Origin of the sequence: Duganella sp. Root336D2 (genome assembly GCF_001425005.1) — a bacterium.
Taxonomy (GTDB): domain Bacteria; phylum Pseudomonadota; class Gammaproteobacteria; order Burkholderiales; family Burkholderiaceae_D; genus Rugamonas.
In genome coordinates this window covers 1-56,518 of sequence record NZ_LMDB01000009.1, presented here as the reverse complement: position 1 = coordinate 56,518, position 56,518 = coordinate 1, and the positions used below count along the sequence as shown (strand labels likewise).

The 56,518-nt window shown below is 62.2% G+C and carries 53 protein-coding genes and 3 pseudogenes (1 of these 56 cut by a window edge); 40 read left to right on the top strand and 16 right to left on the bottom strand.

The features are described 5' to 3' along the window. Positions 1 to 833 carry the 3' portion of a pseudouridine synthase gene (locus ASD07_RS09540; RefSeq protein ID WP_055928615.1) on the top strand. Its footprint begins 76 nt before the window's first position, so the window shows 833 of its 909 coding nt (coding positions 77–909); the start codon falls outside the window, past its left edge; its stop codon occupies positions 831 to 833. Positions 834 to 1,018: 185 nt separating this feature from the next. Here ASD07_RS09540 and ASD07_RS09535 read toward each other — a convergent pair whose 3' ends face one another. Together ASD07_RS09535 and ASD07_RS09530 are read right to left on the bottom strand one after the other, a co-directional pair. Beyond that, complete coding sequence (locus ASD07_RS09535; RefSeq protein WP_055928612.1) at positions 1,019 to 1,720, bottom strand: hypothetical protein; 702 nt, start codon at positions 1,718 to 1,720, stop codon at positions 1,019 to 1,021. Between the two features lie 71 nt (positions 1,721 to 1,791). Continuing rightward, positions 1,792 to 2,193, bottom strand: coding sequence for a hypothetical protein (locus tag ASD07_RS09530; RefSeq protein ID WP_055928609.1), 402 nt, complete (start codon positions 2,191 to 2,193; stop codon positions 1,792 to 1,794). Positions 2,194 to 2,398: 205 nt separating this feature from the next. Here ASD07_RS09530 and ASD07_RS30720 point away from each other — a divergent pair, with 205 nt between their 5' ends. From ASD07_RS30720 to ASD07_RS09515, 5 genes are all read left to right on the top strand, one after another. Continuing rightward, positions 2,399 to 2,545, top strand: a complete 147-nt coding sequence (locus tag ASD07_RS30720; protein ID WP_156397943.1) for a hypothetical protein — start codon at positions 2,399 to 2,401, stop codon at positions 2,543 to 2,545. A gap of 71 nt (positions 2,546 to 2,616) precedes the next feature. Continuing rightward, positions 2,617 to 2,763 carry a hypothetical protein gene (locus tag ASD07_RS30715; protein ID WP_156397942.1) on the top strand — a complete coding sequence of 49 codons (147 nt, stop codon included), beginning with the start codon at positions 2,617 to 2,619 and terminating at the stop codon, positions 2,761 to 2,763. A 78-nt stretch (positions 2,764 to 2,841) separates the two neighbouring features. Beyond that, a complete protein-coding gene (gene lanKC, locus ASD07_RS09525) occupies positions 2,842 to 5,532 on the top strand; it encodes a class III lanthionine synthetase LanKC (RefSeq protein ID WP_055928606.1) in 2,691 nt (896 codons plus the stop codon). Between the two features lie 50 nt (positions 5,533 to 5,582). Next, entirely contained in the window at positions 5,583 to 7,274 is a 1,692-nt protein-coding gene (locus ASD07_RS09520) for an ABC transporter ATP-binding protein (protein WP_055928603.1), read from the top strand. A gap of 16 nt (positions 7,275 to 7,290) precedes the next feature. Then, positions 7,291 to 10,080, top strand: a complete 2,790-nt coding sequence (locus ASD07_RS09515) for a pitrilysin family protein (RefSeq protein WP_055928667.1) — start codon at positions 7,291 to 7,293, stop codon at positions 10,078 to 10,080. On the opposite strand, the gene ASD07_RS09510 is transcribed toward ASD07_RS09515, so the two are convergent. Then, entirely contained in the window at positions 10,033 to 10,605 is a 573-nt protein-coding gene (locus tag ASD07_RS09510; RefSeq protein ID WP_055928600.1) for an acyl-homoserine-lactone synthase, read from the bottom strand. The two genes, ASD07_RS09515 and ASD07_RS09510, sit on opposite strands and share 48 nt — an antisense overlap. 188 nt (positions 10,606 to 10,793) lie before the next feature. Between ASD07_RS09510 and ASD07_RS09505 the strand changes: the two genes are divergently transcribed. After that, a complete protein-coding gene (locus tag ASD07_RS09505; RefSeq protein WP_229207109.1) occupies positions 10,794 to 11,513 on the top strand; it encodes a LuxR family transcriptional regulator in 720 nt (239 codons plus the stop codon). Positions 11,514 to 11,579: 66 nt separating this feature from the next. On the opposite strand, the pseudogene ASD07_RS32295 reads toward ASD07_RS09505, so the two are convergent. After that, positions 11,580 to 11,753, bottom strand: a pseudogene (locus tag ASD07_RS32295) (XRE family transcriptional regulator); the annotation flags it as partial. A 138-nt stretch (positions 11,754 to 11,891) separates the two neighbouring features. Between ASD07_RS32295 and ASD07_RS09500 the strand changes: the two are divergent. Beyond that, positions 11,892 to 12,482 carry an acyl-homoserine-lactone synthase gene (locus ASD07_RS09500; protein ID WP_055928596.1) on the top strand — a complete coding sequence of 197 codons (591 nt, stop codon included), beginning with the start codon at positions 11,892 to 11,894 and terminating at the stop codon, positions 12,480 to 12,482. 69 nt (positions 12,483 to 12,551) lie between these two features. Continuing rightward, positions 12,552 to 14,756: a TonB-dependent siderophore receptor gene (locus ASD07_RS09495; RefSeq protein ID WP_055928593.1), complete on the top strand. Its 2,205-nt coding sequence runs from the start codon at positions 12,552 to 12,554 to the stop codon at positions 14,754 to 14,756. Between the two features lie 18 nt (positions 14,757 to 14,774). Here the strand turns inward: ASD07_RS09495 and ASD07_RS09490 are convergent, their stop codons facing one another. After that, a complete protein-coding gene (locus ASD07_RS09490) occupies positions 14,775 to 15,545 on the bottom strand; it encodes an exodeoxyribonuclease III (protein ID WP_055928590.1) in 771 nt (256 codons plus the stop codon). 48 nt (positions 15,546 to 15,593) lie between these two features. On the opposite strand from ASD07_RS09490, the gene pyrE reads away from it, so the two are divergent. The 3 genes from pyrE to ASD07_RS09475 all read left to right on the top strand — a co-directional run bounded on the left by pyrE (position 15,594) and on the right by ASD07_RS09475 (position 17,604). Continuing rightward, a complete protein-coding gene (pyrE, locus tag ASD07_RS09485; protein ID WP_055928587.1) occupies positions 15,594 to 16,250 on the top strand; it encodes an orotate phosphoribosyltransferase in 657 nt (218 codons plus the stop codon). A gap of 72 nt (positions 16,251 to 16,322) precedes the next feature. Beyond that, positions 16,323 to 16,697 (top strand): hypothetical protein, encoded by a 375-nt coding sequence (locus tag ASD07_RS09480; protein WP_055928585.1) that lies wholly within the window; start codon positions 16,323 to 16,325, stop codon positions 16,695 to 16,697. A 4-nt stretch (positions 16,698 to 16,701) separates the two neighbouring features. Continuing rightward, positions 16,702 to 17,604 (top strand): alpha/beta fold hydrolase, encoded by a 903-nt coding sequence (locus ASD07_RS09475; protein WP_055928582.1) that lies wholly within the window; start codon positions 16,702 to 16,704, stop codon positions 17,602 to 17,604. Positions 17,605 to 17,646: 42 nt separating this feature from the next. Here the strand turns inward: ASD07_RS09475 and gatB are convergent, their stop codons facing one another. The 3 genes from gatB to gatC all read right to left on the bottom strand — a co-directional run bounded on the left by gatB (position 17,647) and on the right by gatC (position 21,054). Further along, complete coding sequence (gene gatB / locus ASD07_RS09470) at positions 17,647 to 19,107, bottom strand: Asp-tRNA(Asn)/Glu-tRNA(Gln) amidotransferase subunit GatB (RefSeq protein WP_055928579.1); 1,461 nt, start codon at positions 19,105 to 19,107, stop codon at positions 17,647 to 17,649. A gap of 158 nt (positions 19,108 to 19,265) precedes the next feature. Continuing rightward, positions 19,266 to 20,741: an Asp-tRNA(Asn)/Glu-tRNA(Gln) amidotransferase subunit GatA gene (gene gatA / locus ASD07_RS09465; RefSeq protein WP_055928576.1), complete on the bottom strand. Its 1,476-nt coding sequence runs from the start codon at positions 20,739 to 20,741 to the stop codon at positions 19,266 to 19,268. Positions 20,742 to 20,754: 13 nt separating this feature from the next. Further along, on the bottom strand, positions 20,755 to 21,054 hold the full coding sequence (gene gatC, locus ASD07_RS09460) for an Asp-tRNA(Asn)/Glu-tRNA(Gln) amidotransferase subunit GatC (protein WP_055928573.1): 300 nt from the start codon (positions 21,052 to 21,054) through the stop codon (positions 20,755 to 20,757). 242 nt (positions 21,055 to 21,296) lie between these two features. Between gatC and ASD07_RS09455 the strand changes: the two genes are divergently transcribed. From ASD07_RS09455 to ASD07_RS09430, 6 genes are read left to right on the top strand one after another with little or no spacing between them, the layout of a single operon-like run. Beyond that, positions 21,297 to 22,340: a rod shape-determining protein gene (locus ASD07_RS09455; protein ID WP_028102363.1), complete on the top strand. Its 1,044-nt coding sequence runs from the start codon at positions 21,297 to 21,299 to the stop codon at positions 22,338 to 22,340. Between the two features lie 46 nt (positions 22,341 to 22,386). Continuing rightward, positions 22,387 to 23,355, top strand: a complete 969-nt coding sequence (mreC, locus tag ASD07_RS09450; protein ID WP_055928662.1) for a rod shape-determining protein MreC — start codon at positions 22,387 to 22,389, stop codon at positions 23,353 to 23,355. After that, the gene (mreD, locus tag ASD07_RS09445; protein WP_055928570.1) at positions 23,352 to 23,864 is read left to right on the top strand and encodes a rod shape-determining protein MreD; all 513 of its coding nucleotides are present in this window, start codon (positions 23,352 to 23,354) and stop codon (positions 23,862 to 23,864) included. The genes mreC and mreD overlap by 4 nt, the downstream gene beginning before the upstream one ends. A gap of 2 nt (positions 23,865 to 23,866) precedes the next feature. Then, on the top strand, positions 23,867 to 25,942 hold the full coding sequence (gene mrdA / locus ASD07_RS09440; protein WP_055928565.1) for a penicillin-binding protein 2: 2,076 nt from the start codon (positions 23,867 to 23,869) through the stop codon (positions 25,940 to 25,942). Positions 25,943 to 25,951: 9 nt separating this feature from the next. Beyond that, the gene (gene rodA, locus ASD07_RS09435; protein WP_055928562.1) at positions 25,952 to 27,067 is read left to right on the top strand and encodes a rod shape-determining protein RodA; all 1,116 of its coding nucleotides are present in this window, start codon (positions 25,952 to 25,954) and stop codon (positions 27,065 to 27,067) included. Then, the gene (locus ASD07_RS09430) at positions 27,064 to 28,068 is read left to right on the top strand and encodes a septal ring lytic transglycosylase RlpA family protein (protein WP_055928560.1); all 1,005 of its coding nucleotides are present in this window, start codon (positions 27,064 to 27,066) and stop codon (positions 28,066 to 28,068) included. Before rodA ends, ASD07_RS09430 begins: the two co-directional genes overlap by 4 nt. Here ASD07_RS09430 and ASD07_RS09425 read toward each other — a convergent pair. The 7 genes from ASD07_RS09425 to argS are packed head-to-tail and all read right to left on the bottom strand — an operon-like array spanning position 28,055 to position 34,228. Further along, complete coding sequence (locus tag ASD07_RS09425) at positions 28,055 to 28,747, bottom strand: SPOR domain-containing protein (RefSeq protein WP_055928557.1); 693 nt, start codon at positions 28,745 to 28,747, stop codon at positions 28,055 to 28,057. The two genes, ASD07_RS09430 and ASD07_RS09425, sit on opposite strands and share 14 nt — an antisense overlap. 16 nt (positions 28,748 to 28,763) lie before the next feature. Continuing rightward, positions 28,764 to 29,543, bottom strand: coding sequence for a type III pantothenate kinase (locus ASD07_RS09420; protein WP_055928555.1), 780 nt, complete (start codon positions 29,541 to 29,543; stop codon positions 28,764 to 28,766). After that, the gene (locus ASD07_RS09415; RefSeq protein ID WP_055928552.1) at positions 29,540 to 30,352 is read right to left on the bottom strand and encodes a biotin--[acetyl-CoA-carboxylase] ligase; all 813 of its coding nucleotides are present in this window, start codon (positions 30,350 to 30,352) and stop codon (positions 29,540 to 29,542) included. Before ASD07_RS09415 ends, ASD07_RS09420 begins: the two co-directional genes overlap by 4 nt. Then, positions 30,349 to 31,122, bottom strand: coding sequence for an SDR family oxidoreductase (locus ASD07_RS09410; RefSeq protein ID WP_055928548.1), 774 nt, complete (start codon positions 31,120 to 31,122; stop codon positions 30,349 to 30,351). Before ASD07_RS09410 ends, ASD07_RS09415 begins: the two co-directional genes overlap by 4 nt. A gap of 4 nt (positions 31,123 to 31,126) precedes the next feature. Next, positions 31,127 to 31,795, bottom strand: a complete 669-nt coding sequence (locus tag ASD07_RS09405) for a thiol:disulfide interchange protein DsbA/DsbL (RefSeq protein ID WP_055928546.1) — start codon at positions 31,793 to 31,795, stop codon at positions 31,127 to 31,129. A gap of 14 nt (positions 31,796 to 31,809) precedes the next feature. Continuing rightward, on the bottom strand, positions 31,810 to 32,511 hold the full coding sequence (locus ASD07_RS09400) for an SPOR domain-containing protein (protein WP_055928543.1): 702 nt from the start codon (positions 32,509 to 32,511) through the stop codon (positions 31,810 to 31,812). Positions 32,512 to 32,518: 7 nt separating this feature from the next. Beyond that, a complete protein-coding gene (gene argS / locus ASD07_RS09395; protein WP_055928539.1) occupies positions 32,519 to 34,228 on the bottom strand; it encodes an arginine--tRNA ligase in 1,710 nt (569 codons plus the stop codon). A 736-nt stretch (positions 34,229 to 34,964) separates the two neighbouring features. Between argS and rsmB the strand changes: the two genes are divergently transcribed. The 22 genes and pseudogenes from rsmB (at position 34,965) to ASD07_RS09290 (ending at position 56,081) form a co-directional block, all read left to right on the top strand. Next, positions 34,965 to 36,290, top strand: a complete 1,326-nt coding sequence (gene rsmB / locus ASD07_RS09390; protein ID WP_055928661.1) for a 16S rRNA (cytosine(967)-C(5))-methyltransferase RsmB — start codon at positions 34,965 to 34,967, stop codon at positions 36,288 to 36,290. 64 nt (positions 36,291 to 36,354) lie between these two features. Continuing rightward, positions 36,355 to 36,888: a DUF4390 domain-containing protein gene (locus tag ASD07_RS09385; RefSeq protein ID WP_229207108.1), complete on the top strand. Its 534-nt coding sequence runs from the start codon at positions 36,355 to 36,357 to the stop codon at positions 36,886 to 36,888. Further along, complete coding sequence (locus ASD07_RS09380; protein ID WP_055928533.1) at positions 36,889 to 39,174, top strand: ATP-binding protein; 2,286 nt, start codon at positions 36,889 to 36,891, stop codon at positions 39,172 to 39,174. It begins immediately after the preceding gene. 100 nt (positions 39,175 to 39,274) lie between these two features. Then, complete coding sequence (locus ASD07_RS09375) at positions 39,275 to 39,988, top strand: response regulator (RefSeq protein ID WP_055928530.1); 714 nt, start codon at positions 39,275 to 39,277, stop codon at positions 39,986 to 39,988. A 250-nt stretch (positions 39,989 to 40,238) separates the two neighbouring features. After that, positions 40,239 to 40,367 carry a hypothetical protein gene (locus ASD07_RS32195; RefSeq protein ID WP_307143689.1) on the top strand — a complete coding sequence of 43 codons (129 nt, stop codon included), beginning with the start codon at positions 40,239 to 40,241 and terminating at the stop codon, positions 40,365 to 40,367. Positions 40,368 to 40,421: 54 nt separating this feature from the next. Then, entirely contained in the window at positions 40,422 to 40,679 is a 258-nt protein-coding gene (locus tag ASD07_RS09365; RefSeq protein ID WP_055928525.1) for a DUF3567 domain-containing protein, read from the top strand. A gap of 119 nt (positions 40,680 to 40,798) precedes the next feature. Further along, complete coding sequence (locus tag ASD07_RS09360; RefSeq protein ID WP_055928520.1) at positions 40,799 to 41,458, top strand: suppressor of fused domain protein; 660 nt, start codon at positions 40,799 to 40,801, stop codon at positions 41,456 to 41,458. 410 nt (positions 41,459 to 41,868) lie between these two features. Further along, positions 41,869 to 42,258, top strand: coding sequence for a VOC family protein (locus ASD07_RS09355; protein ID WP_055928518.1), 390 nt, complete (start codon positions 41,869 to 41,871; stop codon positions 42,256 to 42,258). A 6-nt stretch (positions 42,259 to 42,264) separates the two neighbouring features. Next, positions 42,265 to 42,660, top strand: a complete 396-nt coding sequence (locus ASD07_RS09350) for a hypothetical protein (protein ID WP_055928515.1) — start codon at positions 42,265 to 42,267, stop codon at positions 42,658 to 42,660. Next, complete coding sequence (locus tag ASD07_RS09345) at positions 42,653 to 43,117, top strand: hypothetical protein (protein ID WP_055928512.1); 465 nt, start codon at positions 42,653 to 42,655, stop codon at positions 43,115 to 43,117. The genes ASD07_RS09350 and ASD07_RS09345 overlap by 8 nt, the downstream gene beginning before the upstream one ends. A 181-nt stretch (positions 43,118 to 43,298) precedes the next feature. Next, positions 43,299 to 43,682, top strand: coding sequence for a VOC family protein (locus tag ASD07_RS09340; protein WP_055928509.1), 384 nt, complete (start codon positions 43,299 to 43,301; stop codon positions 43,680 to 43,682). A gap of 175 nt (positions 43,683 to 43,857) precedes the next feature. Then, positions 43,858 to 44,271 carry a hypothetical protein gene (locus ASD07_RS09335; protein ID WP_055928506.1) on the top strand — a complete coding sequence of 138 codons (414 nt, stop codon included), beginning with the start codon at positions 43,858 to 43,860 and terminating at the stop codon, positions 44,269 to 44,271. Between the two features lie 9 nt (positions 44,272 to 44,280). Next, positions 44,281 to 45,066, top strand: a complete 786-nt coding sequence (locus tag ASD07_RS09330) for a class II glutamine amidotransferase (protein ID WP_055928502.1) — start codon at positions 44,281 to 44,283, stop codon at positions 45,064 to 45,066. Between the two features lie 54 nt (positions 45,067 to 45,120). Further along, positions 45,121 to 46,404: an EAL and HDOD domain-containing protein gene (locus tag ASD07_RS09325; RefSeq protein ID WP_055928500.1), complete on the top strand. Its 1,284-nt coding sequence runs from the start codon at positions 45,121 to 45,123 to the stop codon at positions 46,402 to 46,404. 80 nt (positions 46,405 to 46,484) lie between these two features. After that, positions 46,485 to 47,405, top strand: coding sequence for an ABC transporter ATP-binding protein (locus tag ASD07_RS09320; RefSeq protein WP_229207107.1), 921 nt, complete (start codon positions 46,485 to 46,487; stop codon positions 47,403 to 47,405). 9 nt (positions 47,406 to 47,414) lie between these two features. Then, positions 47,415 to 48,695: an ABC transporter permease gene (locus tag ASD07_RS09315; RefSeq protein ID WP_055928494.1), complete on the top strand. Its 1,281-nt coding sequence runs from the start codon at positions 47,415 to 47,417 to the stop codon at positions 48,693 to 48,695. A gap of 847 nt (positions 48,696 to 49,542) precedes the next feature. Continuing rightward, positions 49,543 to 51,711, top strand: a complete 2,169-nt coding sequence (locus ASD07_RS09310; RefSeq protein ID WP_055928491.1) for an RHS repeat domain-containing protein — start codon at positions 49,543 to 49,545, stop codon at positions 51,709 to 51,711. Further along, complete coding sequence (locus ASD07_RS09305) at positions 51,708 to 53,093, top strand: RHS repeat protein (RefSeq protein ID WP_055928488.1); 1,386 nt, start codon at positions 51,708 to 51,710, stop codon at positions 53,091 to 53,093. Before ASD07_RS09310 ends, ASD07_RS09305 begins: the two co-directional genes overlap by 4 nt. A gap of 15 nt (positions 53,094 to 53,108) precedes the next feature. Further along, positions 53,109 to 54,128 (top strand): RHS repeat-associated core domain-containing protein, encoded by a 1,020-nt coding sequence (locus ASD07_RS32155; RefSeq protein ID WP_304439088.1) that lies wholly within the window; start codon positions 53,109 to 53,111, stop codon positions 54,126 to 54,128. Positions 54,129 to 54,144: 16 nt separating this feature from the next. Continuing rightward, a complete protein-coding gene (locus ASD07_RS09295; RefSeq protein ID WP_055928481.1) occupies positions 54,145 to 54,660 on the top strand; it encodes a hypothetical protein in 516 nt (171 codons plus the stop codon). Positions 54,661 to 55,065: 405 nt separating this feature from the next. Further along, a pseudogene (locus ASD07_RS30040) lies at positions 55,066 to 55,623 on the top strand (RHS repeat-associated core domain-containing protein); the annotation flags it as partial. Further along, positions 55,620 to 56,081 carry a hypothetical protein gene (locus ASD07_RS09290; RefSeq protein ID WP_055928478.1) on the top strand — a complete coding sequence of 154 codons (462 nt, stop codon included), beginning with the start codon at positions 55,620 to 55,622 and terminating at the stop codon, positions 56,079 to 56,081. The pseudogene ASD07_RS30040 and the gene ASD07_RS09290, both read left to right, overlap by 4 nt. A gap of 127 nt (positions 56,082 to 56,208) precedes the next feature. On the opposite strand, the pseudogene ASD07_RS09285 reads toward ASD07_RS09290, so the two are convergent. Continuing rightward, positions 56,209 to 56,427 (bottom strand): annotated as a pseudogene (locus ASD07_RS09285) (transposase); the annotation flags it as partial. Between the last annotated feature and the right edge of the window lie 91 nt (positions 56,428 to 56,518).

Here is a 56,518-nt window from a genome sequence, read left to right as displayed (position 1 = left end):
TGCCGGAGGGCGACTGGCCGGACATGATCACCTTCATGTCCGCCAACTATCCTGCCGTGCCGGAAGCCCAATGGCGTGAGCGCATGGCGCGCGGCGACGTGGTGGACGGCATGGGCGTACCGGTGCAACCGGAGTCGCGTTTTGTGCGCGGCGCCCGCATCTGGTACTACCGCGAGCTGGAGCACGAGTTCCCGATTCCGTTTGAAGAAGAAGTGCTGCACCAGGACGAGCATATCGTCGTGGTCGACAAGCCGCACTTCCTGCCGACCATTCCGTCCGGCCGCTTTGTCAAAGAGACTTTGCTGGTGCGCGTGCGGCGCAAGCTGGGCATGGAAGACCTGGTGCCGATCCATCGACTCGACCGCGAGACGGCGGGGCTGGTGATCTTCTCCTGCAATGCCGAAAGTCGCGGCGACTACCAGTCGCTGTTCCAGAAGCGCCTGGTGCAGAAGGAGTATGAGGCGCTGGCCGCTCCGTTGCCGGGCCGCGAATTTCCTTTCGTGTACCGCAGCCGCATGGTGGAGGGCGACAAGTTCTTCACCATGAAGGAAGAGCCGGGCGAGCCGAATTCGGAAACCATGATCGACGTGATCGAACAGCGCGGTGCGCACGTGCTGTACCGCCTTTGGCCGCACACCGGCCGCCAGCACCAGTTGCGCGTGCACCTGTCGTCGCTCGGCATCCCGATCGTCAATGATGTGTTTTACCCGGTCGCCCTGCCGTGCAAACAGGACGACGTGTCGTCGCCGCTCAAGCTGCTGGCCAAGGCCATCGGCTTCCCCGATCCGTTGACGGGCGAATGGCGCTATTTCGAGAGCCGGCGCACGCTTTGAGCCAATTCCTTGCCTTCCTGCGACAGGAAGGGCGCTAGCTTGGCATAGCTGATCTCAATACCCTTGACTTCCTCATTCCAGGAATTGGGCTGCCGGTCCAGGCGCCGTGGATCGGCAGTACGTCGCCGGCATGGGCAATGCCGGCGAACAGGAGGGCCACGCCTGCCAGTTTTTGCATGAAGGTTTTAGCCGAACATGTAGCGGACCAGCAGTCCGATAGGGAACCACATGCCGAACTGGATTGCGAGGGCGATGAACAAGGCCTGGTTGGAAGGGCGCAGGCCTCCGGCGGCGCCTTCCGATATCACGCGCGTCATCGCCGCATGGGACACTTCGCGCAGCGTCATGCCGGTGGTGGCGACTTCGGTAATGGTTTCCGCCAGCGGGATGCGCGAGGTCAGGCTGGCGAGCAGCCATGGCAATGGTTTTGGCAGGCCGGATTGCAGGTTCAGGAAGCTGCGCCAGCCGCCGAGGAATTTTTCCGACAGCGGGCGGCCTGGTTCGTAATTGACGCTGCGCAGGAAGGTTTCCAGGATGCCTGCGCCCAGCTTGGCGATCAGGCCCGACTGGCTTTCCACAATGCGCGCCAGGATGCCCTGCAGGCCAATCTTATAGGCCGTCATGCCGGTCAGGACGACGGCGAGCATGAAGGGCGCGGCGACAAAGGCAGCATAGATCATGGCCGAGCCGTGGCCGCCACCGAGTTCGCTGCGGAACAACAGCGTAACGCCCAGCGCATTGACGACCAGCGCTGCAATCACTGCCAGCACGGTGCGTACGATGCCGGCACCGGCACCGCGGGTGATGTCGCCTGCCAGTTGCTTGGCGAGGGCGATTTTGTCGATGCCGCTGTTTTCTTCGTTTGACGGGGTCAGGACTTGGTTCATGGCCAGCGCAATAGTTGTTTACGGTTTGGCATTTTAAACAACTAAGGCGTATGTGGGCGCTTTTAATTGCGTCAGTGCGCCGGCGCCGACTTGGGGCTGTAGCTGGAGCCTGGCGGGGCCCAGAACAGCGGGCCTTTCGGCGAGATTTGCAGGTTGTCGCTCAAGCCCTGCTTTTTCAGTTCGCGGCGCAGGCCTTCCACGCCGTCATCGCTCTCGATGATGAAGGCTTCGTCTATCACGTCGCCGTAATGGCGGTTGGTGGTTTCGATCGCCAGCTCGACCAGGTCGCCGTCGGCTTCGATGCTCCACAGGTGCACATCCTCGTCTTCGGCGAAAGTCTTGAAGCGCCAGGTGCCTTTGTCGGTCTGCACGAACTGGATGGTGTCGAATTGCTCGTCGGTGGCTTCCGACTCTTCGTCGTTGATAAAGCTGCTCTTGATGGTCAGCAGGAAGAGGACCAGTACGTTTTTCATGTTGTTTGCCGTGGTTATGCAGGGAATACGCCATTGTAAGGGACTGGCGCGCGTCCGCGCGTCTACCTGCCCTGCGGTCCCGCTGTCAACCCCATATTCCTGCTAGTTATCCGCAGTGCGGTACTTCCATACACTTCATTTCGTCGACACACACAACGTAGCGACGGCAGCAAAACAAACCACACTAACTTTTTGGAGAAATAAGATGACCCGTATCCTGAACCTGCAAGCCATGACCTCCTACCGTCCAGTCGACGAAGAAGCTAACAGCACCTCCAGCGGCAACGGCTGCGCCTGCTCGACCGCCAGCGCCGCCCTTTGCTTCATGGGCGACGAAGTGGTTGCCATCTAAGGCAGCTTCAAGCCACCAGCAGGCAGCGGCGCGGCCAATGCGCCGCTGCCTGCGCACTCCAGGAGAGAACCATGTCCCGCATCCTGAATCTCCAGGGCCTGTCGCTCAGGTTCGGCCTCGACGAAGAAACCAGCAGCACCAGTAGCAATGCGTGCTGCGCCTGCTCGACCCCAAGCGAATGCGCTTGCTTCATGGGCGAAGAATTCATCGCACTCTAGGCGCCGCCCGGCACAGCGGCACGCTGGCGCCGCCGCAGTCTCCCCCTTCCCAATCATCTACAGCTCGGTAGGCACACCATGTCAGAATTCGTAATCAAGGACAAATTCATTTATTCGCTGGCGGACAAGAAATACTATGAAACGCTGACTCGCTACCAGGCCCAGCACGACGATTTCTGCGTCGGCCTGAAACGCCGCCTGCCGCAAGACTGGGTGATGCAGCGCCACGAGCTGTGGATGCACTGCATGCCGCCGCAATACCAGTATCCTGACCAGGGTTGGAAAATCCACCTGTCGGCCACGCCGGCGCATGCCCCCGCCATCCTGAATACCGCCGCCGCCATCCTGATCAAGGAAAACGTGCCGTTCAAGTTCGTGGCGGACAAAATGCTGCTGAGCCTGTCGCTGGGCAAGCGCTGGTCGCGCGGCGCCGCGGGCAAATTCATGGCCATCTACCCGAAAGATGCCGAGCAGTGCGAGCGCCTGCTGGAAGCGCTGCACCAGGCCACGATCGGCTTCCATGGCCCCTACATCCTGTCCGACCGCCGCTACAAGGAAAGCAAGGTGGTGTACTATCGCTACGGCGGCTTGCGCAGCACGCGCCGTATCGGCACCGACGGCAGCAAGACCCACGTCATCCTCGACCAGGACGGCAACTACGTACAGGACGAACGCACGCCGTTCTTCAACCTGCCGGCCGGGGTGGTCGATCCGTTCCAGCCGGAGCAGCAGCTGCAGGATGGCGGCGAAGACGGCACGCTGAAACAGGGCCGCTACAAGATCGAATCCGTGCTGGCCTTCAGCAACTCGGGCGGCGTCTACCTGGCGACTGACCGCGACAGTGGCCAGCGCGTTGTCATCAAGGAAGCGCGTCCCTTCACCAATGTCTCGACGCGCGGCCTGGACGCGGTGCAACTGCTGAAAAAGGAACATCGCGTCCTGAGCTGCCTGGACGGACTCGATATCGCGCCGCAGACGGTGGACTTCTTCTTTGACTGGGAGCACGCCTACCTGGTCGAAACCTATCTCGATGGAGCGCGCGATTTCCGCAGCTATATGGGTTCGGTGTCGCTGAGCCTGCGCACCCGGCCCGAGCCGGATGCCGCGCAGAAGTTCTTCACGCGGTTTTGCGAAGTGTTCGGCCAGCTGACTGCGATCCTGCAGGAACTGCACCGCCGCCACATCGTGTTCGGTGACCTGTCGATGGCCAATGTGATGGTCACGAGGGAGCCGGACAGCGACGCCATCAAGGTGCGCCTGATCGACTTCGAGGGCGCCCACGAAGCCCAGGTCGACCTGGCCGCCCACTTGTTTACGCCCGGCTTCTCGCCCGATGAATTCGGTGCGCGCGGCGTCACGTCGATGGATGACGACCTGTATGCGCTGGGGGCGCTGATGATGGCCGGCCTGTTCCCCATGAATATGCTGCTGACCCTCGACCGCAAGGCGCATCAGCGCTTCCTCGACGCCATGAGCGCCGACTTCGGCTTGCCCGCGCGCCTGCGCCAGGTGATCGAAGGACTGATGTCGCCGCGCGAGCTGCGCCCCGCACTGGAAGAGGTAGCGCTGGCGCTGGCCGAACCGTACCGCCTGCCTGCGCCGCAGATCCGCAGCGATGCCTTCACCACCACAGGCGGCATTGCGATGCTGCAGCGCATGATGGACTATATCGATTCGACTGCCGACTTCGCGCGCTACGACCGCTTGTTCCCGGCCGACCCTGAAGTGTTCTCCACCAATCCGCTCAGCCTGGCGCACGGCGCCTGCGGCGTCGCCCTGGTGCAGCAGCGCGTGCGCGGCAGCGTGGCGCCGGAGGTGCTGGCCTGGATTAAACGCATCCCGCTCAAGCGCGATGCCTATTCGCCCGGTCTGTACAGCGGCCTGAGCGGCATTGCCTGGTTCTGGCTGGAGCTGGGCGAAGAAGAACGGGCGCGCAGCACGCTGGCGCTGGCGCAGGACCATCCTTATCTCAAGCAGAGCGCCGACGTCTACCACGGCGCCGCCGGCTGGGGCATGACGCAGCTGCGCTTCTTCCAGCATTTCCGCGAAGAGCAGTACCTGGCGGCGGCGGTGGGCGCCGGCGAGCAGCTGCTGCAAAGCCGCGAAACCATGGCGCCCGGCCAGTGCGCCTGGCGCACCCCATTGGGCCTGTCGGCCAGCTACGCCCATGGCGCGGCCGGCATCAGCGCCTTCCTGCTCTACCTGCACCTGGCGACCGGGCGCCAGGATTTCCTGCTGGCCGGCGAGGAAGCGCTGGCATGGGTCATGGCTGGCGGCGTTGCCAACGAGGACGGCGGCTTGAGCTGGCTGGCGCGCGACAGCACGCCTTCGCTGACGCCGTACTGGCGCTGGGGCAGCTCGGGCATTGCGCGGACCTTGCTGCGTTACTGGCACGTCACCGGCAAGGAGGAATATGCCGCCACCATCGACCGCGCCATCATCGATGCCGACCGCAAGTATGCGATCTATCCCGGCTACTTCTTCGGCCTGGCCGGCATTGCCGAGCTGTTCCTGGACTTGACCCGCTTCGAGCGCTGGCGCGAGCAAGCCGAGCGCAGCGTGGCGCGCCTGTTCTCCGGCGTCATGCTGTACGCGCTGGAGGAAGAGGCCGGCACGGCCTTCCCGGGCGAATCGCTGGGCCGGATCAGTTGCGACTTCGGCACCGGCAGCGCCGGTACCGCCCTGGTACTGCACCGCCACCTGACGCGCTGCGGCCCGGCGCTGATGGTGGACAGCCTGCTGCCCGGCTGGCCTACGCTCGACCGTTAATCCTTTAACCGCGGGCCGCCGGGCGGCCTGCCAGCTTCCGGAAGACAACCATGGATATCAACACTTCAGCGCCGCCGGGCGTGATGGCTACCCTGAAACAGATGCTGCCATTCGGCCGCCGCTTTGCCGGGCGCATCCTGCTGAGCCTGCTGCTCATCCTGCTGGCGGGCGCCATCCAGCTCACCTTGCCGCTGGGCATCCGGCACCTGTTCGACCAGCTGATGGCGGCCAACGACCACTCCGGCCTGCACGTGCTGTCGGTCCTGCTGGTCGCGGTGTTCGTGCTGCGTGCCGGCCTGGCGTTCTGGGGCCAGTACCTGCTCCAGCTCACAGGCGACAAGATCACCAACGACATCCGGGTTGCCTTGCTGCGCCATTACCAGCAGCTGCCGATCGCCTACCACCACCGCAACCGCATCGGCGAATTCACCTCGCGCCTGTACAGCGATGCGCCGGAAATCCGCAATGTGGTCACCAACCTGACGGTCAACGGCACCATCAATGTCGCCCAGCTGGTGGGCGCCAGCGTGGTGATGCTGTGTATGAACTGGCGCCTGGGCCTGGTGGTGCTGGCCTTGTGCCCGGCCACCACGCTGGTGGCCAACCTGTACGGTCCGTATTTCCGCCAGGTTTCGGCACAGATCAAGGCGTCGCTGTCGGGTGCCGTGGCGTACGCCCAGGAAACCGTGTCCGGCACGCACGTCGTGCGCATTTTCGGCGCCGACGGGCGCGACGTGGCGCGCTTTGCCGACCTGATGGACGGCCACCTGGCGATGGCCGGCAAGGGCCGGCGCGCCGACGCCAGCTATATGGCCATCGTGACCCTGCTCACGGTGGTATCGACCATCGTCCTGTTCTGGTATGGCGCGACCGAGGTGCTGGCCAGCCGCATGACAGTCGGCTCGCTGGTCGCTTTCTTCCTGTATTCGCAAAGTGTGAACCAGAGCATCACCGTGCTGGCGCAGCAGTATTCCACCATCAACCAGTCGCTGGGCGCCTCGGCTAGGGTCTTCGAATTGCTGGACGAGCCGGCCGAGGTGGCCGATCCCGGGCAGGGCCTGCCATTCACCGCGCGCCGCGCAACCATTGAATTCAAGGACGTCAGTTTCCGCTACCACGACACCATCCCGGTGCTGGAAAAGGTCAGCTTCCGCGCGCTGCCGGGACAGACGGTGGCGATCCACGGCCGCAGCGGCATTGGCAAGTCTTCGCTGCTGGGGCTGCTGCCGCGCTACTACGCACCGGCGTCGGGCACCATCTACATCAACGGCATCGACATCAATGAATACGCGCTGGCCTCGCTGCGCTCGGCAATTTCGATGGTCTCGCAAGACGTGTTCCTGTTCTCCAGCTCGGTACGCGAAAACATCCGCTACGGCCGGCCCGACGCTACCGATGCCGAAGTGACGCAGGCCGCGCGCGATGCCAATGCCCACGAGTTTATCGTCGGGCTCAAGGATGGCTACGAGACGGCGGTCGGCGAACGCGGTGTGCAGCTCAGCGGAGGCCAGCGGCAGCGCATCGCCATTGCCCGCGCCCTGCTGCGCGACGCGCCGATCCTGATCCTGGACGAGGCCACGTCCGCCGTCGACGGCGAGACCGACGCCCTGATCCATGCGGCGCTGGAACGCCTGACGGCCAACCGCACCACGCTGGTGGTGGCGCACCGCATGAGCACCGTCGAGCGCGCCGACGCCGTGGTCCACCTGGAAGCGGTGGCGGCGCAGCGGGAAGCGGCTTGAAACGGAAAGGATGCGCATGAAACTGATGACCATCATCGCCCTGGCTGCCTGCCTGCAGGCGCCAGCCGGCGCCGCGGACGGCGTGCAGCGCGGCGCCACGCTGGAAGGCATTACCGAATACCGCCTTGAGAACGGCCTGCGCGTGCTGCTGGCGCCCGACCAGTCGAGGCCGACCGTGACCACCAATATCGTCTACCAGGTTGGTTCGCGCCATGAAAACTACGGCGAAACCGGCATGGCCCACTTGCTGGAACACTTGCTGTTCCGGCCGTCGCAGAAGTTCAGCGGCAAGGACGGTGCGCCCACGCCGCTGGAATTGTTGAACAGTATCGGCGCCCGCTTCAATGGCAGCACCTGGTACGACCGCACCAGCTACCACGCCACCTTCCCGGCCAGTGCCGGCAACCTGGCGCGCATGCTGGAGCTGGAGGCGGACCGCATGCGCGGCGCCGCCCTGGCCCGCGACGACCTGTGGAATCCGGCCACCGGCAAGGGCGAAATGACGGTGGTGCGCAACGAGTTCGAAATGGCGGAAAGCGACCCGCTGCGCGTGACGGGCGAGCGGGTGCGGGCCGTGGCCTACGACTGGCACAACTACGGCAAGGCGGCCATCGGCACGCGCTCGGACATCGAACAGGTCGAGGTGGAGCGCCTGCGCGCCTTTTACCAGCGCTATTACCAGCCGGACAATGCGGTGCTGGTGGTGGCCGGGCAGTTCGAGGAACAGGCGGCGCTGCGCCAGGTGCAGCAGGCGTTCGGCGCGCTGCCGCGCCCGGCGCGCGTCCTGGCGCCCACCTACACGGTGGAACCGGTGCAGGACGGCGAACGCAGCGTGACGGTGCGGCGCAGCGGCGGCGTGCAGCTGGTCAGCGCCGGCTACCATGTCGCGCCGGCCGCCCACAGCGACGGCGCCGCGCTGGAAATCCTGCTGCGCATCCTGAGCGATGCGCCGGGCGGGCGCCTGCACCAGGGCCTGGTGGCCACCGGCCTGGCCAGCAAGCTGCAGGTAGTGGACAGCGCAACGCGCGAGCCCGGCTTCCTGCAATTGGGCGCCGTGGTGGGCAAGGATGCCGCGCTCGAGCCGGCCCAGGATGCCTTGCTGCGCGTGCTGGAGGGCATGCGCGCGCAACCAGTGACCGAGGCTGAAGTGGCGCGTGCGCGCCAGCAATTGCTGAAGAGCTTCGAGCAGGCTGCCAACGATACGACGCGCCTCTCGCTGGCCCTGACCGATGCCGTGGCGGCCGGCGACTGGCGCCTGTTCTTCCTGCAGCGCGAGCGTATTGCCAAGGTCGATGCCGCGGCCGTGCAGGCGGTGGCGGAAAAATACTTCAAGCCGAGCAACCGGACGCTGGGGCGCTTCATTCCCACCGAGCAGGCAGACCGGGTGACGGTGCCCACCGATACCGGACTGGCGGCGGCGCTGCAGGACTACCATGGACGCCCGGCGTTGCGCCAGGGCGAGGCATTCGAGGCCACCCCGGCCGCCATCGAGGGCCGGCTGGAACGGCTGGCGCTGGCCAACGGCATGCAGGCGGCCCTGCTTGCCAAGACCACCAAGGGCGGGGCGGTGCATGCCGTGTTCAAACTGCGCCTCGGCAGCCAGGCCAGCCTGCAGGACAGGGCGGAAGTGGGCCCGATGGCGGCAGCCCTGCTGGCCATGGGAACCCAGTCCAGGTCGCGCCAGCAGTTGCGCGACGCGCTGGACGCACTGCAGGCCAGTGTCAGCTTCCAGGGCGGTGTCGACAGCGTCACCGTGTCCGTGCAAACCGTGCGCGAAGCGCTGCCGGCTGTGCTGGAACTGGTGGCCGAGCAGTTGCAGAAACCGGCTTATCCGGAGCAGGAATTCCTGCAATACCGGCGCGAGCGCGTGGCGCGCACGGAACAGGCGGCGGGCGAGCCGCAGGCGCTGGCCGGCAATGCCGTCCAGCGCCTGCTCAATCCCTTCCCGCCCGGCCACCCGCTGCATGTGCCGGCCTTGCCGGACAGCGCGGCCGCGCAGCAGGCTGTCACGCTGCAACAGGTGCGCGACTTCCACCGGCAGCACTATGGCGCGCAAGATGCGAGCGTGGCCGTGGTGGGCGACTTTGACGCGGCGCACCTGAAAGCCCGGTTGGCGGCACTGTTCGGCAACTGGCGTGCGGCCCAGCCTTATGTGCGGATGGCGCGTGCCTACCAGGCCGCGCCCGGCGCCCGGGTCCAGGTCGAGACCCCGGACAAGGCCAACAGCGTGCTGCTGGCGGCTTACCCGCTGGCCATGCGCGACGACGATGCGGCGTTCCCGGCCCTGTTAATGGCCAACTACATGCTGGGTGGCGGCGCCATGCGCAGCCGCCTGGCGGACCGTATCCGCCAGCAGGACGGCCTGTCCTACGCGGTCAATGCGCAATTGATGGTGCCGGCCCGCGACAGCGCCGGGCTGTGGCTGGCAACGGCCATGAGTGCGCCGCACAACAGCGCAAAAGTGGAGGCGGCCTTGCTGGAAGAACTCGGGCGCGCCGCGCAGCAAGGCTTCACGCAGGCCGAGCTGGAGGCAGCCAAGCGCGCCTGGGGCCAGGCGCGCCAGGTGGCGCGCAATGCCGACGCCGGCCTGGCCGGCATGCTGTCGGAATACCTGGCGCTGGGCCGCACCATGGAGTTCGACCGGGCGCTGGAGGCGCGCGTGGCCGCGCTCACCGTGGCCGAAGTCAACCAGGCGGCAGCGCGGCTGCCGGGGGCGGGGGCGGGGCTGGCGCTGGTGAAGGCGGGCGACTTCCGTCCCTCAATGCTGGCGCAGCGCGTGCAGGGAAGCGCCGACGTCCACCCATAAAGCCACTGCCGTTTCCACCCCGACCTGGTGCGGCGGGGCGAAGCGGCGCACCGCCACTCCGGCCTGGCGCAGCATGCGCTCGACAGCGGTGGTGGTCACCGTCACGTATTGCGCAATGCCGTGGCGCTGGCCGAACTCCACCACTTCGCGGATCGACTGCAGCGTGTGGCTGGAAAAGCCGAAGCCGGCCGCGCCTTCGCCTTCCATCACAAAACGGCTCAGCTCCCAGACCTGGGGATCGCTCGGCGCCGCCTGCCCGCCCAGCAATTGGGCAAATACATCCTTGAGCATGTAGGGGCCGTCGGTCGGCAGCAGGCGCCAGCAGCCGCACAGCATGCCGTCTTCTTCGCGCAACAGCATGTAGTGCGGATCGATGGCGTCAAAGCCATCGATCTCCATCCCCCCCAATACCGAAACATCCCAGCCGCGGCGTTCGCGGAAAGCGCGGGCACGCATCTGGTGCATGGCAACCAGGGTCGCTTTGGGGAAGGCCCGGCGGGCGGCGATTTCGATTTGCAGCGGCATCTTTGGCTCCTGTGGTTGAAGTGACAGGACGATTCTTATGCGTCGTGCATGGGCCGGGAACTAGCAGATCTGCTAGGGAAGACCGTTTGTTGACAAAAAACTACATTGATGATTGAATGTTGGTAATTGCTTAAATAATAATCTCTATTTTCAATCAGCAAGCTGGGTGCAGATCAAAGGGAGGCAAGGTGCTGAAACAGGACCAACTGCACACGTTGATGGAGGCGCAAAGCGACACCGAGTGGGCGCAGGCGCTGGCCGCGCTGGCGGCCCAACTGGGGTTCGAATATTCGCTGTTCGGTGTCGTGCCCAACAGGGCGCAGCCGCTGGAGTCGGCATTCCTGGTGAGCAATTACCCAAGCGAGTGGCGCGCCGCCTATGACAAGCTGCACCTGCATGCCGTGGACCCGACGGTCAGCCATTGCCTTGGCAGCAGCCTGCCGATCATCTGGCAGCCAGCCAGCTTCCAGGGCGAGCGCCAGCAGCAGTTTTACGAGCAGGCGGCAAGTTACGGCTTGCGCGCAGGCGTCACCCTGCCGGTGCACGGGCGCTCGGGTGAATTCGGCATGCTCAGTTTCGTCAGCGACCAGTTGCAGCCCAAGGCTGGCGCCGGCCAGCTCGAACTGCTGGCCAGCGTGGCTTTGGTGCGCGATTACGCCCAGGAGTCGGCGCGCAAATTCAGCCCTGGCAAAAGCACGGCGCCGGCAGTCAAGCTGACCGCGCGCGAACTCGAATGCCTGAAGTGGGTAGCGGCCGGCAAGTCGTCGTGGGAAGTGTCACGCATCCTGGGCCGCTCGGAAGCCACCGTCAATTTCCACCTGGCGAACATCATGCGCAAGTTCGATGTCAGCACGCGCCAGCAAGCCATCGTCAAATCCATCGCGGCCGGCCTGGTCGCACCCGAATAGGCCGGGGTGCCGGCGTGCGGCCGCCAGGTCGACATCGCTGATGTGCATGTCCAGGTAGAGGGCCAGCAGGATTGCCAGCGGCGCCGGCACCCAGCTGCCCTGTTCGATGCGGCTGCCTTGCGACTGGGTGACGCCAAACTGGGCCCAGAACTCGCTTTGCGTTTCGCGCCGGGAAAGGCGTAGCCAGCGCAGTTGTTCACTGGCGGCACGCCGCGCCAGCTGCGCAGGAATTCGGCTCATGATTCTGTGTTCCTGAAAGGGGCGGGGACCAAGCTTAGCATCGGCGCCTGGAGCGTCGAGCTAGCAGATCTGCTAGTTTGCGCCGTATGCATGGCGCATAACAATGAAGGCTCTTCGACCCCACTACAAGGAGCCATCATGCAGCTGAACATCGAAATCGCGGAACGCAACGCCTTCCTGCAGTCCGACCTGTTTGCCATGCACCGCCTGCGCGCCAAGGTGTTCAGCGAGCGCATGGGATGGAAGGTGCCGGTGCTGAGCGGCATGGAAATCGACGGCTACGATGCGATGGATCCTTACTACATGATGATGCGGGAAGAGGGCGGGCTGCTGCGCGGCTGCTGGCGCCTGCTGCCCACGACCGGCCCCTATATGCTGAAGGACACCTTCCCCGAGTTCCTGCACGGCCAGCCGGCGCCGGAAGATCCGCGCATCTGGGAGTTGAGCCGGTTCGCCGTCGAAGCGGAAGGCGTGTCCAGCTTCGGCTTTTCGGCAATGACCATGCAGTCGATCGCCGAAATCATCCGCTACGGCCACCAGCACGGGGTTGCCCAGTATGTCACCGTGACGGCCACCGCGATCGAACGCATGCTGCGCCGCGCCGGCCTGGTGACGCGCCGCATGGGCGCTCCGCTGCACATGGGGCGCGAAAGCGCCGTGGCGATCTACGTCGATATCGAAGCTTCCATGCAATCGCTGGGCCTGGCTCGCACGAGCTTGCTGAACTAGCAGATCTGCCAGTGACGCCGGCGCCGGCGTCGCCAATACACTGGCGCGACCAATCTTAGGTACCGGACCATGAAGAATTTCGACAAGACGCCCGTCGCCGCGGCAGTGGGCATGGCCATGCTGTGCCAGCTGGGCAGTGCCGCCGGACAGGATATGCCGGTCGGCGCCGACCCCAACTCGCGCTCGGCCTACGACAACAAGATGTACCGGGTGGAAGTCAAGAGCCGGCCGCAAAGCGATCTCGACCTGAGGCGCAATGCGGCAGTGGCCAGGCAGACCTACGGCCGCGAGGAAATCGACAAATTCGGCGACAGCAACCTGAACGATGTGGTGCGCCGCCTGCCGGGCGTGGATGTCCAGAACGGCGCGCCGCGCCTGCGCGGGCTGGGCGCCGGGTATACCCAGATCCTGCTCAACGGCGAGCCGGCGCCCAACGGCTTCTCTCTGGAACAGCTCAATCCGGCCCTGGTGGAACGCATTGAAATCCAGAAGGCCGCTACGGCTGACCAGAGCGCCCAGGCCATGGCCGGCAGCATCAATATCGTGCTGCGCAGCGTGCCGAAAAAGGTGCAGCAAAGCGTACGCCTTGGACTGGCCTACGGCGCCGAGCACCCTACACCCAGCGCCAGCGCCCTGTACAGCGCACGGGCCGGCGACCTGTCCTATTCACTGCCGGTGTCGGGCTATGAGTACCATGGCCGGGCCGACATGCGGGCCAGCCGGGTGGTGCCGCAGGGCACAGGCGACGCAGGATTCGCGCGCCAACTGGCCGCCCATGACATGTGGGGCCACAGCTTCAACACCGCGCCGCAAATGAACTGGCGCATCGACGAAGAGCAGGCCCTGAACCTGCAAGCTTTCCTGCAGCGCGCCGACTGGCACAGCAAGGTCCAGTTCGACAACCTGGCCGCCAGTTCGCCGGAGCTGTTCGAAGACTCCAGCCGCAACGCCGGCAGCGCCAGCAACCGCCGGCTCAGTGCGCAGTGGCAGCGGCGCTTTGCGGCCGAACGCAAGCTTGAATTGAAATTCAGCGCTGGCGAGGCAGTCAACAATTTCGACAACCAGACCATTCGCGCCGGCCAGCCCTACCGCCGCAGCGTAGGGGAAAGCCGCGACCGCAGCTTTACCCACTCGGGTAAGATTGGCCAGCTGGTGGGCGAGCAGCACCGGCTGTCGGCCGGCTGGGAACTCGAAACCAGGCGCCGCGACGACGCGCGCAGCATCACGGTGCTTGGCGCCGACCAGCTGCCGGGCATCGATGGCTTGCCATTGTCGGCCCGCATCGAGCGGCAGGCCTGGTACCTGCAGGATGAATGGGAATTGTCGGAGCAGTGGCTGCTGTACGGCGGCCTGCGGCGCGAGGCCATCACCCTGCGCAGCGATACGCTGGAGCAGCCGGTGCGCAACCACAGCCAGGTGCTGTCGCCGCTGCTGCATATCAACTTCAAGCCGGACGCCAAGGGGCGGGATGTGCTGCGCGCCAGCATTACGCGCAGCTACAAGGCGCCAGACCTGTATGCGATGCTTGCCCGGCCAACGCTGAACAGCATCTATCCGCTGCCCAGCCAGGGCAATGATTCGGTGGCGGCCGACCGGGTCGGCAACCCCTTGCTGCGGCCGGAACTGGCAAGCGGCCTGGACCTGGCGTATGAACACTATTTCAGTGGCGGCGGCCTGTTCAGCATTGGCCTGTTCCATCGCCGCGTGAAAGACCTGATACGCAATGTCACCACGCTGGAACACCCAGCCTGGGCCAGCGTGCCGCGTTGGGTCAGCCGGCCCGAGAACCTGTCGCGCGCCAGCAGCAGCGGCATCGAACTGGAACTGAAGGGGAGTGCGGCGCAGTTGCTGCCCGGCTGGGTCGATCCGAAAACGCGGCTGGAACTGCGCAGCAGCCTGAATTTTTATACGAGCAAGGTGGATGCGGTGCCGTTACCCAACAGCCGGCTGGATGGCCAGCAGCCCTGGTCCGGCACCGTCGGTTTCGACTACCGGGCACGCAACTGGCCGTTGGCGGTCGGGGCCAACCTGTCTTATACGCCGGGCTACCTGACGCAGCAAACCATGTCGCAGGCGCTGGACCTGGGCCACAGCCGCGCCATCGACCTGTATGCGCAATGGAGCCTGACCCCGCAAGCGAGTTTGCGCCTGGGCGCCACCAATGCAGCGGCACAATGGTCGGAGCGAACCACCAGTTCGGACGATGGCACAAGGCTCCAGGTGGGGCGCAAATCGCGCCCCAGCTACACCTTTGCGTTCGAGCTCAAGCTGTAGCGGCCAGCGCGCCGCGCATCAGGCGTGGTATTCGATGATCAGCGGCGCGTGGTCGGAGAATTTTTCATCCTTGTAGACCGACACGGTGTGCGCCCTGGAAGCGATGCCCGGGGTGGCGACGTGGTAGTCGATACGCCAGCCCACGTTCTTCGCGTAAGCCTGGCCGCGGTTGGACCACCAGGTGTACTGCTCCGGGCGCTGGTCGAGGCCGCGGTGCACATCGACGTAGCCGACTTCGTCGAACAGCCTGCTCATCCAGGCGCGTTCTTCCGGCAGGAAGCCGGAGTTCTTCAGGTTGCCCTTCCAGTTTTTCAGGTCGATCTCTTTGTGGGCGATGTTCCAGTCGCCGCAGATGACGAACTCGCGGCCTTCGGCGCGCAGCTGCTGCAGGTGCGGCAGGAACAACTCCATGAAGCGGAACTTGGCCAGCTGGCGTTCTTCCGACGACGAGCCGGAAGGGCAGTACACCGAGATCACGGTCAGGTTGCCGAAATCGGCGCGCACGTAGCGGCCTTCGGCATCGAATTCCGGGCTGCCGAAACCGATCTCCACCCGGTCAGGTGCGACCTTGCTGTAGATGCCGGTACCGGAATAGCCTTTCTTTTCCGCGTAATGGAAGTGGCCGTGGTAGCCGTGCGGGTTGAGGAATTCCCCGGTCATGTCCGGTGCCTGCGCCTTCAGTTCCTGCACGCAGATGATGTCGGCGTCGATCGTGCCCATCCAGTTGAAAAAGCCCTTCTTGGCGGCGGAGCGGATACCGTTCAGGTTTGCGGAAATGATTTTTGGCATAGGTGTTCCGGTTAAAATATCGGCACTTTGAACAGAGATGGGTGCACTATGAGCAATTTGAGGCAAGAGTTTATCGCGTTTTCCGTACAGGCGGGAGTGCTGAAATTCGGCGAGTTTACGACCAAAGCAGGGCGCCAATCGCCCTATTTCTTCAATGCTGGCCTGTTCCATGACGGCGCGACGTTGGCCAGGCTGGCCGACTTCTACGCCCAGACCCTGCTCGACTCCGGCGTCGAATTCGACATGCTGTTTGGCCCGGCCTACAAAGGCATCACGCTGGCTTCCGCGACCTCGATGGCGCTGGCAGGCAAAGGCCGCAACACTTCTTTCGCCTATAACCGCAAGGAAGCCAAGGACCACGGCGAAGGCGGCACCCTGGTAGGCGCCAAGCTGACTGGTAAAGTTGTCATTATTGATGATGTGATCTCGGCCGGCACCTCGGTGCGCGAATCCGTGGAGATGATCCGCAACGCCGGCGCCGAACCGTGCGCAGTACTGATCGCCCTGGATCGCATGGAGCGCGGCGGCAAGGATGGCCAGATGTCCGAGCTGTCGGCGGTGCAGGAGGTGAGCAAGAACTACGGCATCCCGGTGATTTCGATCGGCAACCTGTCCGACCTGTTTACCTACCTGTCGGCCGACCCGTCGCTTGCACAGCACAAGGACGCGGTAGCCGCTTACCGCAGCAAATACGGGGTGGAGTAAACCGCGCTGGCGCTGGCCGGGCGTTGTGCTAGACTGTGATTGCTTCCTTACAACATTAGATCGAGGAAAGTAATGAACATCGCAACGCTCAAGGTGTACGGCGACGAAGCTGCGGTCGCGGACGTGCGGGACGGGCTTCCCAGCGAGCCTGAAAGCGACTGGAGGAAGGGTGACACCAGCCCGACCGGCCGCACCCGCCTTGACCATGGCTTCTATGCCACGCTGGGTACCGATCCCGATCCGGACGCCTTGATGCGCAAGGTGCGCGCCTACCTGCACGAGTGCCAGGCGCGCGGTATCACCTTCGATGTTGCGCCGATCCAGGCCGAACTGCGCGTTGCCTTCTCTCCCGCCGCGCCCAGCCAGCGCGCATCCACTCTCGATTTCACGCTGGCCGACCTCTCGCTGATGCTGGAGATGGGCATTGCGCTGAGCATTTCCTCGTGACCGCATGAACCGATTTTCCGAAGACCGCTTCGCCACATTCAAGGGGCGCAGCGGCGCCGAACGCAAGATCCATATCTGGGAACCTGAGAAGCCGGCGGCTGGGGTGCTGCTGGCCATCCACGGCGGGCTGGCGCATGCGGGCGATTATGTGACGCCGGCGCTGTATTTCAAACAGCACCGCTTTGCGACCGTGGCGTTCGACCTGTGCGGGCATGAGAATGCCCGCCGTGTGGATATTCCGGATTTCCGCATCTTCGTTGAAGAGGTGGAGTTGTTCCTGCATTGGACCAAGCAGCATTATCCGGGCGTGCCGGTGTTCGTCATGGGGCATTCGATGGGGGCCCTGATTGCGACGCGCTTCGGGCTAGAAGTGCTGGAGCGCGATCCGCTGGTGAAGGGCTTTGTGCTGTCGTCGCCGTATTACGTGAATGCGATCAAGGTGCCGGTGCTGCTGGAGAAATTGTCCGGCGTGCTGGCGGCGTTGGCGCCGACCATGAAGGTGCCGATGGCGTCACTGACCGATGTGCTGACGCATGATGCTGCGATTACGGCGCGTCATCATCGCGATGAGGCGGATGATGTGCGGGCGCGCGAGTGTACGGTGCGGTTTGGCGTGGCCTTACAAGGCGCGCAAAAAGGGCTGGCGGAGAAGATGCCGACCTGGCGCTGGCCGTTATACGCGGTGGTGGCGGGGGATGACAAACTTGCCGACCCGAAGGCTACCCTGGATCTGCTGGCGATGGTTGATCCAAAGCTGCTGGAGTGCCATGTGCAGCATGAGAACTATCACGAGAATTTCAATGAGGTGAACCGGGAGGAGATCTTTGCGGATATCTTGCGCTGGATGTGCGCGCACCTTTCAAAACCGGTAGACCTGGGTCAGGCACAAGTGCCTGACCCCGCATGATCTTCGGCCGCGGGCCGCGCTGCAGACCCCGGTTTACCGGTTTTAGGAAGCCAGCTTCTGCTTCAGCAGCTCGGTCAGCTGCGCCGGATTAGCCTTGCCCTTCGATGCCTTCATCGCCTGACCGATCAGCGCGTTGATTGCCGCTTCCTTGCCTGCGCGGTACTGCTCAACAGACTTCTCGTTGTTGGCGATGACTTCGTTGACGATGGCTTCCAGCGCGCCGGTGTCGGAAATCTGCTTCAGGCCTTTCTGCTCGATGATCACATCGACCAGGTTCGGGTCTTCCGACTTGGCTTCCCACATTGCGCCGAATACTTCCTTGGCGATCTTGTTGGAGATCGTGCCGTCGGCAATGCGCTTCAGCATGCCGGCCAGTTGTACCGGCAGCACCGGCGCGTCGGCGATTTCCACGCCTTCACGGTTCAAGGTCGACGACACATCGCCCATCAGCCAATTGGCGGCGGCTTTGGCGTTTTCCTTGCCCGCAGCCGCAACCACGGCTTCGAAATAGAGCGCCATGCCTTTGGAGGCGGTCAGGATCAGCGAATCGTATTCCGGCAGCTTGTATTCTTCCACGAAGCGCGTGCGCATCACGGCCGGCAGCTCCGGCATCGAGCCTTTCACGCGCTCGATCCAGTCGGCGCCGATGGTCAGCGGCGGCAGGTCCGGATCAGGGAAGTAGCGGTAATCCTGCGCGTCTTCCTTCTCGCGCATCAGGCGCGTTTCCTTCTTGTCCGGATCGTACAGGCGGGTCGCCTGCACCACCTTGCCGCCGTCTTCGAGCAGCTCGATCTGGCGCGCCACTTCAACGTGCACGGCTTCCTCGATGAAGCGGAAGGAGTTCAGGTTCTTCAGTTCGCAGCGCGTGCCGAATTCCTGCTGGCCCTTCGGGCGCACGGAAACGTTGATGTCGCAGCGGAAGGAGCCTTCCTGCATATTGCCGTCGCAGATACCCAGCCACATCACCAGGCCGTGCAGGGCCTTGCAGTAAGCCACAGCTTCGGCAGCGGAGCGGATTTCGGGCTCGGACACGATTTCCAGCAGCGGGGTGCCGGCACGATTCAGGTCGATGCCCGACATGCCGTGGTAATCCTCGTGCAGCGATTTGCCTGCGTCTTCCTCGAGGTGGGCGCGGGTCAGGTTCACGGTCTTGGTGACGAACTTGCCGTCCTTCTCGTAACCGAAGGTCAGCTGGCCGCCTTGCACCACCGGATCTTCGAACTGCGAGATCTGGTAGCCCTTCGGCAGGTCAGGATAGAAGTAATTCTTGCGGGCGAAAATCGACTGCGGCGCGACTTTCGCGCCCACGGCCAGGCCGAAGCGGATCGCGCGTTCAACCGCAGCCTTGTTCATCACCGGCAGAACGCCTGGCAGCGCCAGGTCAACCGGGCTGGCCTGGGTGTTTGGTTCGGCGCCGAACTTGGTCGGCGAGCCGCTGAAAATTTTGGAGTCGGTAGTGAGCTGTACGTGGTTCTCAATACCAATGACGACTTCCCATTCCATATTCTTCTCTCTTTCAAGGTCGGTGCCAGGTCTGACATTTGGACATCCGAGCAGTTTGTTTGATTTATCTCAATACGCGATTTTGTCTGGTTTTGCGTATTGAGATTTGTCAAAGAGCCTGCGTCGATGTCCGAATGACAGACCTGGCACCGAATTTATCAGATGCCGCTCGGTGCGCGCTTGTGCCAGTCGGTCGCTTGCTGGAACTTGTGGGCCACATTCAGCAGCTTCGCTTCAGCGAAGTAGTTGCCGATGATTTGCAGGCCGACCGGGCGCTTGGCGTTCTTCTCGCCATCGCCGAAACCGCAAGGGATGGACATGCCAGGCAGGCCGGCCAGGCTGGTGGACAGGGTGAAGATGTCGGCCAGGTAGTTCGCTACCGGATCGTCGGCCTTCGAACCCAGGTCCCAGGCCACGGTTGGCGCTACTGGGCCCATGATCACGTCGCACTGGCTGCCCAGCACATTGGCGAAGTCCTGCGTGATCTTGCGGCGGATCTTCTGCGCTTTCAGGTAGTAGGCGTCGTAGTAGCCGTGGCACAGGATGTAGGTGCCGACCATGATGCGGCGCTGTACTTCCGGACCGAAGCCTTCGGCTCGGCTCTTCTTGTACATGTCCTGCAGGTCCTTGTAGCCCTCGGCGCGGTGGCCGTAGCGCACGCCGTCAAAGCGCGACAGGTTGGACGATGCTTCGGCCGGAGCGATCATGTAGTAGGCCGGGATCGACAGCGCGGTGTTCGGCAGCGAAATGTCGACCAGGGTGGCGCCCAGTTCCACGAACTTGGCCAGCGCGGCGCGCACTGCTTTTTCGACGTCGGCAGCCAGGCCTTCGCCGAAGTATTCCTTCGGCACGCCGATGCGCAGGCCGGCCAGCGGCTTGCCCAGGTCGCGGGTGAAGTCTTCGGCAGCGTTGCCTTGCTCGGTGGTCAGGCTGGTCGAATCGCGTTCGTCGAAACCGGTCATGGCGGACAGCAGCAGCGCGCAATCTTCCGCGGTCTGCGCCATCGGGCCGGCCTGGTCCAGCGAGGAGGCGAAGGCGATCATGCCGAAGCGCGAGGCGCGGCCGTAGGTCGGCTTGATGCCGGTGATGCCGCAGAACGCAGCCGGCTGGCGGATCGAGCCGCCGGTGTCGGTGCCGGTCACGCCTGGGGCCAGGCGGGCAGCTACCGCAGCCGCAGAACCGCCGGACGAGCCACCGGGAACGGCAGACTTGTCCCAAGGGTTTTTCACGGCGCCGAAAGCCGAGTTCTCATTCGAGGAACCCATGGCGAATTCGTCGCAATTCAGTTTGCCGAGGGTGACCATGCCGGCGTCCAGGAACTTCTGCACCACGGTGGCGTCGAACGGGCTGGTGTAGTTGGCCAGCATTTTCGAGCCGGCGGTCGAGCGCCAGCCTTTGGTGACGAAGATGTCCTTGTGCGCGATCGGCACGCCGGTCAGGGGCGTGGCCGTGCCGTTGGCGATGCGCTTGTCGGCGTCGGCCGCCTGGGCCAGCGTCAGCGCGCGGTCCACGTGCAGGAAGGCGTTCAGGTCGCTCTTTTCAATCCGGTCCAGGAAGTGGCTCGCCAGTTGGACGGCGCTGACTTCCTTCTTTTGCAGCAGATCGGACAGCTCTTTGATTGTTTTGGTATGCATTCTCTGTTCTCGCTTATTCGATCACTTTTGGCACCAGATACAGGCCATCTTCGGTCTTTGGTGCCACTTGCTGGTATTCCTCGCGGCGATTCGGCTCGGTGGCCACGTCTTCGCGCAGGCGCAGTGCGACCTGCATGGCATTGGCCAGCGGGTGCGACAGCGGGGCGACACCCTCGGTGTCCACGGCCTGCATCTGCTCGGCCAGCGCGAAAATGCCATTCAGCTTGTCCAGCATATTGGCCGAATGGGCTTGGTCCATCTCCAACTGGGCCAGCTTGGCGATGCGTTCAACGTCGTTCAGGGTCAGGGACATGGAAATTGTCAGAAGTGTAATTTATTGGATCGGTTGCCTATCACCAGTTAAATCGCGGCGAACACCGCATAAATCAACGGTTGCGTGCTCGCACAATAGAGTGGATTTAGGGCAAATAAGCTGTAGATTATAAGGTACAATCGCGGGTTAATGCGCTGCTGGTGCTGAACACCCGCCCGGCCGCATTTGACCGGATACCTCATATATAACGAATTTTGCGCATTGCGCCCTACAGGACACTCATGTTTGGTTTTTTACGTCGCTATATTTCGTCTGACCTGGCCATCGACCTGGGTACGGCAAACACCCTGATTTACGTACGCGGTTCCGGCATCGTGCTGGACGAGCCTTCGGTCGTGGCGATCCGCCAGGAAGGTGGCCCAAACGGCAAGAAAACGATCCAGGCCGTTGGTAAAGAAGCAAAGCAGATGCTGGGTAAAGTACCTGGCAACATCGAGGCGATCCGCCCGATGAAAGACGGCGTGATCGCCGACTTCACCGTCACCGAGCAGATGCTGAAGCAGTTCATCCGCATGGTGCACGACTCGAAATTCTTCCGCCCGTCGCCGCGCATCATCATTTGCGTGCCTTGCGGTTCGACCCAGGTGGAACGCCGTGCAATCCGTGAATCGGCGCTGGGCGCCGGCGCATCGCAGGTGTACCTGATCGAAGAACCAATGGCAGCGGCGATCGGCGCCGGCCTGCCGGTGTCCGACGCGACCGGCTCCATGGTGGTCGACATCGGCGGCGGCACCACCGAAGTGGGCATCATCTCGCTGGGTGGCATGGTGTACAAGGGCTCCGTGCGCGTGGGCGGCGACAAGTTCGACGAAGCAATCGTCAACTACATCCGCCGCAACTACGGCATGCTGATCGGCGAACAGACCGCTGAAGCGATCAAGAAGGCTATCGGTTCCGCCTTCCCTGGCTCCGAAGTCAAGGAAATGGAAGTCAAGGGCCGCAACCTGTCGGAAGGCATCCCGCGCTCGTTCACCATCTCTTCGAATGAGATCCTGGAAGCGCTGACCGACCCGCTGAACAACATCGTCTCCGCCGTCAAGAACGCGCTGGAACAGACCCCGCCGGAACTGGGTGCAGACATCGCCGAAAAAGGCATGATGCTGACCGGCGGCGGCGCGCTGTTGCGCGACCTGGACCGCCTGCTGATGGAAGAAACCGGGCTGCCGGTGCTGGTGGCAGAAGACCCGCTGACCTGCGTGGTGCGCGGCTCCGGCCTGGCGCTGGAGCGCATGGACCAGCTGGGATCCATCTTCTCCTACGAGTAAAGTTGAGAAAAAGGGCAGCGGAAGCTGCCCTTCTTAATTGGAAGACATGGAATACAGTCCACCGCCACTGTTCAAGCAAGGCGCGTCCGCCCGTTTCAAGATGATGGTGTTCGCGTGCATTTCGATTGCGCTGCTGCTGGCCGATTCGCGCGTCAATGCGCTGACGGCAGTCCGGCAGGGCGTCGGCTTCGTCCTCTATCCCTTGCAGAAAATCGCACTGCTGCCGCGCGATGCCATGTACGGCATGGGCGACTATTTCTCCACGCTGTCGAAGCTGGAGAAGCAGGTCAGCGTGCTGCAGCAGCAGCAGATCGCCGCCTCACAGGCCTTGCAGCAGGCGCAGCTCTACCAGGCTGAAAACAACCAGCTGCGCAAGCTGCTCGATGCGCAGCAGCGCGTGCCGGGCAAGTCGCAATTGGCTGAAATCCTGTACGAAGCACGCGATGTGTTCACGCGCAAGGTGATCCTGAACCGCGGCACCCAGCATGGTGTGGCAGCCGGCTTGCCGGTGATCGACAACCAGGGCGTGGTGGGGCAGGTGACGCGGGTGTTCCCGTTCACTTCCGAAGTCACGCTGCTGACCGATAAGGAGCAGGCGATTCCGGTGCAGGTGCTGCGCAACGGCTTGCGTTCCGTGGCCGTCGGCCGCGGCCAGTCGGGCAACCTGGACCTGCGCTTCATGGCGCCGACGGCTGATGTGGTGGTCGGCGACATCCTGATTACTTCCGGTATCGACGGCGTGTACCCGGCCGGCCTGGCCGTGGCGCGCGTGGTGCAGGTGGAGAGCAATGCCAGCGGCGCCTTCGGCCGCGTGGTCTGCGCGCCGCTGGCAGGTACCGAACGCAATACCGCGCTGCTGATCCTGATGTCGCTGCCGGACATACCGCCGCGACCTCCGGAGGAAGAGCCGGTTTCCAAGCCGTCGAAGAAAAAGGATAAGGAAAAGACCAAGGCGGAAACTGCACAGGCGCCGGCTCCGGCAGCCGCGCAAGCACCGAAAGAGGCGACCCGATGAACCGTCCACAATACATCCTGCTGCCGGTCAGCCCGCTGTTCATTTTTTTCAGCCTGTTCTGCGCGGTGCTGCTCAATATGCTGCCCTGGGGCCGCTTTTTCGCGGCGCCGGACTTCGTGGCGCTGACGCTGGTCTTCTGGGGCGTGCACCAGCCGCGCAAGGTCGGCATCGGCACCGCCTTCTTTCTCGGCCTGCTGATGGACGTGCATGACGCATCGCTGCTGGGCGAAAATGCGCTGGCCTACACGCTGCTGTCCTATTTCGCCATCATGCTGCACCGCCGCATCCTGTGGTTCCGGGTGACCACGCAAATCCTGCACGTGGTGCCGCTGCTGTTGCTGGCGCAAACCGTGCAAATGGTGGTGCGCTTCATCGTGGCCGGAAAATTCCCCGGCTGGTTCTTCTTCATTGAAAGCGTGGTTGCTGCACTGTTGTGGCCACTGGCCACCATGCTGCTGCTGGCGCCGCAGCGCCGCGCAGTGGATAAAGACCACACCCGCCCGATCTGAGCATGACCGAGTTCAAGAATACAGAGCAAGACCTGCACCGCTTCCGGGTGCGACTGTCCGTACTGGGCGGGCTGGTGTTCTTTTGCTTCTCGCTGCTGCTGGCCCGCTTCATCTGGCTGCAGGTCATCAAGCATAACGACTACATCGCCAAGGCCGAGGATAACCGCATTGCGGTGGTGCCGATCGTGCCGAGCCGCGGCCTGATCCTCGACCGCAACGGCGTGGTGCTGGCGCGCAACTATTCCGCGATCACGCTGGAAATCACGCCGTCCAAGCTGGCCGCGCCGATGGAAGACGTGATCGACGAACTGGCCAAGCTGGTCGACATCACCAGCAAGGACCGCCGCCGCTTCAAGAAACTGATGGAAGAATCCAAAAGCTTCGCCAGCGTCCCCCTGCGCAGCCGCCTGACCGACGAGGAAGTGGCGCGTTTCGCTGCCAACCGCTTCCGCTTCCCCGGCGTCGACATCCAGGCGCGCCTGTTCCGCCAGTATCCGCTGGGCGAGGTGGCTTCGCACGTGGTCGGCTACATCGGCCGTATCAACCAGGCCGAGTCGAAGGCGCTGGAAGGAAGCGAGAATGAAGCCAATTACAACGGCACCGAACATATCGGCAAGGAAGGCCTGGAGAAGAGCTACGAGCGGCAACTGCACGGCGTCACCGGCTACGAGGAGGTGGAACGCACCGCCGGCGGACGCGCCATTCGCACGCTGTCGCGCACACCGGCCACACCGGGCTCCAACCTGATCCTGTCGATCGACATCGAGCTGCAGAAGATCGCAGAGGACGCTTTCGGCGAATACCGCGGCGCACTGGTGGCGATTGAGCCGAGCACCGGCGACGTGCTGGCGTATGTGTCGCGCCCGGGCTACGACCCCAACCTGTTCGTGGATGGCATCGATGCGCAAAGCTGGAATGAACTGAATACCTCGCTGGACAAGCCGCTGATGAACCGGCCGCTGTCCGGTACCTATGCGCCGGGCTCCACCTTCAAGCCGTTCATGGCGCTGGCCGCGCTGGAAACCGGCAAGCGCACCACCGGCCAGGCGATTGCCGACCCGGGCTTCTTCTACCTCGGCACCCACAAGTTCCGCGACGACGTGGTGGGCGGCCATGGCATGGTCGACATGCGCAAATCCATTGTCGTGTCGTGCAATACCTATTACTACATGCTGGGCCGCGACATGGGCATCGATTTGATCCATGACTTCATGGCGCCATTCGGTTTCGGCCAGCTGACCGGCATCGACCTGGAAAACGAGAAAAAGGGCGTGCTCCCTTCGCAGGAATGGAAGCGCCAGCGCTTCAAGAAGAATCCGGCGGCCGGCAAATGGGTCGGCGGCGATACGATTTCGGTGTCCAACGGTTCCGGCTACAACAACTACACACCGCTGCAGGTGGCGCACGCGGTGGCCAACCTGGCCAACAACGGCGTGGTGATGAAGCCGCACCTGGTCAAGATCCTGGAAGACGGCGGCACGCGCAAGCGCACCCTGACCGTGGCGAAGGAAAGCTACCGCATCCCGCTCAAGCAGGGCAACATCGACTTCATCAAGGATGCGATGGTGGGCGTGACCACCGAGCCCGGTGCGACCGGCTACCGCGCTTTCCTGAATGCCGGCTATACCGTGGGCGGCAAGACCGGTACTGCGCAGGTGGTGGCGATCAAGGCCAATGAGAAGTACAACGCGGCGCGCCTTGACGAGCGCCTGCGCGACAACGCCTGGTTCACCGCCTTTGCCCCGGCCGACAAACCGAAGATCGTGCTGGCGCTGATCGTGGAGAACGCCGGTTTCGGCGGCGCCGTGGCGGCGCCGATTGCACGTAAAGTGCTGGACTACTGGCTGCTTGGCAAGCGCCCGACCGAAAAGGAAACGACGCCGGTGCCGAAGGAGGATGCGGTCACGGTTCCGGTGGAAGACTTGCCTGAGGAAGACGTGGACGCGGCTGCCGAGCGCCGCGCACAGCAACTGGGCCCGGGGGCAGCGCCGGCGCAGCCGGCACCAGCACCGGCACCGCAGGCGCCAGCGCCGGCAGACCAGAAGCCGCCGGCCAGCCCGCCGCGCAAGAGAGAATAAGGAGGCAGCATGCCAATCAATGAAAGGCGCTCGCTGTGGCGGCGCATGCGCCCATATGTGACGGTATTCGATGGCCCGCTGATGCTGGTCATCGTAATGCTGCTGGCAACCAGCCTGGTTGCGCTGTATTCGGCCAGTATCGGCATTCCCGGCAAGATCGAGGACCAGTTGCGCAATATCGCCATGTCCTTCCTGGTGATGTGGTTCGTGGCCAATATCTCGCCGCAGAACATGATGCGCATTGCGCTGCCTGCCTACGTGGTGACGGTGTCGCTGCTGGTGGCGGTGGCGCTGTTCGGCACCATCAAGCTGGGAGCCCGGCGCTGGCTTAACCTGGGTTTTGCACAGATCCAGCCTTCCGAATTTGCCAAGATCGCAGTACCCCTGATGCTGGCCTGGTACTTCCAGCAGCGCCATGGGCATATGCGCTGGCATGCCTATGCACTGGGCGCACTGCTGCTGCTGGTGCCGGTGTTCCTGATTGCGCGCCAGCCCGACCTGGGCACGGCGCTGCTGGTGGTGGCTGCTGGCGCCTGCGTCATTTTCCTGGCCGGCCTGGCATGGAAAGCCATCCTGGCGTTGCTGCTGATGGGCGCGGCCTGCCTGCCGGTTGCCTGGTCGATGATGCACGACTACCAGCGCGAGCGGATCATGACCCTGATCGACCCGACCTCCGATCCGCTGGGCAAAGGCTTCCACATCCTGCAGTCGACCATTGCGATCGGCTCCGGCGGCGTGACCGGCAAAGGCTGGACGCAGGGCACCCAGGCCCACCTGGAATTCATCCCCGAGCGCACCACCGACTTCATCTTCGCCGTGTTTTCGGAGGAGTTCGGCCTGGTCGGCAACCTGGTCCTGATGTTCCTCTACCTGCTGCTGATCGGCCGCGGGCTGATGATCGCATCGGGCGCACCGAACCTGTTCACGCGCCTGCTGGCGGGCGCGATCACGATGATTTTCTTCACCTATGCCTTCGTCAACATGGGCATGGTGAGCGGTATCCTTCCGGTAGTGGGCGTGCCACTGCCGTTCATAAGCTACGGCGGCACTGCGCTGCTGACACTGGGTTTGGCGTCGGGCATCCTGATGTCGATCCAGCGACATAGAAAGCTGGTGCAAACTTGAAGAAGCACGCAATCCGACTCCTGCCGCTTGCGGCAGCCGCCCTGCTGGCCGCTTGCGGCACCACGCAGACCGATTCAACTTCGCGCAAGCCGCCTTCGCCGGTGACGGCCAGGCCGCAGCCGGGCATTCCGGTGCTGCCGGCTGCGGGCTCCGGACGCGGCGCCTACTACCAGGACGATGGCCCGGGCGACAAGCCGCCGGCGGGGCTGATCGAGACGCCGGACGCCGAGGTGCGCAACGATCCCCTCGCGCCTTACTCCAACCGCCCTTACGTGGTGTTCGGCAAGAGCTACAAGCCTATCCCGCTCGGTTCGGATTTCAAGCAGCGCGGAACGGGTACCTGGTATGGCAAGAAATTCCATGGCCAGCGTACCTCGTCCGGCGAGATCTACGATATGTACAAGATGACCGCGGCGCACCCGACGCTGCCGATTCCGTCATACGCGCGGGTGACCAATATCTCTAACGGCAATTCGGTGGTGGTGCGCATCAATGACCGCGGGCCGTTCCATTCGACCCGCATCATCGATGTTTCCTATACCGCGGCGCTGAAGCTTGGCCTGCTGGTCAATGGCACCAGCCAGCTGGAGGTGGTGCACCTGCCGCCGGCCGAGATCGAACGCATGATCGCAGCGCGGAAAGCCGGCGGCAGCGCACCGGCTACGGCTGCTGCGGCCCCGGCCCCGGCGCCGCAAAGCATGCCGAAGGCGGCGCCGATGCTGGCCTCTTCCGATGGCGACGAGGCCAAGCCGGTGTTGCTGGGCGGCGCAGGCGAGCAAGGCTTTTACCTGCAACTGGGTTCCTATGCGCGTGAAGACGGCGCGGACGGCTTGCGCAAACGACTGGAGGCCAGCGACGCCGGCCTGAAAATGGACATGGAGCAGGCGGGCAAATTCTATCGCCTGTTTGCCGGCCCGTATGCCAGCCGCGAAGATGCGCTGGCAGCCGGCAAAGCGCTGCCTTCCAGCCTGAAACTGAAGCCGATCGTTATCGAGCGTTAGAGCAGGAACGGGTTTCCTGTTCCGGGAACCTGGCGGCGATCTTGGCGATGCGTGACTTGGCGTCTTCGCTGATGTCGTGGAACTGGAAGTACACCTGCTTGCTGCTGGCGTAGCGCGGCGCCACGCGCGCACTCTGCACGCCTTGCTTGACCAGCGCTGCCAGTTGCGCCTGCGCCGCCGCTTCCGTGCGGAATACGCCCAGCGAGATGCCCCATTTCAACGGCGAGCTGTCGTTCAGGATGAAGAAGTTGGTGACACCGAGCTCGCGCAGTTCGTCGGCCTTCTTTTCGGCGGCGGCGCGGGTGGCCTGCGGCGGGATATGCACGATGTAGCTCGACACTTCCTGTTCCGACACATTGCGGCGCTGCTGGCGGTCGCCCAGTTCCAGCGGGGCCAGGCGGTTCTCAAACTTGCGGGCATCGTCCAGCACGAAGTTGCCGACTTCCAGGCAGACGGTGGCTGCCGGCTCGTCGCGCGGCACCGGCGGCGGCGGGGCCACCGCTGCTACGGCGCTTTCCGCCTTGCTGGCGCTGACCAGCAGCAGCTTGTTGGCGTTTTGCTGCTTCTGCAGGCGCGCAGGTTCGCGCTCATTGCCGCTGAATTGGCCGAGATAGCCTTCGCCGTACGCAAACAGCGCGGCATTGGCGACCAGCAGCAGGGCGAAAATCAGTTTCAGCACGGGCACTCCATACGGGTCAGGCGCTGCGCAGGGCAGCGTGCAGTCCTATCATCACAATGTTTTCGACATGGCGGTGCGGCACGGGAACCGCGGGCGCGACGTAAGGCGCGGCGCCGCCGGAAATAATACATTCTACGGCCTGATGCAACTCGAATGCGCGTTCAATCGCACCGGCTTGCGCGGCCAGGCAGCCGGACAGGATGGCGTCATCGGTGTTGTCGGCGAAGCCTTCCGGCAGCTTGCCGGGCTTGATTTGCGGCAGCTGGGCGGTATTTCTGGCCAGCGAGGTGGCCATCAGGCCCAGGCCCGGCAGGATCATGCCGCCCAGGAAAGTGCCGTCGGCCGTGATCGCGTCAATGGTGGTCGCGGTGCCGCAGTTGGCGACCACGATCGCCTTGCCCGGGCATAGCGCGTGAGCGCCGATGGCGGCGGCGAAACGGTCGCAGCCCAGTTGCGCGGGATTGCGGTAGGCGTTGCGGACGCCGGCACGCTGCGCGATCGAGGCGAACCATTCGATCGCTGGCGGCTGGATCCGCAGCTGCGGCGCGGCCAGCCAGCCGGCCAGCATATCGCGTACGGACTGGCCGGCTACGTTGGCTACCAGCACGCGGCCGATGGCCGGCACGGCGCCGGCGCTCGCTGCGGCCAGGGCGGAGGAGAGCGCCGGCGGGAAGTCGGCAGCCTCTGCGTGCATGTGCGCGCCTTGTGCCAGCCAGTCGCCAAGGCCGGCTGCGGGCGCTGCGAGGGCCCATTTGATGCGGGTATTGCCGGCATCGATCAGCAGGTCGTAGGTCATGGCGCGAGCCTCAGCGAAACGTCGCCCGACAGCACGGCCACGCGGCCGGTAGGGGTGTCGAGCAGCAAGCGGCCATGCTGATCCACGCCGGCGGCCAGGCCTTCCTGCTGGACTTCGCCCTGGTCGAGCAAGCGCACCGGCTGCCCGCGCCACGCCTGCAGCGCGTTCCAGCGCTCGGTGAAGGCGGCAAAGCCGGTATCGTCGAATTCCGCCAGCACGGCGCACAGCCGGCTAAGCAATTGCGCCAGCAAGGCGTTGCGGTCCATCTGCGCCAGCCACGGAGCGGAGGATACTTCGCGGCCGATGGCCGCTTCCATCTCGTCCGGCATCAGCAGGTTCATGCCGCAGCCGATGACGGCCCAGATGGTGCCGTCCGGCGCCGCCTGCGTTTCGACCAGGATGCCGGCCAGCTTGGCGCCATCCTTCAGCATATCGTTCGGCCATTTGAGCTGGACCGGCACGCCCAGTCCGTTCACGGTTTCGGCCAGCGCTACGCCGACTGCCAGCGGCAGACCCACCATGCGGTGCAGCGGGGCGCGGAACGGCCAGGCGACGGAGAAAGTCAGCGAAGCGCCGGGCGCGGAAAGCCAACTGCGGCCGGCGCGGCCCCGTCCCGCGGTCTGGCGCTCGGCCACGCGCAGCACCGGTCCGCGCAGCGCATCGGGAGCAGCATGCGCAGCGCAAGGCACGCGTGCCAGCAAGTCGGCGTTGGTGGAACCGGTTTCGTCCACCACTTCAATGGCGACGTGCGATGCGCTGTCGGCAAGCAGCGTGCGCATCGCCGCTGCGGCGAGAGGTGCTGCATTCATATCGTGCCCTTGCGCGCCTTATGCGGCGCCTTGGCAAAAGCCCGGTCGTACAGCCAGTTCGGCAGGACGCGCAGCAAACGAGCGATCATGCCTGCGCCGAACGGAATAACGCGATAGCTGTCGCCCCGTTCAATGCTGCGCGCCGCGGCCGCGGCGAAATCTGCCGGCTGCATCAGAAATGGCATGGGATATTTGTTCTGCTGCGTCATCGGCGTGTCGATATAGCCCGGCGCGATAGTGACAACCTTGATGGCGCTGCTGCGCAATTCGACGCGCAGCGATTCGCAATACACCCGCACCGCCGCCTTGGAAGCGCTGTAGGCGCCGCCGCCCGGCAAACCGCGCACGCCGGCGACGCTGGCTATGCCGACCAGGCGCGCCGGCGATCGCTGTGCGCGCATGGCCGCCACGAAGGGCGCAAATGTCGCCACGGTGGCCGTGACGTTGGTGGCGATGATGGATTCGAACACCGGCAAGTCTTCCGCCAGTTCGGTGATGGTACCGTGCGAGATGCCCGCGTTGGCGATGACGATATCGCAGCCGCCGGCATGGGCGAGGAAATCTTGGGCGGCGCTGCGCAGCGCCGCATGGTCGGTAACGTCGGCCGCGTAGCAGCGGTGGCGCTCCGGATTGGGCAGGGTGGCGGCAAGCGCCTGCAGCGCGCCGGCGCGGCGGCCCAGCAGGCCGAGAGTGCAGCCCTGGGCAGCATAGTGCGCTGCCAGTGCTGCCCCGATGCCGCTGGAGGCGCCAGTGATGAAAACGCGCTTCAAAGCCTTACTTCTTCTCCGCCTTTGCCTTGGACACCAGGAAGTCCAGCACGGTCAGCGCGTTGGCATGCTGCTGGGCCTCGTCCGGCACCGGCTTGACGTTCTTGTTTGCTTCGGCAGGGGAGGTCATGTACTTGCCGTCAACGATCAGCATCGGCCAATAGTCGACGCGGTAATCGCCCATCAAGCGTTCCGTGCGGCGCACTTTGGCGGCCACGCCGAAGCTGTTATAGGCTTCGGTGAATTTGGTCTTGTCGATGCCGTTGCTGGCGGCCCAGTCGATCACCGCGGTGTCATTGCGCAGGGAGTTGCCCTGTTCATGCATGGCAGCGAACACTTTCGCGTGGTTCTGTTCCACCAGGCCCAGGGCTTCCAGTGCGAAGAACAGCTTCTGCTGCGGCAGCACGGACGGGCCGCGGCCCACGTGGATGCGCTTGAAGACCACGTTGTCGCCCTGTTTCCTGGCCCAGGCTGCCATGGCGGGTTCGAGCGCATAGCAGTGCGGGCAGTAATAGGCGAAGAATTCGATGACTTCGACCTTCTTGCCGGTATCGACATTTTGCGGCTCGGGCAGCACTACATAGTCGGTGCCCGCAACCGGGGCGGCTGGCGAAGCAAGGGCACCAAAGGCTACGCCGCACAGGACCACGGCCAGGATCTGCTTAAACAGTTTCATCGCTCAGACTTCCCTTATTTTTGATTACGGACGACGGCAACATCGATGCCGTTTTCAGACAGCTTGGCGCGCGCCTTGTTCATGGCCTCGACCTGGGTGAAAGGACCCATGCGCACGCGGTGCAGCACGCCGGCATCGGTGGCGCGGTCGGACACCGTAGCCTCGAAGCCCAGCAGGGCCAGTTTGGCGCGGGTGTTCTCGGCGTCGCCGACTTCGCGGAAGGCGCCGGCCTGCAGGTAGTACACGAACTTGTCTTCGCCAGGCAGGGCAGGCGCCGGGGCGGCTGCCTGCGCCGGCGGCGCTGCGCTGTTGACCGGCGGCGGGGCCGCAGGCGAGGTGGCGGCCGGCGTCGGCGCCGGAGCAGGGGCGGGCGCCTTGGCCGGAGCCTGGCCCTGCGCCTGGATGTTGTCCACCACTTTCTGCAATGCGTCGGCGGGAGCCTGTTTCTGGCTGTCGCGCTCGAATTCGCTGTTCGCCTTTTTCACGGCCTCCTTGTTGCCGTACATCGGCTTGTTCGGATCGGCGATCTGGCCCGATGCTTCATCGGTCGCCTTGCCGTTCTTCGGCGCCTTGTCGGTAAACGGCGTCTGGCCCTTGGTGATACTCAGGGCCACGACGACGGCGATGACCAGGCCGATGACCAGGCCGATGATGAAGCCAACTAAGGTGTTGCCTTGTTGCTGACGCGGAGAAAAGCGAAGGGAACGAAAAGCCATGTGGACCTTACATTTGGTTAGGAGCGGAAACGCCGATCAGTGCCAGGCCGTTGCGCAGCACCTGGCGGGTAGCAACCATCAGGGCCACGCGGGCCAGCTTGGTCGCTTCGTCTTCCACCAGCACTTTTTCGGCAAAGTAGAACGAGTGCAGTGCGGCGGCCAGGTCGCGCAGGTAGAACGCTACCTGGTGCGGACCGAGTTCGGCCTGGGCACGGGCCAGCACCTCGGGGTACTGGGCCAGGGCGGCCAGCAGGGTTGCTTCGGTCGGCGCGGTCAGCGGCGACAGGTCGACGTTGGCCACGGAAGCCTCGTCGCCGCCCCAGTTTGCCAGCATGCGGCAGATACGCGCGTGGGCGTATTGCACGTAATAGACCGGATTCTCGTCGGAAGTCTTGAGCGCGACGTCGACGTCGAACACGAATTCGGTGTCGGCTTTACGCGAGATGAGGAAGAAGCGCACGGCATCGCGGCCCTTGGTGATGTCGCCGCCGCCGGACCATTCGATCAGGTCGCGCACGGTGACGTAGGAACCGGCGCGCTTGGAGATCTTCACCTCGGCGCCGTCTTTCATCACAGTGACCATCTTGTGCAGCACGTAGTCAGGGAAGCCTTGCGGTACGCCCAGGCCGACCGCCTGCAGGCCGGCGCGTACGCGGGCGATGGTGCCGTGGTGGTCGGAACCCTGGATATTGATGGCCTGGGTGAAGCCGCGCTGGAACTTGACGATGTGGTAGGCGACGTCCGGCACGAAGTAGGTGTAGCCGCCGTCGGTCTTGCGCATGACGCGGTCCTTGTCGTCGCCGTAGTCGGTGGTGCGCAGCCACAGCGCGCCGCCGTCTTCGTAGGTGTGGCCGTTGGCGACCAGCGCTGCAACAGCCTTTTCCACCTTGCCGTCGGAGTACAGCGAGGATTCCAGGTAGTAGTTGTCGAACTTCACGCCGAAGGCTTGCAGGTCGATGTCCTGCTCGTTACGCAGGTAGGTCACGGCGAAGGCGCGGATGTTGTCGATGTCTTCCACGTCGCCGGAGCCGGTCACCGGCTGGCCGTCGGAGGCGGAAACGGTTTTCCGGGCCAGGAAGTCGGCAGCGATGTCGGCGATGTAGTCGCCGTTATAGGCCGATTCAGGCCATTCCGCGTCGCCCGGCTTGAAGCCTTTGGCGCGGCACTGGACCGAATTGGCCAGGGTCTGGATCTGCACGCCGGCGTCGTTGTAATAGAACTCGCGGGTGACCTTGGCGCCTTGCGCTTCGAACAGCGAGGACAGCGCGTCGCCCAGGGCAGCCTGGCGGCCGTGGCCAACGTGCAGCGGCCCTGTCGGGTTGGCGGAGACGAATTCGATGATGACGTTCTTGCCGGCCAGGGATTCGCTCTGGCCGAAGGCGGCGCCTTGCTGCAGCACCGATTTGACTACGGACTGCTTGGCGGCGTCGGTCACACGCAGGTTGATGAAGCCCGGGCCGGCGATTTCGGCGCCAGCCACCAGCGCCTTGCCGGCTGGGGATTCCTGCAGGGCGGCGACGATTTTCTGCGCCAGTTCGCGCGGATTCATCTTCAGCTGCTTGGCCAGCTGCATGGCGATATTGCAGGCGACGTCGCCGTGCGAGGCATCGCGCGGGCGCTCCAGCACCACGTTGGCTTTAACGTCGGAACCTTCCAGGATCGGCGCGAGGGCGGCCTGGAACAGGGAAATGATCTCTTGCTTTTGTTGGGCGAGCATGTGAATAGCCGGGAACGTCTGAAAGAGGAACATTATACTTGTTTGCAAGAACGGGTAAATCAGGGGGAAACAAGGGGTTAGGGCGCTTAACCCGGGTACAATCTTGGTTTTCACAGATTTACCGCGATGAACGGCCTCCAGGGCCGTGCCGCCGGCTGGCGGGCGCGATGACAGGATTGCAATGACTAAGAAAGAGCGCCCAACCTTATCCATCAAACCAAAGGCTAAGCCGGCTGCGACGGCTGCCAAGGCGCCGCGCGCGCCAGGGGATGGCGGCCAGCGCTCCGCCGGATCGGATCGTCCTCGCGCCGCGGGCCCGCGTCCAGCCGGCCCAGCGCGCAGCGAACCTGCCCCGCGCACCAACGGCCCGCGCCCAAGCGGCGAGGGCGCCCAGCGCCCCGGGCCGCGTGCGGAGCGTGAAACGCGTGGCGAAGGCCGCAGTGAAGGCCGGGGCGAGCGCGAACAGCGCGGCTTTGCACCGCGTGCCGAGCGCGAGAACCGCGGCGAAGGACGCGGCGAAGGCGGCCAGCGCGGTTTCGGCCGCCGCGAAGGCGCGGATTTTCGCAATGATTCGCGCTCGGACAGCGGCCAGCGCGGCTTCGGCCGTGCGGCTGGCGGAGAAGGCGCCGCTCCGGGCTCGCCTTGGGCGGCCAGCAAGCCAGCGGCCCGCGGGACCGATACGCCGGCGCCGCGCGCCCCAGCCAGACCAGCCTTCCGCGACAGCCACCACCGCGACCTGCAACCGCGCGTACAGACCGATTTCCAGTCCGAGCTGAAACAGGACTCGCTGGCCTTCGCGATCCTGGGCGCCGCTAGCGCCGCAGTGCAAGTCCAGCAAGGCACCGCACTGCCGCAGGCACTGGCAGGCGTATTCGCAAGCAATAGCGTCACCCCGCAAGCCCGCGGCGCAATCCAGGATATCGCCTACCGCGCCATGCGCCAGCTGGCCTTGAGCGAAATCCTGATCGGCCTGATGGCGCCCAAAGCCCCGGACCCGCTGGTCCAAGCACTGCTCTCCGTCGCCCTGCCGCTGATGCACCCGGCTGACGGCAGCCCGGCCCCGTACGAAGCTTTCACGGTAGTCGACCAGGCAGTCACGGCCGCCGGCTCGCACCCGGACACCGCGCGCGCAAAAAACATGGTCAACGCCCTGCTGCGCCGCTTCCTGCGCGAGAAAGAAGAGCTGCTGGACGAAGCCATGCAGCAGCCGGAGGCTAAATACAATTACCCGCAGTGGTGGATCGACTCCGTCATCACGGCCTACCCGAAGGAATGGGAGCAGGTGCTGGCCGCAGGTAACAAGGCCCCGCCGCTGACGCTGCGCGTGAACACCCGCCGCACTTCGCTGGCCGACTACCTGGCGCGCCTGGCGGCGGAAGGCATCGAAGCCAACCAGGTCGGCGATTTCGCCGTGCGCCTGGCCAGGCCGGTGCCGGTGTCGCAGATTCCAGGCTTCGAGCAGGGCGACGTGTCCGTGCAGGACGCCGGCGCCCAATTGGCGGCGCCGTTGTTGGATGTGCAAGCCGGCATGCGCGTGCTGGACGCCTGCGCCGCCCCGGGCGGCAAAACCTGCCACATCCTCGAACTGGCCGATGTCAATTTGACAGCATTGGACGCCGATCCGAAGCGCCTGCAGCGCGTCCAGGAAAACCTCGACCGCCTCCAGTTGCAGGCAACATTGCAGCCGGCAGAGGCGCAGAGCGACGCCTGGTGGGACGGCCAGCAGTTCGACCGCATCCTGGCCGACGTGCCTTGTACCGCTTCCGGCATCGTGCGCCGCCACCCGGATATCCGCTGGTTGCGACGCAAGAGCGACACCCGTCAACTTGCAACACTTTCGTCGCAAATTCTCGACAATCTTTGGAAAATGCTCGCCCCCAATGGTAAATTGCTGTTCGTGACATGTTCGTTGTGGCCGCAGGAGTCCGAGGCGCAGGCGGCCGCTTTCGCGGTGCGCAACCGCGCCACCCGCCTCGATGCGCCGGGCCAATTGCTGCCCCTGGGCGGCGCCGAGCAGGATCACGATGGTTTGTTCTACGCATTGTTCCGGAAAGATGCGTAACCCTTTAACGAGCACCAGGCAAGTGATCCAAAGATTTCTTCGACTCCTTTGCTGGCAGTTGCTGTTGACGCTTGCGTGTGCGTTGCCGCACGCTGCCCACGCCTCCGACGAGACGGTGGAGATCACGCGCGCCTATATCGAGGCGGCGGAAGAAGGGTACCGCCTGTCCTCGGCATATTCGTTCGAGTTGAGCCACGGCCTGGAAGAGGCCGTGCAATCAGGGGTCTCGCTGCACTTCACCACGGAAATCAGTTTTACCCGCCCGCGCTGGTACTGGTTCGACGAAAAAGCCGTTACCGCCAAGCGCACCCACAAGCTGTGGTACGACGTGCTGATACGCCAGTACTACGTCAAGATCATCGGTTCCGTCGCCCAGCCTTTCCAGACGCTGGACGAAGCCCTGTTTTTCATCCGCCGTCCCACCCGCTGGGTAGTCGCTCCGCGCGGCACCCTGAAAGTGGGCGAAACATATAACGTTACCCTGCGCATGGGCATGGACAAGGATTACCTGCCCAAGCCGATCCAGGTCAACGCCTTCAACAACAGCGAGTGGCGACTCTCGTCCAGCAAAAAAACCTTCCAGTACAGGGCTGAGTAAGTGACGTCGGCCCTCAGGTACTTGTTTGTCGTCGCGGGAGCGATCTGCAGCATATTGCTGTTCCTGCTCGCGTCGGCCTCCGATAACTCCGGCTTGTTCGACCGCTATTACGGCTGGCTGCTTGGCCTGAACGCGTCGGTCGCGGTGGCGCTGGTGCTGCTGGTCGGGGTCTCCCTGTTCCGCCTCTATGCGCGCTACAAGAGCGGCAAGTTCGGTTCGCGCCTGATGACGCGGCTGGTGGTGCTGTTTGCCGCTATCGGCGTCTTGCCCGGCCTGGTGATCTTCCTGGTGTCGGTGCAGTTCGTGTCGCACTCCATCGATTCCTGGTTCAACGTGCGCGTGGAAGAAGCGCTGGACGCCGGCCTTGACCTGGGCCGCTCGGCGCTCGATGAATCGCTGGCCGAACTGGAAGCGCAGGCGCGCGGCACCGTGCGCCAACTGGCCGAAGACCCGTTTTATGCTGCGCCGGCCACGCTGGCGCGTTTCGTGCGCCGCCATCCTGGTACCCAGAGCGCCATCATCGTCGATGCCGACGGCGGCCTGATCGTGTCTGCCATGGGCGAGCGCCGCATCAACCTGTCGGCCGACCTGCCTTCCGCGGCCATGTTGAACAAGGCCAAGGAAGACCCGTCCTATGCCGCCTACGAGGGCGGCGGCGAGCTGCGCGACGACCGCATCGGCGCTCCGCAGCCGGCGCCGCTCGACGCCAACAGCGTGCTGCGCCTGCGCGTGCTGATGGCGATCCCCGACGGGGTGCAGCCGTCCGGCGCCCACCTGGCGCCGCGCTACCTGCAGATCATCCAGGCCGTGCCGCAAAAGCTGGCCAGCAACGGCGAAATGCTGCGTACCGCCTTCTCGGAATACAAGGAACGCTTCGTAGCCCGCGTCGGCCTGCGCAAGATGTATATTGAAACGCTGACACTGACGCTGTTGCTGGCGGTGTTCGGCGCCATCGCGGCGGCCTTCCTGATCGCCAACGACCTGGCGCAGCCGCTGCTGCTGCTGGCAGAAGGTACCCGCGCGGTGGCGGAGGGCGACCTGTCGCCGCGCCCGATCGTGGCCAGCTCGGACGAACTGGGCACGCTGACGCAATCCTTCAACACCATGACGCGCCAGTTGTCGGAAGCGCGCAGCGCCGTGGAACGCAATCGAATCGCGCTGCAGAACGCCAAGGCCCACCTGGAGTCGGTGCTGGCCAATATGTCCGCCGGGGTGATGGTGCTGGACTCCGAATTCCGCCTGGTCACCTGCAACGACTCTGTCGAGCGCATCCTGCAGCATGCCGGCGTGACGTTGATCGGGCAGCCGCTGTCCGAAGTGGAAGGCATTCAGGAATTCGCCGCCGCCATCATCAGCGCGTTCTCGGCACAGAGCGCGCAGACGGCAGCCGGCCGCAACGTGGCGCGCCTGCACTGGCAGCGCCAGATCGAGATTCCGCGCAAGCCCGGCAGCCCCGAGGACAATGAACAGATCCTGCTGACGCGCGGCTCGCGCCTGCCGCTGGAAACCGGCACCGGCTACATCGTCGTGTTCGACGATATCACCGACGTGATCTCGGCCCAGCGCTCGATCGCCTGGGGCGAAGTAGCGCGCCGCCTGGCCCATGAAATCAAGAACCCGCTGACGCCTATCCAGCTGTCGGCCGAACGCCTGCAGATGAAGCTTGAATCCAAGCTGGCCGGCCCCGATGTGGAACTGCTCAACAAGGCCTCCACCACCATCGTCAACCAGGTCTCCGCCATGAAACGCATGGTCGACGACTTCCGCGATTACGCCCGCACCCCGCCTGCCGTGCTGCAGCCGCTCGAGCTGAATTCCCTGGTCGAGGACATCCTGCATTTGTACGTGAGCGGGGAGGGCAACGACATCATCCACGCCAGTCTGGCGCCGGCCCTGCCCATGATCCTGGGCGACGACACACAATTGCGCCAGGTAATCCACAACCTGCTGCAAAATGCGCAGGACGCGCTGCAGGAGCATCCTCCTGCGGACGCCGAGCCGCGCATCGACGTGGTCACCGAGGGCATCATCTACCAGAGTGCGGATGGCGGCACGCGTATTGCAGTGCGCCTCTCAATCTCGGACAATGGCCCCGGTTTCGCACCGAAAATCCTGGCCAATGCGTTCGAACCGTATGTGACGTCGAAGGCGAAGGGCACTGGCCTGGGCCTGGCGATGGTGAAAAAAATTATCGAGGAACACGGGGGCCGGATCGATATCCAGAACCGTGACGATAGTAGTGGTGCGTCGGTGCTGATTTTGCTGTTAAAGTTGGCGTCGGTGTAGTTGGCATAATATTGTTGGACTAATAAAATCATTGTCGCGCCGACAGGTATAGAATGCCTGCGTAGAGAGCGATAAAAATGAGGGAAGGGGCAAGGGATACATGGCAAACATTCTCGTAGTTGATGATGAAATGGGCATCCGGGAGCTGCTCTCGGAAATCCTGGGTGACGAAGGTCATGCGGTCACGCTGGCGGAAAACGCCCAGCAGGCGCGCCAGGCTCGCGCCGGCGGCACGCCCGATCTGGTCTTGCTCGACATCTGGATGCCGGACACGGACGGCGTTACGCTGCTGAAGGAATGGCAGCGAGATGGCTTGCTGACCATGCCGGTCATCATGATGTCCGGTCACGCGACCATTGATACAGCAGTGGAGGCGACCCGCATCGGCGCCATGAATTTCCTGGAAAAGCCGATTGCGATGCAAAAGCTGCTGAAGGCCGTGCAGGCTGGCCTGAGCCGGGCGCAGGAAGCCGTGCGCGCGCCGGTGATGGCGACCCGTCCGGTGATGCCGGCGCCGGTCGAAGAGAGCAGCTTCGGCCAGGTGCAGGTGACGCAACAGCCGGTAACCCACAACCTGGGCATGGCGCGTGCGGTCAACGGTGACAATCCGATCTTCAACCTGTCGTTCGACCTGCCGCTGCGCGAAGCACGCGACGCGTTCGAGCGCATGTACTTCGAACACCACCTCGGCCGCGAAGGCGGCAGCATGACCCGGGTGGCCGAGAAGACCGGACTGGAACGGACCCACTTGTACCGCAAGCTGAAGCAACTGGGTGTCGAGCCCGGCAAGCTGTCGAAGAAGAATCAGGCTTGACGGATCAAGCTTGGTCCTGACGACCCTGGTAACAGGCGCAACGGCCGCAACGCGTGAGCGCGCGATTGCGGCCGTTTTGTTGCCTGGCGCACCAACGGCCATCATCCTTGAAGGATTGGCCCTCGCTAATTCTCCATTGGTGTATGATGAAAGTGACCCGACGGTATGGCAGCCGCAGGTACATCGCATCGCCCCCGGCTGCTTATGCTGCGCCGGTAATCTTGTCTTACGTGTTACATTGAATCGTCTCTTGCGCCGTCCCCCGGCGCAGCTCTTTATCAGCCTGGCCGATGCCACTCACGTGGATAGCCTGCGCGCCATGCTTGCCACGGCACCTTACGACGCCCTTCTGCGCCTGGAGCCGGTACTGAACGCTTGAAAATGGCCAGGACAGCCCCATCTCGGTTTGGAAACGAAACGTGAAGGAAGCCACATGAACCTCATTTACAACAGCGAGCAATACAGTGTTGTCGAATTTGGCGCGGACCGCAGCCTGGAAGCCTTGCGCTTCGGCGGCTACGAGATTGTCGACAAAGGCGGTAAGCGCGAAATCTTCATTGCCGGGGTCATGGCGCAGAACTTCCGCCGCGACGTTAACGAATTGATTGCCAGTGAGCCCACCATCGAGGAGATCGATGATTTCCTGGGAAACTATGAAGCACTGATGAGTCAGCCAGTGCTGTTGCACTAAGTCTTTTGCATCCTTCCGTGGAGCGCTCCTTTGCTCCACCATGGGCAGCCATGTCAGCGCTGCCCGTTTTCCTTAGTCCCCTGGTGTAGAATTTAGCAAAACGCTAACTCGAGGCGCCATTGGACCTTACCGAATACAAAACTCGATTTTCCGGCCGCGACGATGCGGCTCCTGGCTGGGACGCTATCGAAGATTCCCTCAAGCGGCTCTATGGAGAGCAGGAGCCCTGGCATTGGGGCACGGTCATCAAAGGCTTCCTGGGTGGGCCGGACCCCATCGACGGGGTTAGCGCATATCAAAGCAATGCCTCCGGAACTCCGCACTTCCACTTTTGCAGCTTCGGCTTCACTTCGCTCTATTACGACGAGCAATCGGTGGGCAAGGATTTCAGCCGCTTCGGTTTCGAACTGACCTTCCGGCTGGCAAACAAAGGCGAGACCCAGGACCAGCTTGTCTGGGTTTGCAGCCTTATCCAGAACCTTGGCCGCTATATTTTCCAGTCGGGCAAATGGTTCGAGGAATATCACTGGATACCGGCCAATGGTCCGATTTACCTGGACTCCGACACCGACCTTGTGGGTCTGGTCTGCGTGCTCGATCCTGAGCTGCAGCCTATCGATACACCGCATGGCCGTGTCGAATTCCTGCAGCTGGTGGGCATCACAAGCGCCGAACTTGAGGACATCAAGGCCAATCGGCGCACCAGCAAGGCAGTGGCGGACTCGTTAAGGGAAGGCAACCCATTGCTGATTACCGACCTGGGGCGGCGCAGCACCTAATGCCCTCCAATCCACGACCTGTCTTCTGTAGTGAAGCATGTGAAAAGGCGGAGCTCGTTCGCTCGGTTGGTGAATGCCCCGAGTGCAGGCAAACCTGGACGGGTAGAGCTGCTGACGGGACCGACCATTACCGCAACAATGCCTGGGCCACTGCAACTGGGCGGAGGCGTTATTGAAGCTGCCGCGATGGGCGGCGCGAGATGCGTTTCCGCCGCTTTCACCACGCGTGGCGATCGCTAATGCTGAAGCGGTGGTTAAGGACCTTCTCAAAGAAGCTGGTTCGTTTGATCCCAAGTTTTCTAAATGCTCCCTGCGGAAGTTAGATGAAGAGGCATGGTATTACGAGATTCAATTATGTTGACCGATTCGAGTTCTATCGCTGGTCGGACTAGTTAATTCCAGGAGCTCAAATGCCAGCCATAGGCTTTGGCCATTACAACCTGCGCGCATCGCGAGCGTTGCTCGATGAGTTGCGCGACTTTTATTGCGATGTGGTCGGGCTGACGATCGGCCACCGGCCACCGTTTCGCAGCTTTGGCTATTGGCTGTACGCTGGCGAACACGCTGTGTTGCACTTGTCCGAGGCCGGGCCGGATGAAATCCGGCCAGCGCTGCCAACAGGCACGTTTGACCATGCGGCCTTTCGTTGCACTGATCGCGCGGCGTACGAAAGCAAGCTTGCTGCGCGCGGCATCAAGTACCGGTTTGCCGTTGTTCCGGCAACGCAGCAGCTTCAGATTTTCCTTACCGATCCGGCGGGGAATGGCATTGAACTTAACTTCGAAAACGAAGATGCCTGAGGCTCCATGACGCAAACTTACTATGACCCGGATGCGGAGCCGAATCCGCGTGAATGGCTTGCTTTACCGGGCCGGGATCGGTTTCGTGTCGTTCAAAATTACCATATTGCGAAGAGACTGAAGCTGCGCAATTCGAAGATTCATGCGTATCTCCATGTCGCGGTTGAGGACCAGCTGGCGTCGGGGTACGGTCCGAGCAAACGCGCGGTAAAACGACTGATGGCGGAAGGGCAGTCGCGGCACGACGCAGTGCATGCCATTGGTATGGTCATTTCGAAATTCATGTATCACAGTGCTGAATGGCGCGCAGATGATCAGCATGCCGCATCCCAAGCTCGAATGGGCGAAGCAATCGAATCCCTGCGTGGCAATACCGGGTCCTTAGGTGAAGACGATGCCTGAGATGCAGGGATTTCGGATTAAAGAGCGCCTGCAAGACCAGCTGGGACCGCATGTGATGTCGTATTTTCCGAATCATCCAATCGAACATGAGGCCCTTTGGATTGGTGCGGTATTTGAGAACCTGCGCCTGGCTGTTGCGCGAGGTGACCCGGACGCACTCGACATGGCCATCGAATTGATCGACCAGGATCCGATGTGGCTGCCCTTCGGTAAGCTAATCAAAAGCGACCTTGCGCGCGCCCTGAGAAAGAACGCAGGCCAGGTCTTGCCAGTTGATCGCGCCAGAATCATTGCAACGTTTGTTCGTTTGCTTAAGGAGGCCTATACGCCAAGGGAGCTCGAAGACTATGCCAAACTAATAAAGAAGTTTCCAAAGGCCGAGTATTCCGGCCTGGTCGCTTCGGTTAAGCCGCTGTGCGACAAGGCGCGTACTATGCAGGAGTATCTGATTTCGTAGCTCAGTTGGCGGTGCAGAACGCTGTAGAGGCGGTACTCACGCTGCGGGACATTCCATTCCAGTTGGATCATGGATGCGCAGCTCTGCCTAGAAAAATACCTGCTGGGCGATACGATGAGCGTTCTTGATCGCTATCGATCGGCCGCCGACCTACATGCGTTGGAGATTCTAAGGAGGTTTCATGAAGCGGACATGGACAATCATCGGCGTAGCCGACGTCGCCCATAGCTTCAACTGGTATCAAACCCTGTTCGGGCAGCCGAAGACCGCACCGGCCCATGAATTCTTCGGGCAGGTACTGGACGGAGACGGAACGGTCCTGCTCTGTCTTCACCAATGGGGCTCGCATGATCATCCCACGCTGGCAAGTCCCGGCGATTCGCAGCCCGGTAATGGGTTGTTGCTGTTCTTCCGCGTCGATGACTTTGACGATGCATTGGCCAGGGCGCGCGCCCTTGTGGCGAAGCTTGAGGAAGAGCCAAGCGTTAATCCCAGCACCGGAACGAGGGAGTTTGCACTTCGCGACCTGGATGGCTATTACGTGATGGTGAGCGCATGTGACTGAAGACCAGGCTGACGGCGAGGCTCGGGATTGAGCATCCGGTCCTGCTGGCGCCAATGGGTGCATGTCCGGCTGGAGGCTGCGGGCAGCATGGGCGTCGGTTGCGGCTTCGCGCCGCCGGCTGCGGAGATCATCAACTGGATGGTCGCAGAGGCTTGCGCTTATTGGAAAGGGGCCAATGGAGCAGGCGCTGATCAATCCGAATCGATATCTTCTTGTTGCCGTTTCAGTTGGCGCATATGCATCAAGTCTGCTAATGCCCGCATTGCTCTGCCGATCCAATAGCATGATGGGATTCCAGGTTCTGTTCATGGGCTGGCTCGGCATCATAGGTTTGCAGCCCGCGTGGTTTGCAAACATTCTTTACTTCCTCATGATTTATCGCGTAGCGCGCGGGACAAACAACCGCAACCTGTTGATGCCAGGCGCAGCTTCGTTCCTGGCAAGCGCTGGCCTGGCCGGCGGACCGGGTTGCGGCCCCGATATCGGAAACCTGTCCCTCGGATTGAGTGCCGGCGGCTATCTATGGATTGCCGCAATTCTTGTGGTATCGGCCTACTATGCGGCCAACCGCCCGGCGCCCGCATGGTAAAGTTGAGGGATGTGCCAACTTCTCGCAATGAACTGCAATGTCCCGACCGACATTGTGTTCAGTTTCACCGGCTTCGCCCTGCGCGGCGGGCAGACCGATACCCACCATGACGGCTGGGGCATTGCCTTTTTCGAAGGCGCCGGCGTGCGCCATTTTGTCGACCACCAGGCCGCGATCCATTCCCCGATTGCGGAGCTGATCAAGAACTATCCGATCAAGTCGAAGAACGTGATCGCGCATATCCGCAAGGCCACGCAGGGCGAGGTCATGCTGGAGAACTGTCACCCCTTCGTGCGCGAGCTGTGGGGCCGTTACTGGGTGTTCGCCCACAACGGCGACCTGAAGGAATTTGCGCCCGTGCTGCACGGGCCTTTCCGCCCGGTCGGCACCACCGACAGCGAGCAGGCTTTCTGCCTGATCATGCAGGAGTTGAGCGAGCGCTTTGGCGACACCTGCCCGCCGTTGCCGATGCTGCGCGCGCAGATCGAGAAGACCGTGCGCAGCATTGCCGCCCATGGGACTTTCAACATGATGCTCTCCGACGGCCGCGCGATGTTCGCGCATTGCTCGACCCATTTGCATTACATCGTGCGCAAATATCCGTTCGATACGGCCAATCTGTCCGATGAAGATGTGAGCGTGGACTTCTCGCAGGTCACCACGCCGAATGACCGCGTAGCAGTGATCGTGACCCAGCCATTAACTACCAATGAGCAATGGACCGCCTTTGCACCAGGCGAGATGAAATGCTTTGTGGATGGCCTGCCGCAAAAGCGGGACTTCGAGAAAATTTAACAGACACCGGCAAGAATTGATGCCAAAATGTCAGGACACGTCAGGAATTTCCCTATGATCGACCTTTCCAGCAACGATGCGGCCTCCCAGAGCCTGAAAGTTCGCGAATTTTATCTGGGCCGGCAGCCGATCTTGGACCGGAACCAGGCCTTGTTCGGATATGAGTTGCTTTTTCGCAACGCTCCGGTTGGCCCGGCCAATATCAACACTTCCGCCCTGTCCGCTACTGCAGCGGTAGTGGCGCATGCGGCGCAACTGGGCATGGAACGTACTATCGGCGACGCCATCGGCTTCGTCAACGTCGATGCGGACGCGATCCTGAGCGATATCTTCGGCTTCCTGCCGCGCGAAAAGCTGGTACTGGAAGTTAGCGCTGCCAGCACGCTGGCGCCGGCCGTGCTGTCGCGCATGTCGGAACTGGTCAGCCACGGTTTCCGCTTTTCGCTGGACGACATCAATCCCGATTCGCCGCAACTGCCTGCGCTGATTCCGATGGTGGAATACATCAAGCTGTCGATGCGCGACATGCCGCTCGATGGCCTGGTCAAGCTGGCGCCGCGCTTCAAGCAGGACGGCAAGAAGCTGGTGGCCTGCAAGGTTGAGAACCGCGACGAATTCAAGAATTGCCTGGACCTGGGCTGCGATTACTTCCAGGGCTATTACTTCGCCAAGCCGGTCATCATGAGCGGCAAGAAGCTGTCACCGTCGCAAATGGCGGTGATGGAACTGATGACCCTGGTGAGCTCGGATGCTGATAACACTGAGATCGAACGTGCCATCAAGAAGGATGTGTCGCTGGCGCTGAACCTGCTGCGCCTGGTAAATACGCCGGCTGTTGGCGCGCGCCAGCGCATCGACTCCCTGAGCCAGGCGGTGCATATCCTGGGCCGCCGACAGTTGCAGCGCTGGCTGCAGATCATGCTGTACGCGGAACCGGGCAAACGCGGCCATTCGATGACGCCTTTGCTGATGCTGGCCACCACGCGCGGCCGCCTGCTGGAACTATTGGCCACCAAGCTGCGCCCGGCGCACCGGCATGTAGCCGATATCGCATTCACGGTCGGCATCATGTCGCTGATGGATACGCTGTTCGGCATTCCGATGCAGGAAATCCTGGCCCAGATCCCGATGGGCGACGAAGTCGGCGAAGCGCTGATGTTCCGCGGCGGTTTCTTCGGCGACTTGCTCAAGCTGGCCGAGTGCATCGAGCGCCTGGAGGACATGGACACCCGCATCCTGCCGGCCCTGGCAGACCTCGCGATTTCGACCGAGGAACTGGTGGAGCTGGAAATGTCGGCATTCGAATGGAGTGACAACGTGGTGCGATACGCCCTGTAGAGGCGTGCGCACCGATAGCGGCGCCGCAGTAGCGGCGCCGTTTTTTTTCTGGAGGACGAAGAGTGTTAAGTGTCACGGGGTTGAGCAAGTCTTTTGGGGAGCGGCGCGCGGTCGATGGCGTTTCGTTCCAGGTGCAGCCTGGGCAGACCGTGGGCCTGCTGGGGCCTAACGGCGCGGGCAAGTCGACGACAGTCAGCATGATCTGTGGACTGATCAAGGCGGACGCGGGCAGCGTCACGCTGGATGGCGAGCCGGTAGTGCAGGGCGCCAGTGCGGCCAAGCAGAAACTGGGTTTGGTGCCGCAAGACCTGGCCCTGTATGAAGAGCTGCCGGCGATTGAAAACCTCAAGTTGTTCGGCGCGCTGTACGGCCTGAAGGGCGCGGCGCTTGCCAGACGTGCGGAGGAAGTGCTGGCGCTGGTGGGCCTGTCCGACCGCGCCAAAGACAAGCCATCCACCTTCTCGGGCGGCATGAAGCGTCGCCTGAATATCGGCGCGGCGCTGCTGCATGATCCGCAACTGCTGATCCTCGACGAGCCGACGGTGGGCGTCGACCCGCAAAGCCGCAACGCCATCTTCGATACGCTGGAAGCGTTGAAGGCGCAGGGACGTTCGCTGATCTACACCAGCCATTACATGGAAGAAGTCGAGCGCCTGGCTGACCATATCGTGATCATCGACCACGGCAAGGTGCTGGCGGATGCGGCGCCGTCGGAGTTGTATCGACGTCTGCCGGCGCAAGCTGCGCTACAGGTGGAGCTGGCGGGCGCCGATATCCTGCCGGCCGAATTGCTGGTCGCTTCGCTGGCCGGCTTGCCGGGTGTTGCAGGCGTGCGCCGCGATGGTGTCGTGCTGGACATCAGCCTGCACGGAGCGGCCCACGCCGCGCCCGTGCTGCGCTGGCTGGACGAGCAGGGCCACGCGCTGGCCCATTTCTCGACCGCCCGCACCAAGCTGGAAGATATCTTCCTTTCCCTGACCGGCCGCACCCTGCGCGACTAAGGAATTCCGATGACAGCAATTATTGCAATGATCCGCAAGGACCTGATCCTGTATTTGAGCGACAAACGTGCGCTGATGCTTAACCTGCTGATGCCGATCGTGCTGGCAGCTTTCTTTGGCTCGCTGTTCGGCGGCTCGGGTAGCGGCAATAACAGCAAGATTGAAATCGGCCTGGTGCAGCAGGACAGCAGCGTGATCGGCCGCAAGATCGGCGATTCGCTGAAGGCCGATGCCAACCTGTCGGTCAAGGAGATGAGCCAGCAGGAAGCACAGGATAAAGTCCGCGCGGGCAAGCTGATGGTGGCAGTAGTCATTCCGGCCGGCTTTGGCGATGCGGCTGGCAAATCCCTGTTCCAGCCTGACAGCAAGCCGGAGCTGCCGGTGTATTACGACCCTTCGCAATCGACCGTGCTGGCGATGGTGAAGGGCTTGCTGACGCAGCACGTCATGCAGGGTGTGACGGGAGAAGTGATGGGCGGTGGCGCCTCGGGTGCCAAGTTCACCGACGACAGCTTGAAAAAGCTGGAAAGTTCTCCTGCCGGCGAGGACAAGGATGCGCTGGTTGGCCTGCTGGGGAGCCTGAAGAAATTCCAGGAGCACGAAGCGGCCAAGCCGGCGAAAGAGTCGGGCAGCGGCGTCGGCATGAGCGTGCCGTTTAACACCAAAGATGAAGCACTCAGTTCGGGGCCGAAGTACAACGGCTACGCACACGCGTTTGCGGGCATGGGTGTGCAGTTCATCCTGTTCATGGGGATTGATGTGGGCATCGGCATCCTGCTGGCGCGCCGCATGGGGATCTGGAATCGCTTGCTGGCGGCACCGATCACGATGTCGCAGGTGTTGGTGTCACGCGCGTTGTCGGGCGCCATGATTGCTGCGGGCTTGATGGTAGCGATCTTCTTCGCCGCGATGCTGATGTTCAAGGTGGAAATTACCAATCTGGCCGGTTTCGCGCTGGTGGTGGTGGCATTTGCGTTGATGACCGCGTCGTTCGGCCTGCTGATTGCGGCGTTTGGCAAAACGCCTGAGGCGGCGCGCGGACTGGCGACATTTGCGACCTTGATCCTGGTGATGCTGGGCGGGGCTTGGGTACCGACGTTCGTGTTTCCGGCCTGGATGCAGCAGTTGACCGTGGTGGTGCCGACGCGCTGGGCGGTCGATGGGCTGGATGCCATGACCTGGCGCGGCTTGGGGATGGATGTCGCGCTGCAGACGGCTGGGGTGCAGCTGGCGTTTGCAGCGTTGTTCGGGATGCTGGCGATCTGGCGCCTCCGCGCTCAAACTCGGTAAAGCGGATCTGCCAGAAGCAGCAGCTTAATGATTGGAACGTGCCTGGCCAATGAGTTGGATACTGGGGGCGTTTTAGGTTGGAAGCTTTGGCTGACCTGGCACGGTCAATGGATTTACTTTCGCTCCGGGTGGTTTCGGTCAGAAGCTGTCCATTGACCTTTAGGAATTCGAGGAACATCTAATGCAGCACGAGCTGGAGAAAAGTAAGCGGCAAATCTGAAGAAAATCCTCGCTGCGACGGGGATTTTTTTTACTCATCGAATATTCAAGTTATGCAGTTCTCCTGGTGCGATATGTTCAGGACCGTCCATCATCTCAGGGTATGTCAACCTGAGCCGTCGTATATTTTTGATGTACCGCAAAGCGCCTGGATGGCGGTGATGGTTGCGTAATGTGGCGACGGCCTGCATAGTCGTTCGACTCGGGTAGACTTCGATCCCCGCAACCTCTGAACGCGGGTTTGGCGCCGCGAGTGCAAAAATGCAGTAATGACCGCCACAGCATATGTGATAATCCGAGAGAATTATTCACTAATGTACATGATATTCTTCCGGGAATTTATTTCCTTAAGACAATAATCATGATTGCGAAGTGGATAATTGCATCGCTCGCTAGCCTATTGCTAAGTGCGAATGCCTATGCTGACTATGTTCCCGTCACTCCCGACGGTAACACAGTCATGTGGGTCGGAGATTACGGGACGAGTGAGGCACTCTTTGCCGCGTGTAACAGCCTTGCGTCGGAACTTGGTCAGGACCCGGTGCGCATCTGTGGTTCCACGCCACCCCCGCTTCATACCCACTATGGCTCTGGTTATTATCACAGATTCACGACCCCGGCGAGTCCTATGGATGTCTATTTCGCGGCGGCCGCCTGCGGCACCGATGGACGGTACATCTATGCGCCGGAAAAGTACGCATGTGAGTATATTGCGCCGGTTGGCGAGCCTGTGCCGTCCGCTCCCAAAGGGAACGGTCCGACGTGTCCAATGTGCGGGAACCCGATCGCGCCGGGTACCGGTAATAAGGTGCAGATCGAAGCAGACTTTGTTCCTGCAAACCCCGGGTTCAAGCTCGAACTGATCCGTACATACAACGGTGGGCAATTCTCCGGTGACGTGCACGCCAAAGGTGTGTTCGGCAGCCACTGGACTTCTGCACTCGACCGCAAAGTCTGGCTGCGTAACAGCACAAAGCCGATGGCGTGTTACACCCGGTCCGAAGGCATCACTTTCTGCACCTTCCCGCATCCCGACGGAAGTGGACAGTCGGCCGTGGTGACCCGCCCCGATGGAAAGCTCCATATTTTCAACCGATCTGGCAGCCAATGGATTAGTGACGACGATGTCAACGAGCGTCTGAGCGCCCAGTACGCCGCGGACGGTGTTACGCCAACCAGCTGGAATTACACGACAGCGAGCCAGGATGTCGAGAAGTACGACGCCAATGGCCGCTTGCTGTCCATCGCGTCTGCCACCGGCGCTTGGCAGCGCTACACCTATAGCACCGGCGCCAGCAATGACACGTCGGTGTCGCGTTCACCCGAAGATGCACCTGCCTGCTCAAACGTGCAAGCCGGGCCGGAAATTGCTGCAGGACTGCCCGTCTGCGTCACCGACAACTGGGGACGCCAGATGCAATTCGAATACGACGAAAAACAACGTGTCGCCAAGGCCATCGACGCTGCTGGCCAGGCATATTTGTACGAATATGACGGTGTCACGGGCGACTGTCCTACCAATAACAAAAACCCCGAAATGTGCCGGGCAGGGAATTTGACAGCGGTCACATACCCGGGGAGCCAGAAGAGAAAATATCACTATAACGAGTGGAACCTGATCAACGGCGGAACCCCCTGCAACAATGCAGTCAGCTTCGGCCCGAACTCCCGCCACCTGCCCAACGCCCTGACGGGCATCACGGATGAAAATGGTGCGCGCTACGCGACCTGGAACTGGAATTGCTACAACCAGGCGACATCGTCCGAGCACGCGGGCGGTGTAGAAAAGGTGAGCCTCTCATACACCGGGCATGCCCCGGACGGCACCAGTACCACTACGGTGACCTCCTATGTTGGCACCGCCGCGGTGCCGCAAACAGTCACCCGCAACTACCACTACAGGATCGCGCTTGGCGTAGCTTTGAGCGACGCCATCGACCAGCCATGCGAAGGCTGCGACGGCCTGCGCGAGCGTACCTTCGACGCCAACAACAATGCGACGAGCACCAAGGACTGGCAAGGGAACAAGAAGGTCTTCAGCTACGACCTGACCCGCAACATGGAAACCAGCCGCGTTGAAGGCTACGGCACCCCGCTGGCCCGCACCATCAGCACCGAGTGGCACCCGACCATGCGCCTACGCACGAAAGTCGCAGAGCCGCTGCGCATCACCAGTTACACCTACGACGCCAACGGCAACCTGTTGTCGGAATCGGTGCAGGCCACGACAGATGCCAGCGGCGCCAGCGGCTTCTCTGCCACGCCAAGCGGCACGAGCAAAACCTGGAACTTCACGTATAACGATGCAGGCCAACTCCTCACCAAGAAAGGGCCAGGCGTCGACATCACGCTCGCCTACGACAACCAGGGCAACCTGGAAACGGTAACCAACGCAGCCGGCCACGTCACCCGCTACGGCAATTACGACGTGAACGGACGGGTTGGCCAGATCACCGATCCAAACGGCATGGTGACCAGCTTCGCCTACGGCCCGCGTGGCTGGCTCGACTCGGTATCGAGTGGCAGCGAGATCACCAGCTACACCCATGACGCGGTGGGTAACCTGAAAACCGTTACCACGCCGGACGGTACCACCACGACCTACAGTTACGACGATGCACACCGTCTGACCGCTATCGCCGACAGCCTGGGCAACAAAATCACCTACACTCTCGACCTTTCCGGCAACCGGGTTGGCGAAGACAGCAAAGACGCGGGCGGCCAGCTGACCCGCAGGATCAGCCGCGTGTTCGATACGTTCAGCCGCCTGAAACAAGTTACCGGAGCAGTGCAATGATCCGCGCCACCATTTTCGCCATCGGCGCTGCACTGTGCTGCGCCGCCAGCGCACAAGTCCAGAACATGATGACCAGCTACGACTACAACACCGCCGGCTTGCTCACCAAGGTCACCGATCCGCTGAACCGCATCACGACGAATGACTACGATGTGTTTGGCCGCCGCACCGTGACGACCGATCCTCGCTCGGGCGTCACCGCATACGGTTACGACGGGCTTGACCGCCTGGTCAAGGTGACGGACGCCCGTAATTTGGCCACGACCTACACCATTGATGGCCTGGGCAACCTGGTCCAGACCAGCAGCCCCGATACCGGCAACACCGTCAACACCTACGACGACGCCGGCAACATCAAGACGCGCACCGACGCCAAGAACCAGACCACAACCTACCAGTACGATGTGCTGAACCGCGTCACCTCCGCCGCCTTCAGCGATGGCACCAGCGTCACCTACATCTACGACCAGGGTGCAAACGCAATCGGCCGCCTGAGCCAGGTGACCGATGCCAGCGGCAGCATCCAATACGGTTACGACGAGCATGGAAGGGTAGTCAGCGAAGTGCGCACCACTGGCGGCCAAGCCTACACCACCACCTACCGCTACGACCAGTACGGCCGCCCCGCCGGCCTCACTTACCCGAGCGGCCGCAGCGTCGACTACGTGCGCGACGACATGGGCCGCATCAAGGAAATCCGCAGCACCAAGGACGGCGTGGCACAGCTGTTGGCCAGCCAGGTAACCTACCAGCCTTTTGGCCCGCTGCAATCGCTGGTGTTCGGCAACGGCCAGACCTACTCGCGCAGCTATGACATCAATGGCCGCATGACGGGCTACACCCTCAATGGCCAGGTGCAAACCGTCGCCTATGATGCAGCGAGCCGCATCACCGGCGTGACCGATGGCGGCAACGCCGCCAACAACCGCAGCTACGGCTACGATGAACTCGACCGCCTCACCAGCGAGCAACGCGCCCAGCGCAGTCTTGGTTACAGCTACGACGCCGTTGGCAACCGCACGCAATACGTGAACGGCGCCGCATCCACCGCCTACACCTACGGCAGCACCAGCAACCGCCTGGCGCAGCTCACCGGCAGCCAGAACGCCAGCATCGCCACCGACGCCAACGGCAGCATCACCGGCAACGGCAGCGCCACCTTCAACTACGACGCGCGTGGGCGCATGGTGTCGGCCAACACCGCCATCGGCCTGGTGAGCTACAAGATCAACGCCCTCGGCCAGCGCGTGCAAAAGACCACGCCGACATCGGCCACCGTCTACCACTACGAAGGCAGCGGCAAGCTGATCGCCGAGAGCACCGATGGCGCGCTGACCGAATACGTCTACCTGGACGACATGCCGGTCGCGGTACTGAAATAAGACATGGAGAATCACGTGTTCAAGAAACTCTTCACCGCAGCATGGACGGCGCTGCTGCTGGCCTGCTGCCAACTGGCAGCTGCTGCCCCCACGGTCAACGTCACGGCCACCCCAAGCAATCCAACAGTGCCAGCGACCGTCACACTCGCCGTCACCGCGACGTCGGACGGTAACCCCGTGATGGCCACGCAAGTGGAATACTTCAACGGCAGCACATCGCTCGGCGCGAGCGTGCAGGCGCCCTTCACGCTGACGCTGGATAACTTGGCAGCGGGTACATATCAGATCATCGCCAAGGTCGCCACGACCGATCCCGCGAACCCAATTCTGCAATCGGCGCCGCTGGCCGTCACCGTTGCTACCCCGCCAGGCACGGCGACCGCATATTTCATCCACACCGACCAGCTCAACACCCCGCGTGCGATCACCAATGGCGGTGGTAACCTGGTGTGGCAATGGGACAGCGATCCATTCGGCAAGGATGCGGCCAATGAACAACCGGCGGGGCAGCCCGTTTTCACGTTCAATCAGCGCTTCCCTGGGCAGCAGTTTGACCGCGAGAGCAATCTGCACTACAACTACTTCCGGGATTACGACCCGCAAATCGGCCGGTATCTGCAAAGTGATCCGATTGGGCTGCGAGGCGGAATCAATACATATGGCTATGTCAAAGGTAATTCGCTTTCATACGTTGATCCGCTTGGATTGCAACAAGGTTATCCAGGAGAATCTCCTGCTCCCAAAGCACCTATCGGTTTGCCCAATCCATCTGCCGAAGCGCAGCGCGATCTTGCACTTCGTCTTACCAGGGCGACGAATTGGTTCGCTCAGAAAGTGAAGGATATCTGTTCGCCAGCGAAGCCGACTCCGGAGGAATGTAAGAAGCAATGGGATGATGCAAGGAAGTTCTGTGATCGCTTGTACGACAGCGGCTATCTCCCTGATAAGAATGGAAAAGGGGCCGGTGGAATGAATTGGAATCAGTGTGTCGCCGGGCAGGTTACAGAGGACTGCGGCGGAAATCCCATCGAATAAGGAAAGGATCATTCTCATGGGTGATGAAAAGATAAATGTGGATGTAGCATTGAAAAAAGCTGACCAGCTTTCTAAGGAAGAGCGGTTTCAAGAAGCCATTGATATATGCTGCGACGTAATTGCACAGGAAGCTGATTGCTACGCTGCCTACAGTGAGCGTAGCTGCAATTTACATGCACTTGGTCGTTTCGAAGAAGCTCTTCGCGACTTGGGAAAACTGATCGTGCTCAGACCTGCTTCACCAACTGCATACTTCCGCAGAGCTAGATGGCAAATTGAACGTGGTGCGTATGAACTCGCATTGGCGGATCTCTATCAGGTGATTGATTTCAAAGTCGAGTACTTCAACGAGAGCGCATATTTTCATCTTGCCGTCGCGCTACTAAACGTGAATCGAATTGATGACGCGCTGCAGGCTTGTGGAATGCTCTCCCCTGGCTTTAAAGAGTTCATTAGTACGCCATCCACACCTGGGAAAGCATTGTGGCGGGATGAGCTGATGCTTCTAATCCAGCAAGGTAAAAGGATCTAGGACCTAGCGAAGCCCGTGTTCCCTCCTTAATAAAAAATCCGTCTTCCTAAGCCGTTGCTTCACGCGCGGGTTATGGGGGCGGCTTCTTTTTAGCGGCTAATGGAAAAACCATTCGCAGCGTCAGCAATTCAAGTTCCCCATCATTTGGTCGGTTTGGTATTTGATGACCATGCCGTTCAGGGGTGCCAGTCACCGCCAGCGGCCTCTTGGCCGATCTGGCAGCCAGCGCCGAAGATTGAATTTCCCTGCCTCTTACGCGTGCTACCGTGCGGCTGCAAAATCGTGTCTGGAAAAAATTTTCGAATAAAGGGGAAATTCGCCCGCGCGCGTTACGCAAGCTTTTGATTCGTTTAGGGAAATTCGCCAACTTACGACGAACTCGCGTCAGGGCCAACACTCTACAACTATTCTCGCGACTACGATCCATCGCTGGGGCGATATGTTGAAAGCGATCCTATTGGTCTCAAAGGTGGAATAAATACTTTTAGTTACGTGAGCGGGGATCCAATATCTCGCATCGATCCGCTTGGGCTCGCGGAGCAAAATTTTTTCGATCCAGACAATCCCCATGACAGCCAGACCCGAGCAGGCGCCGATGCGTGGAATCCTAGTTGGGCATACGCTGTTGGCGGTCACGGCAATTTCATTAACATGGAAGATCGTCGAGATGGCGTTAAGATCATCTACCCATGGCAGCTCGCAGAGATCATTCGCAAAGACCCGAGATGGAAAGGACGACCAATCATATTAGGATCTTGCAATACCGGCAGACCGCGTCCTGATGGGAAGCCCAACTTCGCACAGCAGCTCGCAAACTATCTAGGGGTAGACGTCACCGCACCAACGGACTTCGTCTGGTACGACGCAAACGGAATGCGGGGATCTGGTCCATATCCTAGTGGTCCTCCGTCAGGTACTATTGGCCCCTGGAAATCATTTTCTCCGATGAGTGTCAAAAGATGAAAAAGTCACTATTGGCTTTGGGATTCATCCTATTTTTAATTTTTGTCTTTCAGATTATTGAAAAAAGCGAAAAGAGAGCAGTGAGTCCATCTGCTGCGTATCTTCTGCGCAAGGATGAAATAAAAAAATATCAAAGTGCAGCTCGGTCTGGTAGCTGTGAGGCTGCAAATAAGCTAGCCAGATTCCATCTCAACATTAGTTTTCGAACGGATGAGGCAATCTACTGGTATCGCCTCGGTCGCCAATGCGTGGACGTCAATGCAAAGTTGGAATTAATTGGTTTGTTAATGGATAGCGACGACCGCGACGTTATGGCTGAGGTCGACCAAATTCTTATCGAGATCGAAAAGATTAATCCACGCGAAGCAACGCGTGCTAAAGAAGCAATTCGTGCGACTCGAGAACGCCGACTCAACCAAACGGAAAAACTGCCGCCTTCTGGCGTTCAAAGTCGATAGTAATGGCTGACGCGGGTCGAGAGCAGTCTGCACTACAACTACTATCGGGACTACGATCCGCAGACGGGGCGGTATGTCCAGAGTGATCGGTAATCCCCCCATTTTTGATGCACGCCAGAAGTAGGGGTTAGGCAGCGAGAGCGAGCTTCTGTTTTGGTGTGATGCCGCCCAGGCCCATGTTGGGCCGCTCGTGATTGTAAGTCCAGAGCCAGCCAGTAGCAAAGTCTTGGATCTCGTCCAACGATTCAAACAGGTGCTGTGCAAGCCAGTCATAGCGCACGGTGCGGTTATAGCGCTCAATATAGGCGTTCTGTTGCGGCTGTCCTGGCTGGATAAAGGTAAGCGTCAAAGCAGCGCCGTCTTGAGCGCCACGCTGCTTTAACCGATGATGTTCCCAACACCGCTGGGAAGCGGAGTTTAAACGCCGGAGAATTTAT

What these genes read in the sequence shown, in the direction of transcription:
- ASD07_RS09335 (WP_055928506.1), top strand. Translation starts at nt 43,858, where the DNA reads ATGGAGCAGGCGCTGATCAATCCGAATCGATATCTTCTTGTTGCCGTT.
- ASD07_RS09475 (WP_055928582.1), top strand. Translation starts at nt 16,702, where the DNA reads ATGAACCGATTTTCCGAAGACCGCTTCGCCACATTCAAGGGGCGCAGC.
- ASD07_RS09515 (WP_055928667.1), top strand. Translation starts at nt 7,291, where the DNA reads ATGAAACTGATGACCATCATCGCCCTGGCTGCCTGCCTGCAGGCGCCA.
- ASD07_RS09480 (WP_055928585.1), top strand. Translation starts at nt 16,323, where the DNA reads ATGAACATCGCAACGCTCAAGGTGTACGGCGACGAAGCTGCGGTCGCG.
- ASD07_RS09530 (WP_055928609.1), bottom strand. Translation starts at nt 2,193, where the DNA reads ATGAAAAACGTACTGGTCCTCTTCCTGCTGACCATCAAGAGCAGCTTT.
- ASD07_RS09415 (WP_055928552.1), bottom strand. Translation starts at nt 30,352, where the DNA reads ATGAATGCAGCACCTCTCGCCGCAGCGGCGATGCGCACGCTGCTTGCC.
- ASD07_RS09405 (WP_055928546.1), bottom strand. Translation starts at nt 31,795, where the DNA reads ATGAAACTGTTTAAGCAGATCCTGGCCGTGGTCCTGTGCGGCGTAGCC.
- ASD07_RS09355 (WP_055928518.1), top strand. Translation starts at nt 41,869, where the DNA reads ATGCCAGCCATAGGCTTTGGCCATTACAACCTGCGCGCATCGCGAGCG.
- lanKC (WP_055928606.1), top strand. Translation starts at nt 2,842, where the DNA reads ATGTCAGAATTCGTAATCAAGGACAAATTCATTTATTCGCTGGCGGAC.
- mreC (WP_055928662.1), top strand. Translation starts at nt 22,387, where the DNA reads ATGGAATACAGTCCACCGCCACTGTTCAAGCAAGGCGCGTCCGCCCGT.
- ASD07_RS09350 (WP_055928515.1), top strand. Translation starts at nt 42,265, where the DNA reads ATGACGCAAACTTACTATGACCCGGATGCGGAGCCGAATCCGCGTGAA.
- ASD07_RS30715 (WP_156397942.1), top strand. Translation starts at nt 2,617, where the DNA reads ATGTCCCGCATCCTGAATCTCCAGGGCCTGTCGCTCAGGTTCGGCCTC.
- ASD07_RS09375 (WP_055928530.1), top strand. Translation starts at nt 39,275, where the DNA reads ATGGCAAACATTCTCGTAGTTGATGATGAAATGGGCATCCGGGAGCTG.
- ASD07_RS09315 (WP_055928494.1), top strand. Translation starts at nt 47,415, where the DNA reads ATGACAGCAATTATTGCAATGATCCGCAAGGACCTGATCCTGTATTTG.
- ASD07_RS09535 (WP_055928612.1), bottom strand. Translation starts at nt 1,720, where the DNA reads ATGAACCAAGTCCTGACCCCGTCAAACGAAGAAAACAGCGGCATCGAC.
- ASD07_RS09345 (WP_055928512.1), top strand. Translation starts at nt 42,653, where the DNA reads ATGCCTGAGATGCAGGGATTTCGGATTAAAGAGCGCCTGCAAGACCAG.
- ASD07_RS30720 (WP_156397943.1), top strand. Translation starts at nt 2,399, where the DNA reads ATGACCCGTATCCTGAACCTGCAAGCCATGACCTCCTACCGTCCAGTC.
- gatA (WP_055928576.1), bottom strand. Translation starts at nt 20,741, where the DNA reads ATGCATACCAAAACAATCAAAGAGCTGTCCGATCTGCTGCAAAAGAAG.
- ASD07_RS09400 (WP_055928543.1), bottom strand. Translation starts at nt 32,511, where the DNA reads ATGGCTTTTCGTTCCCTTCGCTTTTCTCCGCGTCAGCAACAAGGCAAC.
- gatB (WP_055928579.1), bottom strand. Translation starts at nt 19,107, where the DNA reads ATGGAATGGGAAGTCGTCATTGGTATTGAGAACCACGTACAGCTCACT.
- ASD07_RS09365 (WP_055928525.1), top strand. Translation starts at nt 40,422, where the DNA reads ATGAACCTCATTTACAACAGCGAGCAATACAGTGTTGTCGAATTTGGC.
- ASD07_RS09305 (WP_055928488.1), top strand. Translation starts at nt 51,708, where the DNA reads ATGATCCGCGCCACCATTTTCGCCATCGGCGCTGCACTGTGCTGCGCC.
- ASD07_RS09455 (WP_028102363.1), top strand. Translation starts at nt 21,297, where the DNA reads ATGTTTGGTTTTTTACGTCGCTATATTTCGTCTGACCTGGCCATCGAC.
- ASD07_RS09510 (WP_055928600.1), bottom strand. Translation starts at nt 10,605, where the DNA reads ATGCCGCTGCAAATCGAAATCGCCGCCCGCCGGGCCTTCCCCAAAGCG.
- rodA (WP_055928562.1), top strand. Translation starts at nt 25,952, where the DNA reads ATGCCAATCAATGAAAGGCGCTCGCTGTGGCGGCGCATGCGCCCATAT.
- ASD07_RS09520 (WP_055928603.1), top strand. Translation starts at nt 5,583, where the DNA reads ATGGATATCAACACTTCAGCGCCGCCGGGCGTGATGGCTACCCTGAAA.
- ASD07_RS09420 (WP_055928555.1), bottom strand. Translation starts at nt 29,543, where the DNA reads ATGACCTACGACCTGCTGATCGATGCCGGCAATACCCGCATCAAATGG.
- ASD07_RS09290 (WP_055928478.1), top strand. Translation starts at nt 55,620, where the DNA reads ATGAAAAAGTCACTATTGGCTTTGGGATTCATCCTATTTTTAATTTTT.
- mrdA (WP_055928565.1), top strand. Translation starts at nt 23,867, where the DNA reads ATGACCGAGTTCAAGAATACAGAGCAAGACCTGCACCGCTTCCGGGTG.
- ASD07_RS09340 (WP_055928509.1), top strand. Translation starts at nt 43,299, where the DNA reads ATGAAGCGGACATGGACAATCATCGGCGTAGCCGACGTCGCCCATAGC.
- ASD07_RS09500 (WP_055928596.1), top strand. Translation starts at nt 11,892, where the DNA reads ATGCAGCTGAACATCGAAATCGCGGAACGCAACGCCTTCCTGCAGTCC.
- ASD07_RS09295 (WP_055928481.1), top strand. Translation starts at nt 54,145, where the DNA reads ATGGGTGATGAAAAGATAAATGTGGATGTAGCATTGAAAAAAGCTGAC.
- ASD07_RS09495 (WP_055928593.1), top strand. Translation starts at nt 12,552, where the DNA reads ATGAAGAATTTCGACAAGACGCCCGTCGCCGCGGCAGTGGGCATGGCC.
- gatC (WP_055928573.1), bottom strand. Translation starts at nt 21,054, where the DNA reads ATGTCCCTGACCCTGAACGACGTTGAACGCATCGCCAAGCTGGCCCAG.
- mreD (WP_055928570.1), top strand. Translation starts at nt 23,352, where the DNA reads ATGAACCGTCCACAATACATCCTGCTGCCGGTCAGCCCGCTGTTCATT.
- ASD07_RS09310 (WP_055928491.1), top strand. Translation starts at nt 49,543, where the DNA reads ATGGATGTCTATTTCGCGGCGGCCGCCTGCGGCACCGATGGACGGTAC.
- pyrE (WP_055928587.1), top strand. Translation starts at nt 15,594, where the DNA reads ATGAGCAATTTGAGGCAAGAGTTTATCGCGTTTTCCGTACAGGCGGGA.
- argS (WP_055928539.1), bottom strand. Translation starts at nt 34,228, where the DNA reads ATGCTCGCCCAACAAAAGCAAGAGATCATTTCCCTGTTCCAGGCCGCC.
- ASD07_RS09490 (WP_055928590.1), bottom strand. Translation starts at nt 15,545, where the DNA reads ATGCCAAAAATCATTTCCGCAAACCTGAACGGTATCCGCTCCGCCGCC.
- ASD07_RS09325 (WP_055928500.1), top strand. Translation starts at nt 45,121, where the DNA reads ATGATCGACCTTTCCAGCAACGATGCGGCCTCCCAGAGCCTGAAAGTT.
- ASD07_RS09330 (WP_055928502.1), top strand. Translation starts at nt 44,281, where the DNA reads ATGTGCCAACTTCTCGCAATGAACTGCAATGTCCCGACCGACATTGTG.